This window comes from Reyranella sp. (assembly GCF_004297405.1).
Lineage (GTDB): Bacteria > Pseudomonadota > Alphaproteobacteria > Reyranellales > Reyranellaceae > Reyranella.
On sequence record NZ_SCVC01000042.1, the window covers coordinates 113,821 to 169,541 of the forward strand.

At 64.7% G+C, this 55,721-nt stretch carries 56 protein-coding genes (2 of these 56 only partly in view); 23 read left to right on the top strand and 33 right to left on the bottom strand.

Features of this window, described 5'->3' with window-relative positions:
- Together EPO50_RS26710 and EPO50_RS26715 are read left to right on the top strand one after the other, a co-directional pair.
- On the top strand, nt 1–34 hold the 3' portion of the coding sequence (locus EPO50_RS26710) for a thioesterase family protein (protein ID WP_296349289.1). 410 nt of this gene lie to the left of the window's left edge; 34 of the gene's 444 nt are visible here — the last part of the coding sequence; its start codon lies beyond the left edge, outside the window; it ends in the stop codon at nt 32–34.
- The gene (locus EPO50_RS26715) at nt 31–507 is read left to right on the top strand and encodes a PaaI family thioesterase (RefSeq protein ID WP_296349292.1); all 477 of its coding nucleotides are present in this window, start codon (nt 31–33) and stop codon (nt 505–507) included. The genes EPO50_RS26710 and EPO50_RS26715 overlap by 4 nt, the downstream gene beginning before the upstream one ends.
- Before the next feature lie 9 nt (nt 508–516).
- Here the strand turns inward: EPO50_RS26715 and EPO50_RS26720 are convergent, their stop codons facing one another.
- Nucleotides 517–2,094 (bottom strand): hypothetical protein, encoded by a 1,578-nt coding sequence (locus EPO50_RS26720; protein ID WP_296349293.1) that lies wholly within the window; start codon nt 2,092–2,094, stop codon nt 517–519.
- Nucleotides 2,095–2,153: 59 nt separating this feature from the next.
- On the opposite strand from EPO50_RS26720, the gene EPO50_RS26725 reads away from it, so the two are divergent.
- The 7 genes from EPO50_RS26725 to EPO50_RS26755 all read left to right on the top strand — a co-directional run bounded on the left by EPO50_RS26725 (nt 2,154) and on the right by EPO50_RS26755 (nt 7,876).
- Nucleotides 2,154–2,894, top strand: a complete 741-nt coding sequence (locus tag EPO50_RS26725; protein WP_296349295.1) for a methyltransferase domain-containing protein — start codon at nt 2,154–2,156, stop codon at nt 2,892–2,894.
- Nucleotides 2,887–3,927, top strand: coding sequence for a glycosyltransferase family 2 protein (locus tag EPO50_RS26730; RefSeq protein WP_296349296.1), 1,041 nt, complete (start codon nt 2,887–2,889; stop codon nt 3,925–3,927). The genes EPO50_RS26725 and EPO50_RS26730 overlap by 8 nt, the downstream gene beginning before the upstream one ends.
- Nucleotides 3,924–4,256 carry an EamA family transporter gene (locus tag EPO50_RS26735; protein ID WP_296349298.1) on the top strand — a complete coding sequence of 111 codons (333 nt, stop codon included), beginning with the start codon at nt 3,924–3,926 and terminating at the stop codon, nt 4,254–4,256. The genes EPO50_RS26730 and EPO50_RS26735 overlap by 4 nt, the downstream gene beginning before the upstream one ends.
- A 10-nt stretch (nt 4,257–4,266) precedes the next feature.
- Nucleotides 4,267–5,130, top strand: coding sequence for a crotonase/enoyl-CoA hydratase family protein (locus tag EPO50_RS26740; RefSeq protein WP_296349300.1), 864 nt, complete (start codon nt 4,267–4,269; stop codon nt 5,128–5,130).
- Nucleotides 5,131–5,202: 72 nt separating this feature from the next.
- Nucleotides 5,203–6,243, top strand: a complete 1,041-nt coding sequence (locus EPO50_RS26745) for an ABC transporter substrate-binding protein (protein WP_296349302.1) — start codon at nt 5,203–5,205, stop codon at nt 6,241–6,243.
- 36 nt (nt 6,244–6,279) lie between these two features.
- Entirely contained in the window at nt 6,280–7,077 is a 798-nt protein-coding gene (locus EPO50_RS26750; protein ID WP_296349670.1) for an ABC transporter ATP-binding protein, read from the top strand.
- A 1-nt stretch (nt 7,078) separates the two neighbouring features.
- On the top strand, nt 7,079–7,876 hold the full coding sequence (locus tag EPO50_RS26755) for an ABC transporter permease (RefSeq protein WP_296349304.1): 798 nt from the start codon (nt 7,079–7,081) through the stop codon (nt 7,874–7,876).
- 3 nt (nt 7,877–7,879) lie between these two features.
- Here EPO50_RS26755 and EPO50_RS26760 read toward each other — a convergent pair whose 3' ends face one another.
- Nucleotides 7,880–8,701, bottom strand: a complete 822-nt coding sequence (locus EPO50_RS26760) for an enoyl-CoA hydratase (protein ID WP_296349305.1) — start codon at nt 8,699–8,701, stop codon at nt 7,880–7,882.
- 240 nt (nt 8,702–8,941) lie between these two features.
- Between EPO50_RS26760 and EPO50_RS26765 the strand changes: the two genes are divergently transcribed.
- The 3 genes from EPO50_RS26765 to EPO50_RS26775 all read left to right on the top strand — a co-directional run bounded on the left by EPO50_RS26765 (nt 8,942) and on the right by EPO50_RS26775 (nt 11,098).
- On the top strand, nt 8,942–9,376 hold the full coding sequence (locus tag EPO50_RS26765; RefSeq protein ID WP_296349672.1) for a MaoC family dehydratase: 435 nt from the start codon (nt 8,942–8,944) through the stop codon (nt 9,374–9,376).
- Nucleotides 9,377–9,386: 10 nt separating this feature from the next.
- Nucleotides 9,387–10,103 (top strand): gamma-glutamylcyclotransferase, encoded by a 717-nt coding sequence (locus tag EPO50_RS26770; RefSeq protein WP_296349307.1) that lies wholly within the window; start codon nt 9,387–9,389, stop codon nt 10,101–10,103.
- 68 nt (nt 10,104–10,171) lie between these two features.
- Complete coding sequence (locus EPO50_RS26775; protein ID WP_296349309.1) at nt 10,172–11,098, top strand: DMT family transporter; 927 nt, start codon at nt 10,172–10,174, stop codon at nt 11,096–11,098.
- 10 nt (nt 11,099–11,108) lie between these two features.
- Here the strand turns inward: EPO50_RS26775 and moaA are convergent, their stop codons facing one another.
- The 3 genes from moaA to EPO50_RS26790 all read right to left on the bottom strand — a co-directional run bounded on the left by moaA (nt 11,109) and on the right by EPO50_RS26790 (nt 14,915).
- On the bottom strand, nt 11,109–12,101 hold the full coding sequence (gene moaA / locus EPO50_RS26780) for a GTP 3',8-cyclase MoaA (RefSeq protein ID WP_296349311.1): 993 nt from the start codon (nt 12,099–12,101) through the stop codon (nt 11,109–11,111).
- A gap of 195 nt (nt 12,102–12,296) precedes the next feature.
- Nucleotides 12,297–13,877 (bottom strand): cisplatin damage response ATP-dependent DNA ligase, encoded by a 1,581-nt coding sequence (locus EPO50_RS26785; RefSeq protein ID WP_296349313.1) that lies wholly within the window; start codon nt 13,875–13,877, stop codon nt 12,297–12,299.
- Nucleotides 13,878–13,880: 3 nt separating this feature from the next.
- On the bottom strand, nt 13,881–14,915 hold the full coding sequence (locus EPO50_RS26790) for a ligase-associated DNA damage response exonuclease (protein ID WP_296349315.1): 1,035 nt from the start codon (nt 14,913–14,915) through the stop codon (nt 13,881–13,883).
- A 28-nt stretch (nt 14,916–14,943) separates the two neighbouring features.
- Between EPO50_RS26790 and EPO50_RS26795 the strand changes: the two genes are divergently transcribed.
- The gene (locus tag EPO50_RS26795; RefSeq protein WP_296349673.1) at nt 14,944–17,385 is read left to right on the top strand and encodes a ligase-associated DNA damage response DEXH box helicase; all 2,442 of its coding nucleotides are present in this window, start codon (nt 14,944–14,946) and stop codon (nt 17,383–17,385) included.
- 11 nt (nt 17,386–17,396) lie between these two features.
- Here the strand turns inward: EPO50_RS26795 and EPO50_RS26800 are convergent, their stop codons facing one another.
- Genes EPO50_RS26800 through EPO50_RS26820 form a run of 5 tightly spaced genes read right to left on the bottom strand, consistent with a single transcriptional unit; the run spans nt 17,397 to nt 23,840 of the window.
- Nucleotides 17,397–20,681 (bottom strand): error-prone DNA polymerase, encoded by a 3,285-nt coding sequence (locus EPO50_RS26800; protein ID WP_296349317.1) that lies wholly within the window; start codon nt 20,679–20,681, stop codon nt 17,397–17,399.
- Nucleotides 20,682–20,699: 18 nt separating this feature from the next.
- Nucleotides 20,700–21,140 (bottom strand): type II toxin-antitoxin system VapC family toxin, encoded by a 441-nt coding sequence (locus tag EPO50_RS26805; protein ID WP_296349319.1) that lies wholly within the window; start codon nt 21,138–21,140, stop codon nt 20,700–20,702.
- Entirely contained in the window at nt 21,137–21,373 is a 237-nt protein-coding gene (locus EPO50_RS26810; protein ID WP_296349321.1) for a hypothetical protein, read from the bottom strand. The genes EPO50_RS26805 and EPO50_RS26810 overlap by 4 nt, the downstream gene beginning before the upstream one ends.
- 21 nt (nt 21,374–21,394) lie before the next feature.
- Nucleotides 21,395–23,071, bottom strand: a complete 1,677-nt coding sequence (locus EPO50_RS26815) for a DNA polymerase Y family protein (protein WP_296349322.1) — start codon at nt 23,069–23,071, stop codon at nt 21,395–21,397.
- Nucleotides 22,962–23,840: a damage-inducible mutagenesis protein gene (locus EPO50_RS26820; protein ID WP_296349324.1), complete on the bottom strand. Its 879-nt coding sequence runs from the start codon at nt 23,838–23,840 to the stop codon at nt 22,962–22,964. The genes EPO50_RS26815 and EPO50_RS26820 overlap by 110 nt, the downstream gene beginning before the upstream one ends.
- A gap of 182 nt (nt 23,841–24,022) precedes the next feature.
- Between EPO50_RS26820 and EPO50_RS26825 the strand changes: the two genes are divergently transcribed.
- Genes EPO50_RS26825 through EPO50_RS26835 form a run of 3 tightly spaced genes read left to right on the top strand, consistent with a single transcriptional unit; the run spans nt 24,023 to nt 25,903 of the window.
- Entirely contained in the window at nt 24,023–24,865 is an 843-nt protein-coding gene (locus EPO50_RS26825) for an MBL fold metallo-hydrolase (RefSeq protein WP_296349326.1), read from the top strand.
- A gap of 27 nt (nt 24,866–24,892) precedes the next feature.
- Nucleotides 24,893–25,090: a hypothetical protein gene (locus tag EPO50_RS26830; protein ID WP_296349328.1), complete on the top strand. Its 198-nt coding sequence runs from the start codon at nt 24,893–24,895 to the stop codon at nt 25,088–25,090.
- Nucleotides 25,091–25,102: 12 nt separating this feature from the next.
- The gene (locus tag EPO50_RS26835) at nt 25,103–25,903 is read left to right on the top strand and encodes an aminoglycoside phosphotransferase family protein (RefSeq protein WP_296349675.1); all 801 of its coding nucleotides are present in this window, start codon (nt 25,103–25,105) and stop codon (nt 25,901–25,903) included.
- On the opposite strand, the gene poxB is transcribed toward EPO50_RS26835, so the two are convergent.
- The 3 genes from poxB to EPO50_RS26850 are packed head-to-tail and all read right to left on the bottom strand — an operon-like array spanning nt 25,893 to nt 29,858.
- A complete protein-coding gene (gene poxB, locus EPO50_RS26840; RefSeq protein ID WP_296349329.1) occupies nt 25,893–27,614 on the bottom strand; it encodes a ubiquinone-dependent pyruvate dehydrogenase in 1,722 nt (573 codons plus the stop codon). The two genes, EPO50_RS26835 and poxB, sit on opposite strands and share 11 nt — an antisense overlap.
- A gap of 32 nt (nt 27,615–27,646) precedes the next feature.
- Nucleotides 27,647–28,675, bottom strand: coding sequence for a histone deacetylase family protein (locus EPO50_RS26845; protein ID WP_296349331.1), 1,029 nt, complete (start codon nt 28,673–28,675; stop codon nt 27,647–27,649).
- Between the two features lie 10 nt (nt 28,676–28,685).
- A complete protein-coding gene (locus EPO50_RS26850; protein WP_296349333.1) occupies nt 28,686–29,858 on the bottom strand; it encodes a CaiB/BaiF CoA-transferase family protein in 1,173 nt (390 codons plus the stop codon).
- A 117-nt stretch (nt 29,859–29,975) separates the two neighbouring features.
- Between EPO50_RS26850 and EPO50_RS26855 the strand changes: the two genes are divergently transcribed.
- Both EPO50_RS26855 and EPO50_RS26860 read left to right on the top strand, forming a co-directional pair.
- Entirely contained in the window at nt 29,976–31,229 is a 1,254-nt protein-coding gene (locus EPO50_RS26855) for a Zn-dependent hydrolase (protein WP_296349335.1), read from the top strand.
- A 9-nt stretch (nt 31,230–31,238) separates the two neighbouring features.
- A complete protein-coding gene (locus EPO50_RS26860; RefSeq protein WP_296349337.1) occupies nt 31,239–32,396 on the top strand; it encodes a benzoate/H(+) symporter BenE family transporter in 1,158 nt (385 codons plus the stop codon).
- A 17-nt stretch (nt 32,397–32,413) separates the two neighbouring features.
- Here the strand turns inward: EPO50_RS26860 and EPO50_RS26865 are convergent, their stop codons facing one another.
- Complete coding sequence (locus EPO50_RS26865; RefSeq protein WP_296349339.1) at nt 32,414–32,974, bottom strand: carboxymuconolactone decarboxylase family protein; 561 nt, start codon at nt 32,972–32,974, stop codon at nt 32,414–32,416.
- A gap of 83 nt (nt 32,975–33,057) precedes the next feature.
- Between EPO50_RS26865 and EPO50_RS26870 the strand changes: the two genes are divergently transcribed.
- Nucleotides 33,058–33,369, top strand: coding sequence for a helix-turn-helix domain-containing protein (locus EPO50_RS26870; RefSeq protein WP_296349340.1), 312 nt, complete (start codon nt 33,058–33,060; stop codon nt 33,367–33,369).
- 1 nt (nt 33,370) lies between these two features.
- Here the strand turns inward: EPO50_RS26870 and EPO50_RS26875 are convergent, their stop codons facing one another.
- The 14 genes from EPO50_RS26875 to EPO50_RS26940 all read right to left on the bottom strand — a co-directional run bounded on the left by EPO50_RS26875 (nt 33,371) and on the right by EPO50_RS26940 (nt 47,618).
- Nucleotides 33,371–33,790: a hypothetical protein gene (locus EPO50_RS26875; protein WP_296349342.1), complete on the bottom strand. Its 420-nt coding sequence runs from the start codon at nt 33,788–33,790 to the stop codon at nt 33,371–33,373.
- 11 nt (nt 33,791–33,801) lie between these two features.
- On the bottom strand, nt 33,802–34,980 hold the full coding sequence (locus EPO50_RS26880) for a sulfite oxidase (RefSeq protein ID WP_296349344.1): 1,179 nt from the start codon (nt 34,978–34,980) through the stop codon (nt 33,802–33,804).
- Between the two features lie 86 nt (nt 34,981–35,066).
- A complete protein-coding gene (locus EPO50_RS26885) occupies nt 35,067–35,858 on the bottom strand; it encodes an ABC transporter permease (RefSeq protein WP_296349346.1) in 792 nt (263 codons plus the stop codon).
- On the bottom strand, nt 35,855–36,694 hold the full coding sequence (locus EPO50_RS26890; protein ID WP_296349348.1) for an ABC transporter permease: 840 nt from the start codon (nt 36,692–36,694) through the stop codon (nt 35,855–35,857). The genes EPO50_RS26885 and EPO50_RS26890 overlap by 4 nt, the downstream gene beginning before the upstream one ends.
- An 11-nt stretch (nt 36,695–36,705) precedes the next feature.
- Nucleotides 36,706–37,713, bottom strand: coding sequence for an ABC transporter ATP-binding protein (locus tag EPO50_RS26895; protein WP_296349350.1), 1,008 nt, complete (start codon nt 37,711–37,713; stop codon nt 36,706–36,708).
- A gap of 1 nt (nt 37,714) precedes the next feature.
- On the bottom strand, nt 37,715–38,812 hold the full coding sequence (locus tag EPO50_RS26900) for a polyamine ABC transporter substrate-binding protein (protein WP_296349352.1): 1,098 nt from the start codon (nt 38,810–38,812) through the stop codon (nt 37,715–37,717).
- Nucleotides 38,813–38,829: 17 nt separating this feature from the next.
- Nucleotides 38,830–39,531, bottom strand: a complete 702-nt coding sequence (locus tag EPO50_RS26905) for an ABC transporter ATP-binding protein (RefSeq protein ID WP_296349354.1) — start codon at nt 39,529–39,531, stop codon at nt 38,830–38,832.
- Nucleotides 39,531–40,301, bottom strand: coding sequence for an ABC transporter ATP-binding protein (locus tag EPO50_RS26910; RefSeq protein WP_296349356.1), 771 nt, complete (start codon nt 40,299–40,301; stop codon nt 39,531–39,533). Before EPO50_RS26910 ends, EPO50_RS26905 begins: the two co-directional genes overlap by 1 nt.
- On the bottom strand, nt 40,298–41,251 hold the full coding sequence (locus EPO50_RS26915; RefSeq protein ID WP_296349358.1) for a branched-chain amino acid ABC transporter permease: 954 nt from the start codon (nt 41,249–41,251) through the stop codon (nt 40,298–40,300). Before EPO50_RS26915 ends, EPO50_RS26910 begins: the two co-directional genes overlap by 4 nt.
- A gap of 22 nt (nt 41,252–41,273) precedes the next feature.
- Nucleotides 41,274–42,188, bottom strand: a complete 915-nt coding sequence (locus EPO50_RS26920) for a branched-chain amino acid ABC transporter permease (RefSeq protein WP_296349359.1) — start codon at nt 42,186–42,188, stop codon at nt 41,274–41,276.
- 75 nt (nt 42,189–42,263) lie between these two features.
- On the bottom strand, nt 42,264–43,379 hold the full coding sequence (locus tag EPO50_RS26925; protein ID WP_296349677.1) for an ABC transporter substrate-binding protein: 1,116 nt from the start codon (nt 43,377–43,379) through the stop codon (nt 42,264–42,266).
- A gap of 144 nt (nt 43,380–43,523) precedes the next feature.
- A complete protein-coding gene (locus EPO50_RS26930) occupies nt 43,524–45,353 on the bottom strand; it encodes an adenylate/guanylate cyclase domain-containing protein (protein WP_296349361.1) in 1,830 nt (609 codons plus the stop codon).
- An 80-nt stretch (nt 45,354–45,433) separates the two neighbouring features.
- On the bottom strand, nt 45,434–46,048 hold the full coding sequence (locus tag EPO50_RS26935; protein ID WP_296349363.1) for a GNAT family N-acetyltransferase: 615 nt from the start codon (nt 46,046–46,048) through the stop codon (nt 45,434–45,436).
- A 10-nt stretch (nt 46,049–46,058) separates the two neighbouring features.
- On the bottom strand, nt 46,059–47,618 hold the full coding sequence (locus tag EPO50_RS26940; RefSeq protein ID WP_296349365.1) for a benzoate-CoA ligase family protein: 1,560 nt from the start codon (nt 47,616–47,618) through the stop codon (nt 46,059–46,061).
- 62 nt (nt 47,619–47,680) lie between these two features.
- Between EPO50_RS26940 and EPO50_RS26945 the strand changes: the two genes are divergently transcribed.
- Nucleotides 47,681–49,360, top strand: a complete 1,680-nt coding sequence (locus tag EPO50_RS26945) for a SulP family inorganic anion transporter (RefSeq protein ID WP_296349367.1) — start codon at nt 47,681–47,683, stop codon at nt 49,358–49,360.
- On the opposite strand, the gene EPO50_RS26950 is transcribed toward EPO50_RS26945, so the two are convergent.
- The 4 genes from EPO50_RS26950 to boxC form a co-directional block, all read right to left on the bottom strand.
- Complete coding sequence (locus EPO50_RS26950) at nt 49,357–49,713, bottom strand: hypothetical protein (protein WP_296349369.1); 357 nt, start codon at nt 49,711–49,713, stop codon at nt 49,357–49,359. The genes EPO50_RS26945 and EPO50_RS26950 overlap by 4 nt on opposite strands.
- 110 nt (nt 49,714–49,823) lie before the next feature.
- Complete coding sequence (locus tag EPO50_RS26955) at nt 49,824–50,186, bottom strand: hypothetical protein (protein WP_296349371.1); 363 nt, start codon at nt 50,184–50,186, stop codon at nt 49,824–49,826.
- A gap of 184 nt (nt 50,187–50,370) precedes the next feature.
- Complete coding sequence (gene boxB, locus EPO50_RS26960; RefSeq protein WP_296349373.1) at nt 50,371–51,789, bottom strand: benzoyl-CoA 2,3-epoxidase subunit BoxB; 1,419 nt, start codon at nt 51,787–51,789, stop codon at nt 50,371–50,373.
- Between the two features lie 23 nt (nt 51,790–51,812).
- Complete coding sequence (gene boxC / locus EPO50_RS26965) at nt 51,813–53,477, bottom strand: 2,3-epoxybenzoyl-CoA dihydrolase (RefSeq protein WP_296349374.1); 1,665 nt, start codon at nt 53,475–53,477, stop codon at nt 51,813–51,815.
- Between the two features lie 112 nt (nt 53,478–53,589).
- Between boxC and EPO50_RS26970 the strand changes: the two genes are divergently transcribed.
- Genes EPO50_RS26970 through EPO50_RS26980 form a run of 3 tightly spaced genes read left to right on the top strand, consistent with a single transcriptional unit; the run spans nt 53,590 to nt 55,083 of the window.
- Complete coding sequence (locus EPO50_RS26970) at nt 53,590–53,976, top strand: GNAT family N-acetyltransferase (protein ID WP_296349377.1); 387 nt, start codon at nt 53,590–53,592, stop codon at nt 53,974–53,976.
- Entirely contained in the window at nt 53,973–54,368 is a 396-nt protein-coding gene (locus tag EPO50_RS26975) for an Rrf2 family transcriptional regulator (protein ID WP_296349379.1), read from the top strand. The genes EPO50_RS26970 and EPO50_RS26975 overlap by 4 nt, the downstream gene beginning before the upstream one ends.
- A 10-nt stretch (nt 54,369–54,378) precedes the next feature.
- On the top strand, nt 54,379–55,083 hold the full coding sequence (locus EPO50_RS26980; protein WP_296349380.1) for a hypothetical protein: 705 nt from the start codon (nt 54,379–54,381) through the stop codon (nt 55,081–55,083).
- Between the two features lie 16 nt (nt 55,084–55,099).
- On the opposite strand, the gene acdA is transcribed toward EPO50_RS26980, so the two are convergent.
- Nucleotides 55,100–55,721, bottom strand: the 3' portion of a protein-coding gene (gene acdA, locus EPO50_RS26985) for a 3-sulfinopropanoyl-CoA desulfinase (RefSeq protein WP_296349382.1). Its footprint extends 572 nt past the window's final position; 622 of the gene's 1,194 nt are visible here — the last part of the coding sequence; its start codon lies beyond the right edge, outside the window — the gene reads right to left on this strand; the stop codon is at nt 55,100–55,102.

A 55,721-nucleotide genomic window follows, 5' to 3' on the forward strand; every position in this document is an offset into this window, starting at 1 on the left:
GCTCGCCGCCTCCAAAGACGGATTGACCGCATGACAGCCGAAGTTCCCGCCGGAATTCCAGAGGGTTTCCGTAAGCTCGCCGTGCCTGATCAGTTCGTGGCGTTGGCCGGGCCGCTCTGGGTCAAGGCCGAATCCGACGGCCTGCGCGTCGGCCTGCCGCTGGAGGACCGTCATGGCAATCCGATGGGCTGGGCCCATGGCGGATTGCTGGTCACGGTGGCCGACATGGTCATGGGCCTGGGATCGGGCTTCGCCACGGGCATCTTCTGGCCGCATCCGACGATCTCGCTCACCAGCGAGTTCGTGCGCGGCGCCAAACTCGGCCATTGGCTGGAGGGCAAGGCGCGGATCGCGCGACGCACCGTCAATTTCTGCTTCGCGACCTGCGACCTGATTTGCGATGGCGAGATCGTGCTGGTGTCGTCGGGGGTCTTCAAAGTGCCCGATGTCGACAAGATCCCCGAGCAGTTCCAGACCGCCGCCCTGTCGCCACCCTGGAAGAGGTAAGCCGAACCGTTACTTCTTCTTCCGCCGGTAAATCCGGTAGCGGTCGAAGTCCATAAGGTGTTCGTAATTCTCGAAGGCGTCGGCGAACACCCGGTTCTGCAGGAAGTATTCGAGGTAGTCGAACTCCTTGCCCTGGCAGCGCGGCACACCGGCGATACGGTCCACGATCAAGAGATCGGGATGCTCGCGGGCGAAGTCTTCGCTCACCGTATCGAACACGAACTTCTCGGAATCGCCCATCGTATCGGGCGGATTGTAGAGGGCAGGGAAGTCGTCGCAGGTCGCGTAGACGCCCTGCAGCACCCACATGGTGAGAAACCGCGTGGTCATGCGGCCGTTGACGTAGTTCACCATCGGCCAGAACGGGTAGATGCCCGGCGACAGGACCAGGAAGGAGCGGTGCGGCGCGTTCTGCTCGATGATGTGTTGCAGCCGGCCGCCGATCGAATCCTCGAACTGCCGCTGCTTGTAGAAGGGCGGCGTATAGAGCGCGGCCTGGAAGTAGAGCAGCACCATCAGGGTGGCGCAGATCACCGCCACCGGTAGGCGGTGTGCGCTGCGGCTGATTGGCAGGTAGCGGTCGACGGTCTGCGAGACGGTGAGGGCAGCCAGCAGGATCGCTGCCGAAAGCGCCGGCAGCACGTGATAGGGCCAACCCTTGGCCTGGCCGATGGCCGAAAGCGCGGCGCCGATGCCAAAAACGACCAGCACGCGGGCTGCGATGGTCTTGGTGAATAGGGTGGCCAGCAGGCCGAAGATCAGCAGCGCCAGCAGCGTAGGGCCCAGCACATTGCTGGTCAGCACCTCGCGCCAGCCCGAATCGCCGATCGGGGCGTAGGATTCGATGGCCAATGGCAGCACGAACCGGCCGAAGTCGGGGAACAGTGTGTACATCGACACGACATGCGCCACCGCCAGCAGACCGATGGCCCAGGGAATGGGATCGGTTAGCGTGGCGCGCCAGCCACGGCGTACCAGCAGGTAGAGCTCCACCGCCGCCGGAATGGCGAGATAGTGCGGCTTCATCGCGAGGGCGAGGCCAGCGACAATGCCGACCGCAATGCTGGCCGTTCGTGTCGGGCTCACCCCTTCGGCCCGCGCCATCGAGGCAATCAGGTAGGGCGCGCAGGCCACGAACATGATGTGTTCGCGCTGGCCGAAATGCTCGTTGGGCAGCACGGAGAACAAGAACAGCAGCACCGGCGGCAGCAGGGCCTCGGTGAGCGCATGGTCTGCCGAGGGCACAAGATGTACGAGGCGCCGACACGCCCAGAAAGAGGCGAAGATGCCGGCGACCACCCAGGCGGTGAACCAGAAGGTCACGGTTCCGGGCAGGATCTTTGCCGTCAGCACTGGCAGGCCGTGGATGATGAAGGTCAGCGGCAGGTTCTCGTCGAGGACCTCGACATAGAGCTTCTCGCCGCCGATCCAGCGGGTCGACACGTCGAGGATGGCGGCGACGTCGTGGTTGATGGGTGGGAAGAAATAGCCGGTCAGCCACAGCACCGGCAGGGCGAACAGGGGCGCCAGCAGCAGTCGTTCGATGCGCGGCGGAATTGTCGGGGGCTTGGTCGTGACGGTTGGCAAGGCCCGGGGAAGATATCATAAGCAGACGACAAGACGAGACTTACGGAGGCCTTCACGGCGTGGAGCGGGCTGAATACGAGCGCATGCACGCGGTCGAGGACCGCATGTGGTGGTATCGCGGCCTGCGCGCGCTGGCGGCGGGCGAGCTCGCACGGGCCCTGGCGCGTTCGGCAGCGGCTGGCCCCGTGCTCGACGCGGGATGCGGTACGGGCGGTATGCTGCGCATTTTGGGGCCAACCGCTGCGGGACGCCCGACCCTCGGCCTGGAATATGATGCGATAGCGGCCTCGCTGGCGGCGGCCAAAGCAGGTCGGCCCGTCGCCTCGGGTTCGGTCAACGAAATGCCTCTGGGCGATGCCACGCTCGCTGGTTACGTCTCGCTCGACGTCCTGTGTCATGGTGGTGTCGAACCAGCGAGTGCCCTGAAAGAGGCGCACCGCTGCCTCCGACCGGGCGCGATCGCGGTCTTCAATCTGCCCGCCTATGGCTGGATGTTGTCCGCGCACGACAAGCGCGTGCACAATGTCCGCCGCTTTACGCGGGGCCAGGTCGGAGCCTTGCTTGCCGGGCATGGTTTCCGTGTCCTTCGTTCGAGCTACTGGAACACCTTCTTGTTTCCTCTCATGCTTCTTCACCGACTGACCGAACGCGACGACGCCGAGAGCGATGTGCGCGACTATCCGCGCTGGCTCGACGCCTTCTTTTCGACGGCCCTTGCGGTTGAACGTGGCCTCATCGCAATGGGTCTCAGCCTGCCGTTTGGCGGTTCCCTGCTTGTCGTGGCGACGCGCGATGAGTGAGGCAACTCTGCCGGCTCCGGCCTTGTCGATTGTCGTGCCGGTCTACAATGGCGCCGCAACGGTCGGCGATCTGGTCAAGGCGCTACGTGCCCTCGACATCGACGGCGGTCTGGAAATCGTGCTGGCGGTCGATGGCAGCCCGGACAACAGTCTCGACGTCTGCAAGCAGCTCGCCCAGGAGCCCGGCGCGCCGATCATCGTTCTGTCGCTCAGCCGTAATTTCGGTGAGCACAATGCCGTCATGGCTGGCCTGTCGCGGGCCAGTGGTGCCTTCGCCATCACGATGGACGACGATCTGCAAAATCCACCAGAGGAGGTGAAGCGCCTCTTCGAGCATGCGCGGGACGGCGGCTACGACGCGGTCTACACCTATTACGAAGAGAAGAAGCATGCGGCGTGGCGCAACCTCGGCAGCCGGTTCACCAACTGGTGCGCCGACCGGCTGATCGACAAGCCGCCGGGCCTCTATCTGTCGAGCTTCCGTTGCATCTCCGCTTTCGTGCGTGAGCGGATCACGGCGAGCTATGAAGGCCCTTATCCCTATGTCGATGGCCTGGTCTTCCAGGTGACGCAGAATGTCGGTCGACTGCAGGTCAGCCACCTGCCGCGCGCCGAAGGCCGCTCCAACTACACGCTGCGCCGCCTGATCAGGCTGTGGCTCGCGATGTTCCTGAACTTCTCGGTGATGCCGCTACGGCTCGCCACCTTGCTGGGCTTGGCTTTCGGCGCGTTGGGCGCCCTTACCGCGGTGATTGTCATCGTCGAGGCGATCATCTCCGACAAGCCCCCGCAAGGCTGGGCGTCGTTGATGGTCGCCGTTCTCGTGCTGGCTGGCGTGCAGCTCGTCGTGCTCGGCATGATCGGCGAGTATGTCGGCCGCATGTTCCTGGCCGTCAATCGCAAGCCACAGTATCTCGTGCGCGAGGTCTTCCGTCGCGGTGCGGAAGGTCTCGAGGTCGAACGACCGAGGGTCGATACGCGGGCGGCGGGGCAGCCGCACCGCGAACCATCGCGGGGGGAGAGCGATCGATGACGATCTATTATGTAGCGCTGGGGATCGGCATCCTGGCCGGTATCGGCGGTCAGATTCTGCTGAAAGCCGGCGCCGATGCGCCCGATTTCGTGGCGCAGCTCATGCGGCCCTCCACCATTGCAGGGCTGGCGCTCTACGGCTCGGCGGCCTTCCTCTACATCGTTGCCCTGCGCAAGATTCCGGTTTCGGTCGCTTTTCCCAGCGTGTCGCTCTCCTATGCGATCGTTGCAGTGCTTGGACACTTCCTTTTCGGCGAGCCCTTCGGCATCAAGCAGATCGGCGGCATTGCCCTGATCGTGGGCGGCGTCGTGTTGATCAACCAGAGCTGAGGACCGCGCCGTGGATTACGAGCAGATCAAGTACGAGAAGAACAAGGACATCCTCACCATCACGCTGAACAGGCCGGACAAGCTCAACGCCTTCACGGGCAAGATGCTGTCGGAGCTGCTGGATGCGATGGATCGCTCTGATCGCGACGACGATGTCCGGGCGGTGGTCTTCACCGGTGCGGGCCGCGGCTTCTGCGCTGGCGCCGATCTCTCTGGTGGTGCCAACACCTTCAACGCCGAGAATCGCGGGCCGGTCGATCCGGGTCTCGACGGCCATCGCGATGGCGGCGGTCTCTTCACCCTGCGCCTCTACGAATCGCTCAAGCCCACGATCGCTGCCTGCAACGGGCCGGCGGTCGGCGTCGGCATCACCATGCAGCTCGCCATGGACGTGCGACTGGCGTCGGAAGAGGCGCGCTACGGCTTTGTCTTCACGCGTCGCGCCATTGTCATGGAGGCCTGCTCGAGCTGGTTCCTGCCGCGCTTGGTCGGGCCGCAGCAGGCTCTGGAGTGGGTGATGACCGGTCGCGTCTTTTCGGCCGAGGAGGCGCTGAATGGCCGGCTGGTCCGTTCGGTGCACAAGGCCGACGATCTCCTGCCGTCGGCCTATGCCCTGGCGCGCGAGATTGCCGACAACACGGCCCCCGTCTCGGTCGCGCTCAATCGCCATATGATCTGGAAGATGCTGGGCGCCGACCATCCGATGGAAGCGCACAAAGTCGACTCCAAGGGCATCTATTCGCGCGGCAAGTCAGCCGATGTGAAGGAAGGCGTGGTCGCCTTCCTGGAGAAGCGCCCCGCGAAGTTCCCGATGAAGGTGAGCGACGGCATGCCGTCCTTCTTCCCGTGGTGGCAGGAGCGGCCCTTCAAGTAGGGTCCGGGTCGGGTTGCCCCTCGCGGGGGCTTGCGGCAAGCTGCCGAAAAACAAGCCTTCGCGGAGGGAACGATGATCAAGCTGCAGATGCGGCGGCGCGTGCTTTTGGCCGCCGCTCCGATGGTCGTGGCCGCGCCCTATGTGGCGCGTGCGCAAGGCAAGCCCGAGAAGAGCAAGGTGGTGCTCGCCGTCGGTGGCAAGTCCGCGCTCTACTACCTGTCGCTCACGATTGCCGAGCGCAAAGGCTTCTTCAAAGAAGCGGGTCTCGATGTCGAGATCAACGACTTCCAGGGTGGCGCCAAGTCGCTTCAGGCCTTGATGGGCGGCAGTGCCGATGTGGTGGCCGGCGCCTACGAGCACACGATCCGCATGCAGCAGCGCGGCCAGCCGATCGTGGGCTTCGCCCTGATCGGCCGCGGCATGCAGCTCGCCATCGGCCTGCGCAATGACGTCGCCGCCAAGGTGAAGGGGCCGGCCGACATCAAGGGCATGAAATTCGGTGTTACGGCGCCAGGTTCGCAGACCAACATGCTGGTGAACTTCTGGGCGGCCAAGGGCGGACTGAAGGCGACGGACATCGTGCCAATCGGTGTCGGTGCCGGGGCCTCGGTTGTGGCGGCGATCGAGAAGGGCGAGGTCGACGGCGTGTCTCAGTCCGATCCGGCGCTCACGATCCTGCAGGAAAAGAACCTCATCAAGATCATGCTCGATACGCGGACCATGAAGGGGAACCAGGAACTGTTCGGTGGGGCTTTCCCGGCGGCCTGCCTCTACGCCCAGCCCGAGCTCCTGACGAAGACCCCGAACACCGCGCAGGCGCTGGCGACGGGGATCGTGCGTGCCAACGAATGGCTGCAGAAGGCGTCGCCTGCCGAGGTCGCGAGCTCCGTGCCCGAGGCCTATCTGCTGGGCGACCGTGCGGTCTACGAGAAGTCGTTTGCGGGCGTCCGCGAGACGATCTCGCCGGACGGGCTGATGCCACCCGGCGCCATGGAGAATGCGCTGAAGTTCCTGGCCGACGGTGACCCGAAGATCGCGGCGGATATCGGCAAGATCAAGCTCGCCGACACCTGGACCAACGAGTTGGCGCAGCGCGCTGGCAAGCGCAGCTAGCCGGCTGTGGCGCCGACTGATGTGCCAGCGTTGGCGCTGGCCGATATCACCTGCCGCTTCGCCGCCCGGGACGGTGCACGCGAACCTTACACGGCCGTCGCCAATGCGACGCTGAGTGTGGCAAAGGGCGAGTTCGTATCCGTGGTCGGTCCGACCGGCTGTGGCAAGTCGACCTTGCTCAACGTGGCGGCGGGCCTGCTCGAGCCATCGTTGGGGACCGTCGACGTATTCGGCGAGCGGTTGATCTCGGCCGAGGGCGTCAACCGGCGTGCCGGTTACATGTTCCAGGCCGATGCGCTGATGCCGTGGCGTACCGGGATCGACAATGTGGTCGCTGGCCTCGAATTCCGTGGCGTGCCGCGCAGTGACGCTGTTGCCCAGGCCGAGGCGTGGCTGCGCCGGGTCGGCCTGGCAGGTTTCGGCGATCGCTATCCGCACCAGATGTCGGGCGGCATGCGGAAGCGGCTGGCGCTGGCGCAGACCCTGATCCTCAGTCCCGACATCCTGCTCATGGACGAACCCTTCTCGGCGCTCGACGTGCAGACGCGCCAGCTCATGGAGAACGAGCTGCTGGCGCTCTGGGCGGAGGACCGTAAGTCCGTGCTCTTCATCACCCACGATCTCGAGGAGGCGATTGCACTTTCCGATCGTGTCGTCGTGCTGTCGGCGGGGCCGGCGACACGGCCCATCGGGGACTTCAAGGTCGACCTGCCGCGGCCGCGCGATGTGTCGGAGATCCGCATGACGCCGGCCTTTCTGACGCTCCATCGCGAGATCTGGGCGGCAATGAAGGAAGAAGTCCTGAAGGCCTATGCCGCGCAGAAGGTCGCCTGAGATGCGCCTGCGTATCCTGCAAATCATGGTCCTCGGTCTGCTGATCGTCTTCTGGTACCTGATGACGGCGCCGGGCCTGATCCCGCCCTTCTACTTCGACAAGCCCAACCGGGCGGCGTTCTTCTTCGGCGAGCCGCAGAAGGTCTTCTGGGTGATCGTCGACTGGTTCGCGACCGGCGAGATATTCCGCCATCTCGGCATCACGCTGCTCGAGACGGCGCTGGGCTTCGTGATCGGCGCGGCCTTCGGTCTCGGCATCGGCCTGTGGCTGGCGCTGTCGCCGACGGCCTCCGCCGTGATGGATCCCTATATCAAGGGCTTCAATTCCATGCCGCGCGTCGTGCTGGCGCCGATCTTCGCGGTCTGGTTCGGGCTCGGCATCTGGTCGAAGGTGGCGCTGGGCGTCACGCTGGTTTTCTTCGTGGTGTTCTTCAACGTCTATCAGGGCGTGCGCGAAGTGAGCCCCAACCTGATCGCCAGTGCTCGCATGTTGGGGGCTTCGCGCCGCCAGCTCCTGCGCTCGATCTACCTGCCGAGCGCGATGAGCTGGGTGTTTGCGAGCCTGCACAATGCCGTGGGCCTCGCCTTCGTCGGCGCGGTCGTCGGTGAATATCTCGGCTCGTCGATGGGCGTCGGCTACCTGATCCTGCAGGCCGAAGGGACGTTCGACATCAACACCGTCTTCGCCGGCATCCTGGTGCTGACGGCCTTCGCACTGGCGCTCGATGGCGCCGTCGGCGCCGTCGAGCGGCGCCTGATGACCTGGCAGCCTCGGGCCAGCGAGACCGAGAAGGTCTAGGGGCTACTTGCCCGTAAACCGCGCAGCGCGCTTCTCGAGGAAGTGCGCCACGCCCTCCTTGAAGTCGGAGGTCTGGAAGGAAAGCTCCATCTCGTGGTTCGCCTGGGTGGTGGCTTCGGCCAGGGTCTGGAACTCGGCCTCCCAGAGCTGCCGCTTCATCACGGCGACCGAACGCGGCGAGACGGTGTTGGCGAGCAGGGTCGCGTAGGCCCGCGTCTCGGCCATCAGCTTGTCGTCGGGGATGACCCGGTTCACCAGACCGAGCGCCAGCGCCTCGGGCGCGCGGAACTTGCGGGCGGAGCAGAGAAGGTCGAGCGCGGCGGGAAGGCCCACTAACCGGGGTAGTAGCCAGCTTATGCCATGCTCGGCGATCAGGCCGCGTTGGGCGAAGGCGGTGGTGAAGACGGCCGACTCGCCCGCGAAACGCAGGTCCGCGTAGAGCGGGATGACCATGCCGAGGCCAGCTGCCGGACCGTTGATTGCAGCGATGATGAATTTCGGAATGGCCGGGAAGTAGGAGTAGTTCATCTTGAACTCGGCCAGGGTGCTGCCGCCCGCCAGGCCTTCCTGGGCCTTGGACGAGCGGTCAGTCGACGCACCGGCGCCGATGGCCTGCAGGCCGCCCATATCGGCGCCGGCACAGAAACCGCGGCCCGCTCCGGTCAGGATAATGGCCCTTACGTCCGGATCTGCCCCCGCCGTTTGCATGGCGTCCTTCAGGTCGAGGTGCATCTGGCGCGTCCAGGCATTGAGCTTGTCCGGACGGTTCAGGCTAATCGTGCAGATGCGGTCCGCGACATCGTAGAGGACGGTTTCATATGCCATCCGGGGGTCTCCTCCTGTGCATTCTTGTGGATGGCATGATGAGCAAAAGCCCGCGACGATACAAATGGGACGCTATGGGGAAGGGGCAGACGTTACCGCTGACCTATGATCACCCGTCATTGGGGATGCCGGGCACCGGAATCGCCAGTGGCGAACTATTTGCAGTATATTGCAGCCAAGCGGCAATAATAAAGGCTGAGGTTGGAAATGGCTAAGAGGGAATTCGCTCACCCGAACGAGATGCATAAGCATGTGGGCCAGGAAATTGGGGTGAGTGACTGGGTCGAGATTACGCAAGAGAGGATCAGTCTTTTCGCCGATGCGACCGGCGACCATCAATGGATCCATGTCGATGTGGAGCGGGCCAAGAAGGACATGCCGGGTGGCAAGACTATTGCTCACGGATTCCTGACCCTCTCGCTGATCCCGATGCTCAGTCACCAGATCTCGCACATCAACAACGTCCGCAACGGCATCAACTACGGCTGCAACAAGGTTCGTTTCACGAGCCCGGTCCAGGCCGGGTCGAAGGTGCGGGCCCGTGCCAAGCTGATCGCGGCCGACCCGATGGACAAGGGCGGCGTGCGGCTGACCAATCAGGTGACGATCGAAATCGAAGGGCAGGAGCGTCCGGCCTGCGTGGCCGAGACCATGTCCATCGTGTACGGGACCTGAGGACCAGCCCTTGCTGAAACGCGAAGAGCTGACGTCGGAGCGGATCGATCAGATCGTCGCCGACGCTCATGCTGCCGGCTACCACTTCTTCCTGTCGTCCGAGGCGCGCGAGGCAAGCCTGAAGGAAGCGCTTGCTGGATACCAGCCGGGTGAGGATGTCTGGGTGTTCGCGTACGGCTCCCTGATGTGGAACCCGGCGATCGAATTCGCTGAAGCCACACCCTGCATGGTCGATGGCTGGCGCCGGTCTTTCTGCTTTTGGGTGCCGCTCGGCCGCGGCACACCGGAACTACCTGGCCTGATGCTGGCGCTTGAGGGCGGCGGTGCGTGCGAGGGTATCGCGTACCGGCTGGCGCCTCATCAGGTGCATAGCGAACTCGGTATCCTCTGGAATCGCGAGATGCTGTCGGGCGTCTATCAGCCCCGTTGGGTGCCGGCCAAGCTTCGTGATGGCCGCATGGTTACGGCGGTTACTTTTGTCGTCGATCCGCAGCACTGCCAGTATTGCGGTGACCTGCCGATCGAGCGGGCCGCCCATCACATCGCCTTCGCCGAGGGTCGTCGTGGCCCGTGCCGCGACTATCTCGCCAACACGGCCGAGCATGCCCGTTCCCTCGGCATTCACGATCCTTACCTCGAAGAGCTGGTGGTACGCGTCGCCAATCTGCGGGGCGAGCCATTGTCGACCGCAGGGCAGGTCAACGGTGTGGCTGCCGGTCAGGCCTGACCTCGCCTCTCGAAAGCGGCCGCAACGGCCAAGGTGATATGGTTCAGAGCCTGTGACATAGTCACGATGTGACTGCTTTCGTCGACCGCTGGCTCGCGCTGCCGCCCAACCTGCGTGGCATTCTCTGGGTCGGACTGTCGGGCATCCTGTTTGCCCTCCTCAACGTCTTCACGCTGATTCCCGCACAGCATCTCAATCCCTACGTGATGGCGTTTCTGCGCTATCTCTTCGGTGCGATGTTCCTGCTGCCGATCGTGTTCCGGCTGGGTCTTCACCGTGCGTTGCATACCAATCGCCTGGGCCTGCACATCTCGCGCGGCGCCATCCACACCATCGGCATGTTCCTGTGGTTCATTGCGCTGCCGCTCACCACCCTGGCGGAGATTACGGCGCTGGGCTTCACTGGGCCGATCTTCGTCACCATCGGTGCGGCGTTGTTCCTCCGTGAAGATGTGCGGATGCGGCGCTGGATGGCCGTCTTCGTCGGCTTCATCGGTGCCATGATCATTATCCGGCCGGGTTTCAGCGCACTGCATCTCGGCGTGCTCTGCATCCTGATTTCGACGCCGATCTTCTCGGCCTCGAACCTGATCTCCAAGGCGTTGGCGCGCACGGATTCGGCCAACACGATCGTCATCTGGCAGAATATCGTGATCGTGGTCTGTGCCCTGCCGGTGGCGCTCTGGTTCTGGCAGACGCCGGAGTGGAGCGACATCGCCTGGTTCCTGGCGGCGGGCCTTGCGGGTACCCTAGGCCATCTCTGCCAGCAGCGCGGCTATCAGCTCGCCGACATCACCCTGTTGCAGCCCATCGGCTTCCTGTCCCTGATCTGGAACACAATGCTGGGTTACTTCCTGTTCTTTCAGCAGCCCGACGTCTGGACCTTCGTCGGTGCGGCGGTGATCTTCGCCAGCGCCATGTACATCTCCCACCGTGAAGCGGTGCGGCGGGCGCAGATAAAGACAGCGAGTTCGCAGGCCAATCCGGAGGCCTGAAGGCGAAACCTCAGCCGCCGGTCACGCTCATGTGGCGGGGGACGGCGGGGCCGGTGTGGCGGCGATCGATGATGAAATCGTGGCCCTTGGGCTTGCGCGCGATCGCCTCGGTAATGGCGCGGTCGAGAAGTTCGTCGCTCTCGGAAGCACGCAACGGCCCGCGCAGGTCGGCGGCGTCCTCCTGGCCCAGGCACATATAGAGCGTGCCGGTGCAGGTGAGTCTCACGCGATTGCAGCTTTCGCAGAAATTGTGGGTGAGGGGCGTGATGAAACCCAGCCGGCCTCCGGTCTCCTCGACGCGGAAATAGCGCGCAGGTCCACCGGTCCGGTAATCGGTCTCGGTAAGGGTGAAGTGCTTGGCAATGCTGGCGCGCGCCAGCGACAGCGGTAGATACTGATCGAGCCGCGCCTCACTGCCGATCTCGCCCATGGGCATGACCTCGATCAGGACCAGGTCCATGCCACGGCCGTGGCTCCAGCGGATCAGCTCCTCGAATTCCATGTCGTTGACGCCGCGCAACGCCACGGCATTGATCTTGATGGCGAGACCGGCGCGCTGGGCCGCATCGAGGCCGCGCATCACCTGGTCGAGATCGCCCCAGCGGGTGAGCTGGCGGAACTTGTCCGGATCGAGCGTATCCATCGAGACGTTGACGCGGCGGACACCAATGTCGGCCAGCTCCTGAGCGTACTTGGAGAGCTGGCTGCCGTTGGTCGTGAGCGTCAGCTCCTCCAGCGCCCCGCTTTCGAGATGCCGGCCGAGTCCGCGGAACAGCGACATCACGTTCTTGCGGACCAGCGGCTCACCGCCGGTCATACGCAGCTTCTTCACGCCGCGGCGGACGAAGGCCGTGCAGAGCCGTTCCAGCTCCTCCAGCGACAGGACTTCCGCCTTGGGCAGGAAGGTCATGTCCTCGGCCATGCAATAGACGCAGCGGAAATCGCAGCGGTCTGTCACAGAGACGCGTAGGTAGGAAATATGCCGGCCGAACGGGTCGATCATGGGACTTCTATTACAGGACGCCCCGATAATGGGCACGCCACAGACCCCCTGCAAGGGCGAAAGACCCTAGGAATCTTGGGCTGCGGCCGGCAGGCGGCCGTCCCCTATGGCTTCGTCGAAAGCCATGCTTTTGCCCAGGTAAGCAGCATCGGCCGTGCGAGAATGGGCCAGCACCAGCATCTCGCCGCAACATCGTCATGGCACGAGCTTGAGGAGGGTGGCGACGGTATCGGCTTCGTCTGCCGGCTTGTCAGTGCGTATGCGATTTATGCGGGGAAAGCGCATCGACACGCCCGACTTGTGACGCGTCGAGCGGGCGATGCCATCGAAGGCGATCTCCAGCACCAGACCGTGTGAAACTTCGCGGACGGGCCCGAACCGATTTGTCGTGTGGTCGCGCACCCACTTGTCGAGCCAGCGCAGTTCTTCGTCGGTGAAACCGAAATAGGCTTTGCCGACCGGCGCGAGTTCGCGCTTGCCGTCGGCCCCGTCACGCCAGCATCCGAAGGTGAAATCCGAATAGAAGGAGCTGCGCTTGCCGTGGCCGCGCTGGGCGTACATCAGCACGCAATCTGCCAGCATCGGATCGCGCTTCCACTTGAACCACGGGCCCTTCGGCCGGCCGGCGAGATAGGCGCTGTCGGCGCGCTTCAGCATCAACCCCTCGATGCCGTCGGCGCGCATCGCCTCGCGCTGTTCGGCGAGATGGGCCCAGTCGCGGAAAGTTACCAGCGGCGAGAGGTCGAACCGCGGTCGTTCCTTCACGGCGATCCAGGCTTCGAGGCGAGCGCGGCGCTCGTCGAAGCTCAGCACCCGCAAATCCTGGCCTTCGAGCCACAGCACGTCATAGAGCCTGACGTGAGCGGGATGCTCCTTCAGCATCTTGGGCGTTACGGTCTTGCGGTTCAGCCGTTGCTGCAGGTCGTTGAACGGCGCAACGGCAGTCTCGCGTCGCACCAGCAGCTCGCCATCGAACACGCCCTCAAAGTCGATGGCGTCGACTATGTCCGGAAAAGCGCCGGACACATCCTCGCCAGCACGGCTGTAGAGCCGCTTCACGCCACCGGAAGAAGCGACCTGGACACGGATGCCATCCCATTTCCACTCGGCGCGGAAGTGTGCGGGATCGAGCGTGTCGAGTTCGGTTCGGTCGATCGGATTGGCAAGCATTGGCGGCAGAAACGCGCCACCGGCATTGCTGCTGGGCCGTGGTGCGTCGTGCAGCAACCAGTCGAAGAGAGGCCGATAGGGCGCACTCAGCCGGTGCCAGATCTCTTCGACGGCATCGACGGGTTGATGCCCGATATTGGCGACTGCCTGCTTGGCCAGGCGGGCTGAGACGCCAACTCGCAGCGCGCCGGTCAGCAGCTTCAGCAAGGCCCAGCGTCCGGTCGAGTCGAGGGCATCGAGCCAACGCTTCAGGATGGCAGGCGTTTCGCTACGGCTCGCGCGCTGCAAGGTTTCGACGACCTCCCCGAGCGTCGGCGGAGGGCCTGCGTCGGGATCGGTTTCCCAGATCAGCGCCAAGGTCTCGGCCAGGTCGCCGACATAGTCGTAGGACATGGTGAAAAGTTCTTCGCCGATCTTCTCCTGGCCGAAGCCGCGCAGCAGCGCCGGTTTGGCGGCGGGGAAGTCGAGCCCACCTGTCAGCGCGGCCAATGCCCAGCCACGATCCGGATCGGGCGTCTCGCCGAGATAGGTTTCGATCAGGCGCAGCTTGGCGTTGCGGGCAGGCTGGAAGGAGAGCGCATCGAGGAGGCGGGCGAAGGCCTGCACCGATCAGGACTCCTCTTCCTCGCGACCGGCGAGATGCAGCGCCTCGGCATCGATTCCGATCGAGCGGGCATAGTGGACCAGGGCCTCTTCGCGGCCATGTGTTACCCAGACTTTGGGAGCGCCGACATCCTTCAGAGTCTGGGTCAACTCGGCCCAATCGGCATGGTCGGAGATGATCAACGGCAGCTCTGCCCCGCGTTGGCGTGCTCGCGCCCGCACGCCCATCCAGCCGGAGCAGACGGCGGCGATGGGATCGGCGAAGCGGCGCGTCCAGCGATCGGCGAGGGCCGACGGTGGACAGAGCACGATCGCTCCCTTGAAGGTTTCGAGGATCGCCTCGGAAACCGGCGCCACGTCGCCCAGGTCGATGCCGTGATCCTGGTAGAGTTTGCAAAGCGCGAGCAGGCTGCCGTGCAGCCAGATGCGCTTGTCGTAGCCTGCCTGCCGCAGCAGCCGGATGACCCTCTGGCACTTGCCCAGCGCGTAGACGCCCACCAGATGAGTACGCTCGGGAAACGTCGCAACCGAGCGCAGGAGTTTGCCGATCTCGCCAGCGTCGGAGGGATGGTGGAATACGGGCAGGGCGAAGGTCGCCTCGGTGATGAAGACGTCGCAGGGCACCGGTTCGAAGGGCGGACAGGTGGGGTCGGGCCGGCGCTTGAAGTCGCCCGAGACGACGATGCGCTGGCCGCGATATGCAAGCACTGCTTGCGCCGAGCCGAGGATGTGGCCGGCTGGCGCAAAACCGACCTCGACCTCGCCCATCCGTACGCTCTCGCCGTATTTCAGCGGCTGTTGGTCGGTATCGGGCATATCCTGAAAGCGGGTCCGCATGATCGCCAGCGTCTCGGGCGTGGCGAGGGCGGCGCGATGGCCCGGCCGTGCATGGTCGCCATGACCGTGTGTGATCACGGCACGTGCGACAGCGAAGGCCGGGTCGACGTAGAAATCGCCAGGTTCGCAGTAGAGGCCGCGTGGCGTCGGGTAGAGCCAGGACCTCGGATTCAAGGGAGTGGGAGCGAGAGTGTCGGTTGTCATTGAGCTTGATGCATCCTACCCGGCAGATATGGGGCTTCCCGACCTGTTTTCACGCTGGTTCGAAAGCCGTGGCTGGGCGCCGCGGCCGCATCAGCTCGCATTGGTCGATCTGGCGCGCCAGGGCCGGAGCGCTTTGCTGATCGCGCCGACCGGTGGTGGCAAGACCCTGGCGGGCTTCCTGCCGTCATTGATCGAACTGACGGAGCGGCGGCAGTCCGGCCAGGACCTGGCATACAAGAAGGGGCAGGGCGAACTCCATACGCTCTACATCTCGCCTCTGAAGGCGCTGGCGACCGATATCCGGCGCAACCTCGAACTGCCGATTGCCGAGATGAAGCTGCCGGTGCGCGCCGAGAGCCGCACAGGTGACACGCCACAGAGTCGTCGCCTGCGCCAGCGCGAACGGCCGCCCGATCTGTTGATGACCACGCCGGAGTCGCTGGCACTGCTGCTGAGCTATCTCGATGCCGCACGCTTCTTCGCCTCGCTGAAGTGCGTGATCATCGACGAGCTGCACGCCTTCGCCACGACCAAGCGCGGCCACCACCTGGCCCTCTGCCTGTCGCGGTTGGCCACGCTTGCGCCACAAGCGAGGTTCGTCGGTCTTTCGGCTACCGTTGCCGATCCGCCAGCGCTCGCCGACTTTCTCAAGCTGCGCGAGGAACCGGTCGAGATCGTGCTCGGCGAACCCGGCGCCCCGCCGGTCGTGACCATCATCGATGCCCAGGAGCGCATTCCCTGGGGTGGCCATATGGGACGCCACGCTGTGCCGGAGATCTACAACATCATCCGCCAGCACAAGACGTCGATCATCTTCGTGAACACGCGCGCCCAGGCCGAGCTGGCCTTCGATGCACTGTGGCGCATCAACGAAGAGAATCTGGCGATTGGCCTGCATCACGGCTCGCTGGCGGTGGAGCAGCGCCGCAAGGTCGAGGCGGCGATGTCGGCAGGGAGATTGCGTGCCGTCGTGGCGACCTCGTCGCTCGATCTCGGTATCGACTGGGGCGACGTCGACCTTGTGATTCAGATGGGCGCGCCCAAGGGCGTGAGCCGCCTGATGCAACGGATCGGCCGCGCCAACCATCGGCTCGACGAGCCGAGCCGCGCCATGATCGCGCCAGCCAACCGCTTCGAGGTGCTGGAGTCGCTGGCCGCTCTCGAAGCCGTCGAAGCCCGCGAACTCGACGGCGATCCGCCGCGGCCGCCCTGTCTCGACGTGCTGGCGCAACACATCGTCGGCACCGCCTGTGCCCAGCCGATCGACCGCGAGGCTTTCTTCGCCGAGGTCCGGCGCACCCAGCCCTATCGCGACCTGCCACGCCAGGATTTCGACGACACATTCGACTTCGTGGCGACCGGCGGCTACGCGCTCGCCGCCTACGACCGCTGGCACCGGCTGAAGAAGCTGCCGGATGGACGATGGATGCTGGCCTCTCCGTTGGTGGCGCGGCAGTTCCGCATGAATGTCGGCACCATCGTCGAGCTGCCGCTGATCAAGGTGAAGATGCGGCGCGGGCCGGTGCTGGGGGAGGTCGAGGAGAGCTTCATCCAGGGGCTGGTGCCGGGTGACACGTTCGTCTTCGCCGGCCGGCTGTTGCGCTTCGAGGGCGTGAAGGAACTCATAGCGCAATGCTCGGTGGCCACAGGTGGCGATCCCAAGGTGCCGGCCTATGGCGGTGGCCGTCTGCCGCTCTCGACCTTTTTGGCCGATCGTGTGCGCGGCATCCTGCAGGACCCGGCACGACATCCCAAGCTGCCGGCCGAAGTGCGCGAGTGGCTGCGTATCCAGCGCATCCGTTCGACCCTGCCCAGCGGCGACAAGCTTCTGATCGAAGGATTCCCGCGCGGCGGCAAGCAGTTCATCGTGGCCTACTGCTTCGAGGGCCGGAACGCGCACCAGACGCTCGGCATGCTGCTGACGCGCCGCATGGAGCGCATGGGGCTGCGGCCATTGGGCTTTGTCGCGACGGATTATGTGCTGGGCCTCTGGGGTCTCCGGCCACCGACCAAAGCGCAGCTCGACCAGCTCTTCGACGAAGACATGCTGGGCGACGATCTCGAGGCCTGGATGGACGAGTCGACGATGCTCCGGCGCTCGTTCCGTAACGTTGCGGTGATCGCCGGCCTGATCGAGCGGCGCTTTCCCGGCGAGGAGAAGTCGCGCCGTCAGGTGACGTTCAGCTCGGACCTGATTTACGACACGCTGCGTCAGCACGAGCCCGGCCACATCCTGCTGCGCGCCACCCGCCAGGACGCCGCCTGGCAGCTTGCCGACCTGAAGCGGCTGGGCGATCTCCTGAAGCGCGCCAAGGGCCGCATCGAATACCGCCGGCTCGATCGTATCTCTCCGCTCGCCGTGCCGGTCCTGCTGGAGATCGGTCGCGAAAGCGTGCTGGGCGGCACGGCCGAGGACGAGTTGCTAGACATCGCCGCCCAGGAGCTGATCGACGAGGCGACGCGGCTCTGAGCTTCCGGCCCTCAATGGAAATCGCGCGAGGCGATCTTGATCTTGGGCCGGTCGAGAATGATCCGGCTGGGATCATAGCCAGGTTTGGTGGGCGGGCTCTTGCTCGAGCGATGGCGTGTGGCATTAGCTTCCGCGATCTTCATCGCCCGGCGGTCGCCCGGATCGGTGCGGACTTCGTCGCCGCGGCCATTCGTAAGATGGAAAGTGTCGAGCTCGGAGATCGAGTCGAGCTCGGCCGAAAGATCCCAGAGCTCTTCGGCAACGAGATGGATCACGATGCCTTCGCGCTGGATGCGACCGCGCACGGCGAGAAGGCGTGCGCCCATGACGATGCGGCGGTGCGCTTCGAAGATCTTGGGCCAGACCACGAGGTTGGCGATGCCCTTTTCGTCCTCGAGAGTGACGAAGACCACGCCCGAAGCAGTACCCGGCCGCTGGCGTACCAGGACGAGGCCCGCCAGGGTGAAGATGTCATCGTTTCTGGAATTCTCCAGAACCTCCGTGCTGGAGATTCCCCTTTGCGCGAAGGTCGACCGCAGCAACGCCAACGGATGCGAGCGCAAGGACATGGAAAAACTGCTGTAGTCGTCTACAACGGCTTCGCCGAGGGTCAGTGCCGGCAAGATCACGGCAGGTTCGGGATCGTGCGCCCGGGATTCGTCGAACAACGGCAAGTGCACGTCGGAAAATCCACGCACGGCCCACAGCACGTCGCGGCGCGATAGCCCCAATGAAGCGAAAGCATCGGCACGGGCCAGCGCCACGATCTGGCGTTTGGTGAGCCCCGAGCGCCGCCACAGGTCGGCTGGATCGCGATAAGGCGTCGTGCGCTGCGCGACCATGCGTTTGACATCGCCTTCGGACAGCCTCGCGACCTGCCGCAAACCGAGGCGCAAGGCGCAGCGATTGTTCTGGCTCGGTTCCAGGATGCAATCCCAGTCACTGGCATTGATGTCGGGCGGCCGCACCTCGACGCCGTTCTTGCGTGCATCGCCGACGAGCTGCGCCGGCGCATAGAAACCCATGGGTTGGGAATTGAGCAGGGCAGCGGCGAAGACCTCGGGATAGTAGTGCTTCACATAGGAAGAGTCGTAGACCAGGAGCGCGAAGCTCGCGGCATGGCTTTCGGGGAAGCCGTAATCGCCGAACCCTTCGATCTGCTTGAAGCAGCGTTCGGCAAAGGCGCGTTCATAATCATTGTTCACCATGCCCTCGATGAAATCTTCCTTGAGGGTATGGATAGTGCCGTTCCGGCGGAACGTCGCCATGGCGCGACGCAACTCGTCGGCTTTGGCGGGGCTGAACTTTGCCGCGACCATGGCGATCTGCATCGCCTGTTCCTGGAACAACGGCACACCTAGAGTCCGGTTCAAGACTTCTTCGAGTTCCTGCTTGGGATACTCCACCTTTTCCAGCTTATCGCGTCGTCGCAGATAGGGATGCACCATGCCACCCTGGATCGGTCCCGGCCGCACGATCGCGACTTCGATAACGAGGTCGTAATAGCTTCTGGGCTTTAGTCTCGGCAGCATCGACATCTGCGCCCGGCTTTCGACCTGGAACACGCCGATCGACTCACCCCTGCACAGCATGTCGTAAACGGCCTGGTCCTCGTCATCCATACCGATCGCCAGTGTTTCGCCATAGTGCTTCTCGATCAGCGCGAAACTTTTGCGCAAGGCCGTCAACATGCCGAGGGCCAGCACATCGACTTTGTAGATGCCGAGGACGTCGAGATCGTCCTTGTCCCATTCGATGACGGTGCGATCCTCCATCGCTGCATTCTGGATCGGCACCAGCTCATCGAGCCGATCCTCGGTCAGGACAAAGCCGCCGACATGCTGTGACAGATGGCGTGGGAAGTTGCACAAGGCCGAAGACAGTTCGAGGGCCAGCGTGAGGCGCGGGTCCGTGGGATCGAGGCCAGCATCCCGCACGTGATCGACTTTGACGCCCCTCGATCCCATTCCCCACACCGTGTCGGCCATCACGCCCACCGTATCGGGTGAGAGGCCAAGTGCCTTGCCGACGTCGCGAATGGCGCTGCGGCTCCTGTAGGCGATCACCGTGGCAGCCAGAGCGGCGCGCGTGCGGCCTTTTTCTTCGTAGATCCATTGGATCACTTCTTCCCGTCGCTCGTGTTCGAAATCGACGTCGATATCGGGAGGTTCGTCCCGGGCGTTGGACAGGAAGCGCTCGAACAGGAGTTTGGTTTTCCGGGGGTTTACCGAAGTGATGCCGAGACTGTAGCAGACGGCGGAATTGGCGGCGGAGCCGCGACCCTGGCACAGGATCTCCTGGCTGCGGGCATATTCGACGATCTCGTGCACGGTCAGGAAGTAAGGCGCGATCTTCTTCTGTTCGATCAGGTCGAATTCGTGCCGGATCGTGTCGGCGATGTCCTGAGGAACCCCACTGGGATAGCGCTTCCGAGCGCCTTCCCAGGTCAAGCGCATGAGCTTGTTCATCGGCGTCTCACCGCCTTCGTACAGAACCGGATATTGATAGGTGAGCTGCTTGAGCGAGAAGTTGCAGCGTTTCACGATCTCCTGCGTATGCGCGATGGCATGAGGGTGGCGGTGGAACAGGCGCGCCATCTCCTGGCCGTCCTTGAGGTGCCGCTCGGCGCTGGCGAAGCGGCGGAACCCCAGCTCGTCGACGGTGCAGCCCAGCCGGATGGCGGTCACCACATCCTGCAACGCTCGTCGTTCGGGGATGTGATAGTGCACGTCATTGGTGACGACGAAGCGAACGCCGAATTCGGCGGCGAGATTGTCGAGCCGGGCGACGCGGCGGGCGTCGTCACCACGAAACAGCATGGAACCGGCGAGATAGCAGCGATCGCCAAACAGATGGGCGAGGGCGCGCAGCCGTTCATGGAAAGCCGGATCGTCGAGGTGACGCGGCGGCAGGACGATCGCCAGGATGCCTTCGGCATGTGCCGCCAGATCGTCAAAGGTGAGGTCGCACTTTCCCTTCGCCGCCCGTCGGTTGCCTTGGGTCAGCAGACGGGAAAGGCGCTTGTAGGCATCGAGATCGGTGGGATAGGCGAGCAGCGAATAGCCGTCGCGCGTTTCGATCCGGCTGCCGACCAGAAGCTTGATCTTGTCGGGATCGCTTTTGGTTTCGCCGCGTGACGCCGCGTAGGCCCGCACGACGCCGGCCAGCGTGTTGCGGTCGGTGATGCCAATGGCGGTATGGCCGAGCTCGATCGCGCGCTTTACCAGCTCAGCCGGATGCGAGCCGCTGCGCAGGAAGCTGTAGTTGGTCGTGACCTGAAGTTCGGCATAGTCCATGGCATCACGTATGGAGCTCTATGCGCCGGTGAGTTCGTGCACCCGCGCCAGTGGCACACTGCGCAGATCGATGCCTTCGAGCCTGAGCGCCTGCAGGAAGGTCTCGTCGGTGCTGACCAGTGGTGCTGCGGCGGCTTCAGCGCAGGCGGCGTAGAAGCAATCATGCACCGGCCGGCCGCATTGCAGGGCGATGGTGAAGGCGCGACTGCGCAGCCGGGGCGACTCGACGAAGGCCGAGATGAAGGCGGGCAGGGCGATGTTGCGCACGATGGGCTCGGCTTGTTCGGCCGAGATCTCGCCGCGCGTCACCTTCTTCCAGGCGAGTTCGGCCACGCCTGCGATCAGGATGTCGGGCGCGATCAGTTCGTGCCGGTCGGCCAGCAGGGAGCGCGCCTGTGGTCGCAAAGGTTCCTCGACGAACCATTTGATGGCGACGCTAGGGTCGACGACGATGATCATGGCTCGCTTCCCGCACAGGCGAGCAGGCCACTGTCGGTCTGCGGCACACCAGCCGGCGTCATGGCGGCGACGCGGTCAGCCTCGGCCAGCGGGTCGAGGATCAACGGTTGGCGCGCCGTGTGGGTGAGCAGGTCGCGCAACTCGGCTTCGAGCGAACGACCCTTCGCCTGTGCCCGCTCTTTCAGTCGATCGATGACGGCATCGTCGAGCCGGCGGATGGTGAGATTCCCCATGGCTTTCCCCTCTGTCAGGTCCTAGGCGCAGAAACCATGGAGGAACCAGCGGGCGGTCGGCTGGCCGTTGGCGGCGACCTTGTAGGCGCCATCGCGGAACAGCCAGAACCGGCCACCGTCATCGTCCTCGACACGGTAGTAATCACGCACCAGCGGCACTTCGCCGGCCGGTGGACGGCTGCCATCGGGCCGTGGCCGCCACCATTCGTCGGCAATCCGCTCCGGTCCTTCGGCGCGCACGATGCGATGCTTGTGCTGGCGCCAGGAGAAGTGACGCGGCGGATCGTCGGGCACGGGCGCCATGACATCGACCGGCTCGGGTCGCTGCAGCAGCCGCGTCGGTCGCGCGCCCTTCAAGCTGGCCACGCGCCGCCACGCACCTGCTGCGGCTGGCTTTGCCTCGATGGGCGCGGTGACCTGCACGCGCTCGGGCAGGTGACTGTCGCGCGGCAGCAGCCGCACGACATTCTCCGTTCCCAATCGCAGCGCCAGGCGGTCGGCGAGATCGATCGTGCCGTCGACGCCGACGGGAACGGCGGGTGCGTTCTGGTCGGGCAGCGCATCCTGCGTGCCGCTCCAGACTTCGACCTCGGGCGCACCCAGGATCATCAGCTCGACACCAAAGCCGGCATCGAGTTCGCCGAGCTTCTCCTCGAAGAGTTTCATCAGCTTCGGATTGTCGCGATTGGGACGGCTGGTGCCGATCGACGTGCGATCGACCGACCCATCGACGCGATAGAGCGCGATCTCGAGTTTGCGGGCGCCGACACCCGCCTGCTCGAACTGCCGGCAAAGCGCGGCCAGGAGCCGGCTGGTGGCGGCAGCGATATCTTCCGGCCGGCCAATCGGTTCGGCGAAGGCGAGACGCGTGCGGAAGGCGGGCGGTGGGCGGCGCGGCTCGATCGGTTCGGCGAGCGTGCCCAGCGCCTGATCGAGGCGGGTGAGCGGCTGGTCGCCGAAGCGTCGGGCGAGTGGCGCTCGTGGCATCGGGTAGAGATCGCCGATACGACGCAGGCCGAGCTTGAGGAAGGTCTCGAGGATCGGCGCGTCGAGCCGCAGCCCTTCGACCGGTAGCGTCGCGAGCGCGGCGCGCTGGCCGTGGCGAGGACAGAAGAGGTCAGCCTGACGTTCGGCGAAGCGGGCCAGGGCCCAGGCCGCCCCTGCGGTGTCGGCCATTGCAGCCCGGCAGGAAAAATCGTGACGCGAGAGCCGTTGGGTCAGATCGGCGAGCAGGGCGCGTTCGCCTGCTTCGCCCGTGCCGAAGAGATGGGTGCAGCCCGTGACGTCGAGCAGCAAGCCGGCATCGCCACCGAAACCGCCAGCACTGCAGGTTTCCGTGCCTTCCTCGGCGATGGCGCTGCCCAGAGGATCGATCGCCACCCAGGGCGTATAGCGATCGCACCAGTTTGCGATCGTCTCGATCAGGCGCCGGTCGGCTTGCGGCTCACCTGCCGTGGTAACGAGGTCGGGCAGCAGGGCACGCGCATCGGCCAGCCGCATGTGCGGACGCAGGCCGGCAGCACGGGCATGGCCGTTGACCGCGGCGAGCCGTGGGCAGCCCTCCTGCCATACGACAGTGGCGGCTGATTTAGCCGACCAATCGCGTGGCGTCGGATTCTGGCCAGTCGAGTTCTGACTGATACGGGCCAGACGATCTGCCGAGAGCTTGGGGAACCACAGAGAGACAATGCGTTTCATCGTTCCACTCCACGAGCCATGACGGGATTTCAGCAGCCGACGGTGTGCCAAAGCGGTTGCGTCGCAGTTCGAGGCGCCAGCGTGCGGCGCCGACATCGTTGAGGCCGGGTGTCGAATGTGAGGGGGCCGAGGCGATTCGCCAGCGTGTCGCGCACACGCTTTGCGGCGGCGCAGGCTGTGCCCGCAGGAGCAAAGCGGGAGTGCCGCTCTTCTCGGCGGCCAGCGACAGACGACGGCCGGCAGTGGGATCGGCGGCGCGCGTCTCGCCCAAGACCACGGCGATGCCGGGACAGCGCAGCCCTTCCTCCATCGCCCAGAAGAGATCCTCATCGCGCCGTGCCGTGACCATCAGCACGCGTGCCGGATCGAACCAGGCGGAGAGCGTCGGGGCGTAAGGCGGAGCATCGAAGGTGCCCGTAGGGCGCCGGCACCACAGGATCGTTCCACCAGCCTGTTGGGCGAAGCGTCCAACGATATGTCCGGCAAACCCCAGCGCCGCCCCGTCATGTGAGGCGACACGGCCGGAGGGCGCAGGGCCTGCCTCGATCTCGTGCAGCGCGCCGGTCAGCAGCCCGCCTTCGGGCAACAGGGCATCGATGGCCGGCATTCCCAGGGGCACGCTGGCGGCGCGGCCGCTTCTCTGGGCGCTGTGGGCGCGCTCCAGGCGACGCACCTTTTCCCGCAGACCGAGCGGGACCGCAGCCGCCAGATCGTTGGCCGCCACGGAAGCAACGGGAGGAGCAAAGGCATTTGGGGAAATGACAGGCATCGCCCCCTCGAAGGTCGATGAAACGCGTTGGGGATATTTAGAGATACTATGTTCTTGTTTTGTTCTAGTTCTCGTGACGCCAAGAGTCAACGGGAGTCCGAGGGGGATTTAAGGGGCTGGCATACCGCCTGCATTTTGCTGAAGCTGGGGGACTTTCTCGCGACGTTCGCGCCGGAGATCCGATGACTGCACGCCTCTCTGTCGCCGCCCTGCTGGCGGCCCTGTTTGCCCTGCTGGCAGGGCCAGCCTTGGCGCGATGTTCCAAGAACCTGGCTGAACTAAGTCCCAGCCTGCTGGGCCGCAGCGTTCAGGTCGCTTCGCTCGATGGCATGCAGATGGCCGCCGACAGCGCCAGCCGCGCCATCGTCACCTTCCTCGGCCACGCCAGTTTCGAAATCAACACGCCGCAGGGCGTGCGGGCCATCACCGACTACAACGGGCTGAACGGCTTTGGCCGCAAGCCCGACATCGTGACGATGAACAACGCGCACTCCACGCACTACACGGATCATCCCGAGGAGGGCATCACGTACGTGCTGCCGGGATGGCCGACCAAGCCTGGTGAGAGCGAGGCCAAGCACGACGTCACCTTGAAGGATCTCAAGGTGTCGAACGTGCCGACCAACGCGCGCGACTGGGGCGGCGGTTCGGCGCGCATCAACGGCAACTCGATCTTCACGTTCACCATCGTCGACCTCTGCATCGCCCATCTCGGCCACCTGCATCATCGGCTCACCAAGGAACATCTCGACGAGCTCGGTCGCATCGATGTGCTGATGGTGCCGATCGACGGCGCCTACACGGTGGGCTTGCCCGTGATGGTCGAGGTTATCCGTCAGATCCAGCCGCGCATCGTCTTGCCCATGCACTATTGGGGCCGAGGCCAGGTCGCGCGTTTTGAAGAGTTGATGCAGGATCAGGATGCCGTCTTTATCTGGCCTGACCGGCGCACCATCGAGGTCGCGCATGATACATTGCCGGATAAACTCACCGTCTATGTTGTCGGTGGCAATGGCGGCGATTGAGTACGAGATCCTGCGGGGGAGAGAACGATGCTGAGTTGGGTGGTCCGCTTGATCCTGATTGCTGCGAATTTCGTGGCCGGATTCTTCGTCGCCGAAGACGCCCTCAACTTCGAGATCATCCAGGGTGTGATTTCGCTGTTTCTCGTCGCGCTGCTGGTGTTCGTCCTGGCCTTCTGGCCCTCGAGCTGGACGCATTTCTTCAACAACCTCGGTAAGAAAGCCTAGGCAGGTTCCACAATCGCGACCGACCCCGATCACTATCTTGCGCGCTGGAATCTCGAGCCTGACGGCGACCTGCTGAAGACCCACAGCAGCATCCTGCTGCCAGTGCGCTTCGAAGGCGCGCCGGCGATGCTGAAGATCGCTCTCGAGAAGGAAGAACAGCGAGGCTGCCGCTTGATGACCTGGTGGCAGGGCGAGGGCGCGGCACGTGTGCTGGCCGAGGATGATGGCGTGCTCCTGCTGGAGCGCGCCACGGGGCCGCGGTCGCTGGCGGCGATGGCACGCTCCGGCCAGGACGACGAAGCGACGCGCATTCTTTGCGAGGCGACCAGCCGATTGCACCGACATCGCGCGCCTTTGCCTCCCGATCTCGTGCCGCTCACGGACTGGTTCGAGCCGCTGCTGCAGGCTCAGGACCAGGGTGGCGTCATCGCCGAGGGCCGAAGCGTTGCGCGAGAGCTTCTAGAGCACCAGCGGGAGATCGTCGTGCTGCACGGCGACATCCATCACGAGAACGTCCTCGATGCCGGCTCACGCGGCTGGATCGTCATCGATCCCAAGGGACTCCTGGGCGACCGCGCCTTCGATTTCGTGAACATCCTGCGCGACCCTGACGAGCCAACCGCCCTGGCGCCGGGCCGCTTTGCACGCCAAGTCGAGGTCATCACCGACGCGGCCACCCTCGACCGCTCGCATCTGCTGCGCTGGACGCTCGCCTTCGCCAGCCTTTCGGCCGTGTGGATCCTGGGCGATGGCGATCACCCAGGCCTCGATCTTGCCGTCGCCGAGCTGGCGGCATCGGCCCTCAGAGTCTGAGGTTCGTCCGTGCCAGGTCGATGATCTGCGTGGCCCGGCCGTCCATCACCGCCTTCATCAGGAACAGGCTGAAGCCGTAGGCCTGCTCCAATGTCGCCTTGGGCGGCATGGCGAGTTCCTGGCGGGCGCTCACGACGTCGACCAAGGCAGGGCCCTTATGCGCGAAGGCATCGCGCAACGCGCCTTCGAGATTGGCAGGGTCCTCGACCCTGACGCCTTTGATGCCCATGGCCACCGCCATTGCCGCGAAGTCAGGGTTTTTCAGCGTGACGGCGGTGTCGACGAAGCCCGCTGCTTTCATCTCCATCTCGACGAAACCAAGCGTGCCGTTGTTCAGCACCACCACCTTCACCGGCAGGCCGAGCTGGGCGAGGCTGATGAAGTCACCCATCATCATCGCGAAGCCGCCGTCGCCCGACATCGAGATCACCTGCCGGTCCTTGTGCGAGGCTTGCGCGCCGATCGCCTGCGGCATGGCATTGGCCATCGAGGCATGGTTGAACGAGCCGATCAGGCGCCGCTTGCCATTCATCTTCAGATAGCGCGCGGCCCACACCGACTGCGTGCCGACATCGCAGGTGAAGACCGCGTCGTCGTCGGCCAGCTCGCTGATCAAGCGCGCAACATATTGCGGATGGATCATCTTGCCGCCGGGCTTGCTCTCGGCGAGCTTGTCGAGATCGGCGCGCGCCTTGGCATAGTGCGCGAGGGCGGCGTCGAGGAACGTCCGGTCCGTCTTGGGTTTCAGCCGGGGCAGCAGGGCCGCCACCGTGTCGGCGACGGTGCCGACCACGCCGATATCGAGGCGGCAGCGATTGCCGAGGCTTTCGGCCCTGATGTCGATCTGCGCCACCTTGGCCTGCTCGGGATAGAACTGCCGGTAAGGGAAGTCGGTGCCGAGCAGCAACAGCGTGTCGCACTCCTTCATGGCGGCATAGCCCGAGGCGAAGCCGATCAGGCCGGTCATGCCCACATCGAAGGGATTGTCGTACTCGACATGCTCCTTGCCGCGCAGCGAATGCACGATCGGCGCATTCAGGGTGCGCGCCAGCTCAACCACTGCGCCGTGTGCGCCGGCGCAACCCGCACCGCACATCATGGTGACCTTCTTGCCGTTGTTCAGAAGCTCGGCCAGAGCATCGAGATCTGCATCGGACGGCCGCACGACCGGTGGCTTGGGCGCCAGCCAGGTCGCGACCTTGGCGTCGGTTTTCAGCAGCGCCACGTCGCCCGGGATCACGACCACCGACACGCCGCGCTCGGCGACGGCGACACGGATCGCCTTGTCGAGGACCCGCGGCATCTGGTCGGGATTGGAGACCAGCTCGACATAGTGCGAACACTCGGCGAAGAGCTGCTCGGGGTGCGTCTCCTGGAAATAGTGACCGCCGATCTCCGCGCTCGGGATGTGTGCGGCGATCGCCAGTACGGGCACGCGGCTGCGGTAGCAGTCGAACAGGCCGTTGATGAGGTGCATGTTGCCCGGACCGCAACTCCCGGCACAGACCGCAAGCTCGCCGGTGAGATGGGCCTCGGCACCGGCGGCGAAGGCACCGGCTTCCTCGTGGCGCATGTGGACCCAGTCGATCTCCTTCATGCGGCGCAGCGAATCGGTGAAGCCGTTCAGGGAGTCTCCAGCAACGCCGTAGATACGCTTCACGCCGGCGGCGCGCAGGGTTTCGGCCATCAGGTCGGCGATCGTCCGTGCCATGCTGAACTCCGTGATGTAGGGGGAAAGGTCTCCTAGGCGCGACCCTTCTCGAAGCCGGCCAGGAAGTGAACCAGGTTGCGGCCGAGGTCGTCGCCGAGATAGCCGCCTTCCTGGACGAGGACCGTGGGCAAGCCGAGACGCGCGATCTTCTCGGCCATGGCATGGAAGCCGGCGCCGGTCACTTTCAGCCCCTGCAGGGGGTCGCTTTCGCTGGCATCGAGTCCCAGCGCCACGACCAAGGCGGTCGGCTGGAATTCCTTGATGCGAGCTAGTGCCTTGTCTCCGGCGTCGAGCCACGGCGCGTCGGCGGAGCCCAAGGGCAGCGGCAGGTTGAAATTGAACCCCTGGCCTTTGCCGGCGCCGTGCTCGTGAGCGTAGCCCCAGAAGAAAGGATAGTAGTTCGCGGGATCGGCGTGGATCGAAACGGTAAGGACGTCGTCGCGCTCGTAGAAGATGCCCTGCGTGCCGTTGCCGTGATGCACGTCGACATCCAGCACCGCAACGCGGGCATGCTTGCTCCGCAGGCGTTGTGCGGCGACGGCGGTGTTGTTCAGGAAGCAGAAGCCACCTGCCATGTCGGCATAGGCGTGATGGCCGGGCGGACGGCAAAGCGCATAGGCCTGTCGCTCGCCGTCCAGCACCATGTCAGCCACAGTGGTCGCCACTTCGGTGGCGGCAAGGGCTGCCTCCCAAGTGTGCGGCCCGATCGGACAGGCCATGTCGACCTGATGCCAACCGGCGCGGCCGGACAGTGCCTGCGGATAGGACGCATGGGCGCGCGCCGGATGGACGTTGGGCACGACCTCCGGCCCGGCGCCGGGCAGCTTGGCCCATTCGCGCGCGGCGATCTGCAGGAAGTCGAGATACTCCGGCGTATGCACCGTGGCGGCAGGTTCGCTGCCGAATGTCCGGGGCGGCAGGATCTCGTGGCCGGCGTCGCGGGCGGCCGCCAGCAAACGCGTGGCTCGTTCCGGCTGTTCGGCGCTACGTTGCTTTACACCGCGGACGATGAAGGTCTGGGGATCGTGGCCGGCGTGCTTGTCCGAATAGACGATCTTCATGGCGTTGGCTTCATGATGTCGCGATGGCCTTTGCGTCTCGGAGGGAGGCGATGTCGTTATCGCTATAACCCACTTCGCGCATGATCTCGACCGTGTGCTCGCCCACTTTGGGCGATTTGCGCCGCGTCTCGACGGGTGCGTCGGAGAGTTTGATGGGATTGGCTGCCGACTTCACCGGGCCGATGCCGGGATAGTCGATTTCGAGCACGCTGCCGCGCGCCTCGGCGTGCGCACTCACCATCACGTCGCTCACCTTGTAGGCGGCGCCACAGGCCATGCCGGCCGGAATGAGCTTGTCGAGCAACTCGTCCGCCGTGTGCTCCATGAAATGGGCTTCGATCATCGGCTCCAGGATCGCGCGGTTGGCGACGCGGTCGGCATTGGTGGCGAAGCGCTTGTCGGCCAGCCAATCCTGCTTGCCGAGCGCCGTACAGAGTAACCGCCAGAAGGCATCGTTGGTTCCCGCGACGAAGATCGGCCGCGTCTTGGTCGGGAAGACGCGCAGCGGCGACAGGATCGAGTTGGAGGTGCCCATGCGGATCGGGTCCTCGCCGGTGCGGCCATGATTGGTGATCCAGTGGCTCATCATGTGCATACCGACGTCGAACAGCGACAGGTCGAGCCGCTGGCCCTTGCCGGTCTTGTGACGGCCGAGCAGCGCGAAGGCGATGCCCGCCGAGCAGAACGAGCCAGTGCAATAGTCGATCGCTGCCGTGCCGACGCGGCACATCTCGCCACCGTCCGGGCCGGTCGCGTCCATCAGGCCGATCTCGGCCTGGATGCAGGGATCGTAACCGGCGCGGCCGGCATAGGGGCCGGTCTGGCCGTAGCCCGAGACCGAGGCATAGATCAGCCGCGGGTTCTCCTTCGAGACGACATCCCAGCCGAAGCCCAGCTTGTCGATCACGCCCGGCGTGAAGGCTTCCATGAAGACGTCGGCCTTGCGCACCAACCGCATCAGCACGTCGCGGCCACCTTCGGTGCGCAGGTCGAGGGCGAGTCCGCGCTTGTTGCGATTCATCGAAGGCACCCAGGCGCCGTCGAAATGCGGGCGGAAATGCTCACCGTTCAGCGGCTCCACCTTGATCACATCGGCGCCCATGTCGCCCAGGATCTGGCCGGCGGTCGGCCCGGCAATGACTTGTGTGAGGTCGAGAACGAGCGTGTCGGAAAGCGGAAGCATGGGCGTGAAAATCCTCCTGGACCTCACCCTTGCAAGACCCTGACCTGCTGCTCAAGCACTTCGTTTCGCTGGCTGGCATTTGCTATGGTCGCGCGTTTCGTCTTGCCTGGAGTTGCCATGAAGCCCGCTACCCCCTCCGATATCAGGCCCAATCTCCGCGTCGATTTCGACCGCCTGTGGTCGAGCCTGATGGAACTGGGCCAGATCGGCGGCACCGAGAAGGGCGGTGTCTGCCGTATCGCGTTGACCGACCTCGACCGGCAAGGCCGCGATCTCTTCGTGCGCTGGGCCAAGGAGGCGGGCTGCACCATCAAGGTCGATCAACTCGGCAACATCTTCGCCCGTCGTGAAGGCCGCGATCCCACCAAGGCGCCCATCATGACCGGCAGTCATCTCGACACCCAGCCGACCGGCGGCAAGTTCGACGGCGCTTATGGTGTGATGGCGGGGCTGGAAGTGCTTCGCGTGCTGCACGACTCCAACTACGTCACCGAGGCACCGATCGAGGTCGCGGTCTGGACCAACGAGGAGGGCTGCCGCTTCGCGCCGGCCATGGTGGCCTCGGGCGTGTTCGGCGGTGCCTTCGAGCTCGACTATGCATTGGCCATCAAGGATCGCGAGGGCGTCACCTTCGGTGAGGCGCTGAAGAAGATCGGCTACGACGGCAAGGAGCCAGTCGGCGGCCGCAAGGTCGGCGCCTTCTTCGAGGCGCATATCGAGCAGGGCCCGATCCTCGAGCGCGAGAAGAAGACCATTGGCGTCGTCACCGGTGCGCAGGGGCAGCGCTGGTACGAGATCAATTGGACGGGCATGGAAAGCCATGCCGGCACGACCCCCATGGAAGGCCGTCGCGATGCGCTGGTCGGCGCCGCCGAACTGATCGTCGAGGCCCGTCGCATCGGCAATCGGCCGAACGGACGCTCGACGGTGGGCGTGATCGACAGCCTGCCACAGGCCCGCAACACCATTCCCGGTCGTCTGTTCATGACGCTCGATTTTCGCCATCCCGACAATGACGAACTCACCAGGATGGACGCCGAGATGCGGGTGGCAGCGGCAGATATTGCCAAGCGCCATCGCCTCGACGTGAAGATCGAACAGATCTGGCACTTCCCGGCATCGCCCTTCGCGAAGGAGCTGGTCGATTCCGTGCGTCGCGGTGCAGAGCAGGCAGGTTACGCCCACATGGATATCGTGAGCGGCGCCGGTCACGACGCCTGCTATGTCAGTCGCGTCGCACCGACCGCCATGGTCTTCGTGCCGTGCAAGGACGGCATCAGCCACAACGAGATCGAAGACGCGACCCGCGACGATGTCGGCGCCGGTGCTCAGATCCTCCTGCAGGCGATGGTCGATACCGCCAACAAGTAGAGGCCAGTCGTGAAATCGGGGGGATTTGTTTCGGTCGCGACCGCTGCCTTGGTCGCGACCATCGCCGGCGCGGGCGGCACGCTGCCCATCATCCTGGCTGCGGCCCAGGCGGTCGGCGCCGCGCCGGAGCAGGCGAGTTCGTGGGTCTCGGGCCTATCGCTTGCCACCGCATTCAGCGCCCTGGTGCTGAGCGTTCGCTATCGCATGCCCATCATTGCCGCATGGTCGACGCCTGGTGCGGCGCTGATCGCTTCGACCACGGGTGTGCCGAGCTTCGGGGCCGCTGTGGGGGCGTTCGTGCTGGCAGCCGTGCTGATCCTGCTCACTGCTGCGGTGCGGCCGCTCGGCCGCCTGATCGAGAGGATTCCGGCCAGCATCGCCGCCGCCATGCTGGCGGGCATTCTGCTGCGCCTCGTGATGGCAATGGTCGAGCATGTGCCGACCTCGCCGTTGCTGGTGCTGCCGCTGATCGCGCTGTTCCTCGTTGCCCGCGCCTTCATGCCAGCATTGGCGTCGCTGGTTGTCCTCGTGGCCGGCGGCCTGCTCGCCTGGTCGCTCGGCCTCGTGAAGCCGCTGCCGCCAATCGGGCTCACCTCTGTCGTCTTCACGGGGCCAGTCTGGGATCTCGCGACCTTGATCGGGCTCGGCGTGCCACTCTATCTCGTGACGATGGCATCGCAGAACCTGCCGGGCTTCGCCGTGCTGCGCGCCTCGGGCTATCAGCCGCCGACGCAGCCGATCTTGGCTGTCACCGGCGCCGCATCGCTTGGCACAGCGTTCATGGGCGCCCACACCTCCAACCTGGCGGCGATCTCGGCGGCACTCTGCACCGGTCCCGACGCCCATCCCGATCCGGCGAAGCGCTGGATGACCGGACCGTTCTACGCCCTCTTCTGGGGGCTGATTGCCGTATTCGGCGCCTCACTGGTCGGCCTGTTTGGCGCGCTGCCGCCGGCGCTGCTGGCGACGGTCGCAGGTACGGCGCTGCTGGGTTCGATGGCCGGTGCGATGGGCAGCGCCCTGGCCGGCGATCAGGACCGGTTGGCGGCGGCCGGCACGCTCGCGGTTACCGTATCAGGCGTCACCTTGATGGGAGTGGGTTCGGCCTTCTGGGGGTTGGTCTTCGGTCTCCTGATCCTGGGTATCGACAGGGCCGTGAAGCGCTGATTGCACCCTGATCTGCATCATGGGGCGGATTGCGGGGCGAGCGGGAAGCGCGCGGCATAGGCTTCGAGCGGCAGCTCCAGTCCGCGACACAGGAAGCTGATCGTGTGGTAGTAGCCGACCAGAGCGATCGCCTCGAGTATCTGCGTCTCATCGAAGTGCGCGGCAAGGCCGGTCCAGGTCGCAGCCGCAATTGTGCGATGATCGACCAGGTCGTCGACGGCGGCGAGCAGGGCCTGTTCGTCTCGTGCCCAGCAGGTCGCGTCGGCTGATCCGTGGACGAGGGCCGCGATCTGGTCGGTATCCAAGGCCACGCGGTCCGCGAACACGGCGACATGGACGCCCCATTCGTATTCACAGCCCAGCCGCGCCGTCGTGCGGTCGATGACGATCTCGCGCTGACGCAGCGAAAGGGGGCCTTTGTCGAGCAGACCGCCGGCGAACATCTTGTCGAACACGCGAGGACTCCTCGCCATCGTGCGGAACAGGACCAGCGGCTCCATGCCCTTGGGCATGATGCGTTCGAGCTCGGTGGCGATGGCGGGCGGATAGGGGGCTTCAGCCGGGACGATGCGGGGCATGGCGGGTCTCCGTTTGTGCTACAAATTAAGTAGCAACGGCTATTCGTCGTTGCTACAGAAATTGTAGTAATGGAGTGAAATAGATGGTGAAGCGCGTTCGTGGTTCGCGGACAGGTCGGCCGATCATGCGGCTGCTCGACCTGCTGGGCCGGCGCTGGACCCTGCGCATCGTCTGGGAGCTGCGCGAGGAACCGAAGCGCTTCCGCGATCTGCAGGACCTGATCGGCGCCAGCCCAACCATCGTGAACACACGACTGGCCGAACTGCGCGAGGCGAAGTTGGTCGAGCTCGACGACTCGGTGGGCTATCGCCTCACGGCGTTGGGCCGCGAGCTGCTACAGCTCTTCCTGCCCTTGCACACCTGGTCGGAGAAGTGGGCGAAAGCGGTTGGGTAAACTACTTCAGGAATGGATTGTCGCTTCCACGACCCTTGCGGCGCGGTGGGAACTGCTCGGCGAGATAGTCGAGGATCTCGGCGCGGTCCTCGGCCTTCACCGGCGGCATGCGATGCTTTTCGAGCATCAGGTCGAAGGTCGAATCCCAGAGGTCGCGAGTCAGCCCCTGCGCCTTGATCAATGCCACCCCATGGCAGGCGGTGCAGGTATAGAAGGCGATCTCGCGGCCCTTGCCGTCGGGAAAATCGTCGACCGTGTCGTTGTGCGGCGGCGGCTTGCCCTTGTCGGGATCAGCTGGCGGCGCTGCGACCTTCGGCGCCGGTGGCACGTAGACATTCTGGTTGTCGCGCAGCCCGCCCGCGCGATCGAGGGCAAGGAGCAGGAACGTCGTCGTCAACGTGATGACGACGACGTGTGTCATGGTGAGCCGGCTCAAGATTCGACGAGCACCCGGATGCGGTTGATCGGATTGGCCCCGTAGCCTTGCGGGTTCCAGTTGGCGGCGGCGAAGGGCTGCGTCACGCCCTTGCTGTCCGTCGCCTTGGCCCAGACTTCGTAATAGCCCGCGGTCGGCAGGTCGATTGACGCGGTGAAACGCTGCCAGGCGAACTTGTTGGCAGGCGGATTGACCTTGGCGCTCTTCCAGGTGACGCCATAGTCGGTCGAGATGTCGACCGTCTTGATGTCGTAGTCGCCGGCCCAGGCCTGGCCGCGCAGGTCGAGCTTGCGCGTGCCGGCGGCGAGCTTGGTACCGTCGGCCGGGAAGGTGATGACCGACCGCACCGGCATCGATTCGAGGATCGCCATGTCCTTCTCGTTGCCCTTGCTGCCGGGCACGATCGGCGTCTTCGGCACGCGGTAGGAGAAGCCGCCCATGCCGGGGCCGTCATGCTCCTTGTCGCGCACCCAGATGCGCTTCAGCCACTTGGTCGACGCCGAGGCCGGCCAGCCCGGCACGACGAGGCGCACGGGGGCGCCGTGGATCAGCGGGATGTCCTGGCCGTTCAGCTTGAAGGCGATGAGCGTGTGCTCCTCCATTGCCTTCGCCATCGGCACGCCGCGCGAGATGGTGGGCTTGTCGGTCTCGCCGGCGAGCGTCGGATCGGCACCATAGTGGCCGGTGTAAACGGCCGAAGATTTTACGCCCGCGGCTTTCAACACATCGGCGAGGCGCACGCCCGTCCACTGTGGACAACCCGCGCCACCATTGGTCCACTGATTGCCGCGCGCTTCGGGCGAGAAGAAGGAGCGGCCATTGCCACCGCACTCCAGCATCAGATTGTAGGTGACGTTGGGGAAGCGGCTCGCCAGTTCACCGACACTGATTTCGAGTGGCGTGTTCACTTCGCCATCGATCTTGATCTTCCAGGCCTTCGGATCGCCCGTCACATCGGGCACCTGGCCGTTGTTACGGATGAAGAGCTTGGCCGTCGGTGTGACGTCGTCGTCCATCAGCTCGGCCTGCGTTTCGGCGACGAGTGGCTTGTCGCCGAGGATCGCCAGCTTGGCCTTGCCATCCATTTCGAGGAGCTTGGGTCCTTTGGCGGCGGCAGGTGCGCCTTGCGCAAACGCAGCGCCGACGGGCGGCAATGAAGCACCGACTGTGGCCATCCCGACCCCCTTCAGCACGTTACGTCGCGACGCTTTGATTGTTCCGGTTCTCGGCATTTTTTCCTCCCAGGACGCCGATTCTTAGCTCAAACTTTCCGTCGCGTCAGCCAGCCCGACAGGATCAATGCACAGGCCGCCACGCAGACGATGATGGTGGCCAGCACATTGATCTGCGGGTCGACGCCGAGGCGCACGCTGGAATAGACGCGCATCGGCAGCGTTTGCGACTGCGCACCGGCGACGAACTGCGTCAGGATCAAGTCATCCAGCGACAAGGTGAAGGCGAGTAGCCAGCCGGAACCGACGGCCGGCGCGATCAGCGGCAGGGTGACGGTACGGAAGGTCACCCATGGCGTCGCGCCGAGATCCATCGCGGCCTCTTCGAGCGAACGATCGAAGTCGGCGAGCCGCGCCTGCACGACGATGGCCACGAAGGCGATGGAAAAGGTCGTGTGGGCGAGGGCGATGGTGAGGAAGCCGCGGTCGGGTCCGCCAAAAACCTGCTCGGAGCCCACGAAGAGCAACAGCATTGAAATGCCCATCACGACCTCGGGCATCACCATGGGTGCGATGACCAGACTGCCGAACAGGGTGCGGCCAAAGAAGAACGGCGCGCGTGCGAGAGCGTAGCCGGCGGCGAGGCCGATTGCGGCCGCCGCCGTAGCGCTGACCAGCGCGATGCGGAGCGACAGCCAGGCCGCGTCCAGCATCGCCTCGTTGGCGAACAGTGCCTGCCACCATTTGGTGGAGAAGCCTGCCCAGACCGTGACAAGACGCGATTCGTTGAACGAATAGACGATCACCAGGACGATTGGCAGGTAGAGAAAAGCGTAGCCGAAGGCGAGCGCCGTGAAGGCAAAGCGGGCGCGGCCGTTCATGTGCGGCGCTCCAGGCTGCGTGCCTGCTGGCGCTGGAACAGGGCGATGGGAGCGACCAGCAGCACCAACAGGCAGATCGCCACAGCCGAGGCCAGGGGCCAGTCGGCATTGGTGAAGAACTCGTCCCACAGGACCTTGCCGATCATCAGCGTCTCGGTGCCGCCCAGCAGGTCGGGAATGACGAATTCGCCAATCGAGGGGATGAAGACCAGCAGGCAGCCGGCGACGATGCCGGGCAGCGACAGCGGCAGGGTGATGGTGAGGAAGGCGGTCAACGGCCTGGCGCCGAGATCGGCTGCGGCTTCCAGCAGACTGGTGTCGAGCTTCTCCAGGGTCGCGTAGAGCGGCAACACCATGAAGGGCAGGTAGGCGTAGACGATGCCGAGATGCACTGCCCATTCCGTGCCGAGGATGCTGCCGGGATTCTCAGCGATGCCGCTCCAGCGCAGGAACTGGTCGATCAGACCGTTCTTCGCCAGCAGACCCATCCAGGCATAGATGCGGATCAGGAACGACGTCCAGAAAGGCAGCACGACCAGCATCAGCAGCAAGGGCCGCCGCTCGGGCCGCGCGCGCGCGATGGCGTAGGCCATGGGATAGCCGAGGAGCAGCGCGATCAGGGTCGACGTCGCCGCGATGCGCAGCGACGACAGCCAGGCCGCGACATAGAGATCGTCGGAGAACAACAGGGCGAAGTTCTTGAGGCTGAAGCCCAGCTCGACCGGCGGCGCGACGTCGGGTGCATTGGTGCCGAGCGCGATTGCCAGCACCAACGCGAACGGCAGCAGGAAGAAGACTGCGAGCCAGAGGAAGGGAAGCGCGATGGCGTAGCGCATGGTCTAGGCGCTCATTCGCTCACGCGATGCCCGGCGTCGGCCGACCAGCCGAGCCACACTCTCTGGCCGCGGGCGAAGGAGGCTGGCTGCGTGCGGTCGATATTGGTGGTGGAGACCACCATCGTGCCGTTGCCCTCGGTGACGATGCGATAGAGCGAGCGGTCGCCTTCATAGGCGATATCGAGGATCTTGCCGGCGACCGTGTTCGCGGCGTCGGGCCGGTTGGCAGACAGGGTGATCTTCTCTGGCCGCAACGCCAGCCATCCGCCGTCGGCTTCGAGGATGTTGGCGATGCCGATGAAATCGGCGACGAAGCGCGAGGCCGGCCGCTCGTAGATCTCGTGGGGCGTGCCGACCTGGGCGACGCGGCCGGTGTTCATGACGGCGAGCCGCGTCGCCATGGACATCGCTTCTTCCTGGTCGTGCGTCACCATCACGAAGGTGAGGCCAAGCTGTTCCTGCAGGCGCACCAGTTCGAAGCGCGTGCCCTCGCGCAGCTTGCGGTCGAGGGCGGCCAGCGGTTCGTCGAGCAGCAGCAGCTTGGGGCGCTTCACCAGCGCGCGGGCGAGCGCCACGCGCTGGCGCTGACCGCCGGAGAGCTGGGCCGGCCGCCGTCCGGCATGGTCGGCGAGTTTCACCTGCTCCAATGCCTCGGCGACGCGCGTGGCGATTTCCGGCGCACGCACACCCTCGCGGCGCAGCCCGTAGCCCACGTTCGTCGCCACATCCATGTGCGGGAAGAGGGCATAGGACTGGAACATCATGTTGACCGGCCGCAGGTGCGGCGGGACGCCGGTCATGTCCTGGCCATCGATGACGATGCGGCCGCCGTCCGGCACCTCGAAGCCCGCCAGCATGCGCAGCAGGGTGGTCTTGCCGCAGCCCGAGCCGCCCAGCAGGGCGAAGAGTTCGCCGCGCCGGATCTCGAGATCGACACCGTCGACGGCGGTGATGGCGCCGAAGCGCTTGGTCAGTCCTTCGATACGAACGATGGAGTCAGCAATAGGCCCAGCGTGCAATTCATCGACCTGTCTTGATGGCAGTCCACAAACGCGTGCGCTCACGCAACTGATCGGCAGTACCGGCCGTGATCGTATAGAATTTCGCCCGAACGTCAGCCGGCGGATAGATCAGCGGATTGCCCGAGACATCCTTGGGCAGCAGCGTGAAGGCCGCCTTGTTGGCATTGGCAAAGCCCGTGACCTCGCTCGACGCGGCCGCGACCTTGGGCTCCAGCATGAAATCGAGGAAGGCGTAGGCGTTGGCGAGGTTCGGCGCATCCTTCGGAATGCCAGCGACATCGATCCAGAGCAGCGAGCCTTCCTTGGGAATGGCATAGGCGATCTCGCGCTTGTCGGCCGCCTTGGCGGCGCGATCGCGCGCCTGGAAGATGTCGCCGGAAAAGCCGAAAGCCAGGCAGATATTCCCGCCCGCGAGCGCGTTGATGTACTCCGACGAATGGAACTTGGAGATGAAGGGGCGCACTGCCTTCACCACGTCGGCGGCCTTGGCGAGGTCCTCCGGCTTCTTGGAGTCTGGATCAAGGCCGAGATACTTCAGGGCGGCCGGCAACACATCGGTGGCGCTATCGAGCAGCATCACGCCGCAATCCTTGAATTTCGACACGACCGCTGGATCGAAGATCATTCGGAGCGAATCGACCGGCGCATCCGGCATGCGCTTCTTGATCTCGGCGACGTTGTAGCCGATGCCCGTCGTGCCCCACATCCAGGGGATGCCATGGGCATTGCCGGGATCGTATTTGGCGAGTGCCGCCATGATCTCGGGATCGAGATTGTTCCAGTTCTTGAGCTTGGAGCGATCTAGCGTGGTGAACAGGTTGGCCTGGAGCTGGCGCACGAAGAAGGGCGAGGCCGTCGGCACGACGACGTCGTAGCCCGACTTGCCGGTCTTGAGCTTGGCGTCGAGAATTTCATTGGAGTCGTAGGTCGTGTAATTGACCTTGATGCCCGTGTTCTTGGCGAAGTCCTTCAGCTGGTCTTCGGCGATATAGTCCGACCAGTTGTACACGTTGACCGAGCCCTGCGCGGACGCCGGCGCGGCGCTAAACGCGAGTAGCGAGGGAACGAACAACGAGGCGAGAGCGAGCAGACGCATCGGCAACTCCAGAAGAATCAGACGCCTAAATACCTATGCTGCAAGTCCCTGTCGCCGGCCAGCGCCTGCGACGTTCCGCTCCAAACGACGCGGCCTTTTTCCACGATGTGATGGCGGTCGGCGAGAGCGATCAGGGCGCCGACATTCTTGTCGATCACCAGGATCGCCTGACCTTCGCCCTTCAGCCGGCCGAGGCAGGACCAGATTTCCTGCCGGATCAGCGGTGCCAACCCTTCGGTCGCTTCGTCCAGGATCAACAGCTTGGGGTTGGTCATTAGTGCACGGCCGATTGCCAGCATCTGCTGTTCGCCGCCCGAGAGCTGGTTGCCCATGTTGCGCTGGCGCTCACCAAGCCGCGGGAAGAATTCGTAGACGCGCTCGATCGTCCACGGGCTCGGCCGGCCGGTGCGGTTGGCGCTGGCTGCGATCAGGTTCTCGCGGACCGAAAGGTTGGGGAAGATCTGCCGGCCCTCCGGCACCAGGCCGAAACCCAGGCGGGCAATACGGAACGACGGGAACTGGTCGACGCGCTGGCCTTCGAACTCGACGACACCGCGCCGCGCCGGCATCAGGCCCATGATGGCGTGCACGGTGGTGGTCTTGCCCATGCCGTTGCGGCCCATCAGGGTCACAACCTCACCTGCATCGATGCCGAGCTCCATTCCGAACAGGGCCTGGCTGGGGCCGTAGAAGGCTTCGAGGTCGCGGACCCGGAGCATCAGGCGACCATCCCATCGTCGCCGAGATAGGCCTGGCGCACATCCTTGTTGGCGCGGATCTCGGCCGGCGTGCCGCTGGCGATGGCGCGGCCATAGACCAGCACGGTGATGCGGTCGGCGAGCTGGAAGACGGCGTCCATGTCGTGCTCAATCAGCAGCATCGCACGCTTGCTCTTCAGCGCCCGCAGGAAGCCGATCATGCGCTGGCTTTCTTCGACGCCCATGCCGGCCATTGGCTCGTCGAGCAACAGCAGCGACGGATCGCCCGCCAAGGCCATGGCGATTTCGAGCTGGCGCTGCTCGCCGTGGCTCAGGGCCGCGGCCAGCGTGTTCGCACGGTCCCCGAGGCCTACTTCTTCAAGCCCGCGGCGGGCAGGACCGCGCAGGCTTTCGTCGTTCCGTGCATCCGCCAGGAAGCGGAAGGAGTGACCGACATGGGCCTGCACGGCCAGCGCCACGTTCTCCAGCGCGGTGAACTCCCGCAGCACCGAAGTGATCTGGAAGGAGCGCGCCAGACCGAGATGCACGCGCTTGTGCGTCGGCAGGCGCGTGATGTCCTGGCCCGCGAACCGGATCGTGCCCGAGTCGGGCGTGACGTTGCCGGTGAGTTGACCGACCAAGGTTGTCTTGCCGGCACCGTTGGGGCCGATCAGGGCATGGATTTCGCCGGGCACGACGTCGATCGAAACATTGTCGGTGGCGAGCAGGCCGCCGAAGCGCTTCACGAGGCGGTCGGTGCTGAGCAACGGTTGGGTCGCGAGGGTGGTCATGAGCGCTGCCCGAACAGCGAATCGATGCCGCCGCGTGCATAGAGCGCAATCAGGATCAGCATGGGGCCGAATACGATCTGCCAGTACTCGCCCCAGCCCTTGGCGAAGAGATTGAGCAGCGGCGGCAGCGACTCTTCGAGGACGAAGAAGGCAATGGTGCCGAACAGTGGGCCGAACAGCGTGCCCATGCCGCCGAGTACGACGATGACGATGAGGTCGCCCGACTTCACCCACGACATCATCGCGGGCGAGATGTAGGCGCCTTCGTTGGCCAGCAGGATGCCGGCCAGCCCGCCAAATGTGCCGGAGAGGGTGAAGGCTACGAGCCGATAACGGAACACTGGAAAGCCCAGCGCCGTCATGCGCAGGTCGTTCGACTTGGCGCCGCGGATCACGTGGCCAAACCGCGAGTTGGCGAAGCGGCTGCAGAACCACAAGGTGCCGCAGAGAGCCGCGAAGCAGAGCCAATAGAAGGTCGCCTTGTCGCGCAGATCGATCAGGCCGGGAAAGCGGCTGCGGCTGATGTTGAGCCCGTCGTCGGCGCCGTAGGCTTCGAGGCCGCCGCCGACATAGTAGACGAGCTGCGCAAAGGCCAAGGTGATCATGATGAAGTAGAGGCCGCGTGTCCTCAGCGACAGGGCGCCGATCAGGGCGGCCCATAGCGTGGCCGCGATCAGCGCCACGGGCCACTGGATCCAGCCGCTCGATACGCCATGCGCCGACAGGATGCCGACGGCATAGCCGCCGATGCCGAAGAAGACGGCATGGCCGAAGCTCACCAGGCCGCCGTATCCCAAGATCATGTTGAGGCTGACGGCGGCGATCGACCAGATGACGATGCGCGTGCCGATCGACAACAGGTAGCGCTGGTCGAAAGCCTGGGTCAGCAGCGGCAGCACCGCCAGCACCAGCAGGACGAGCGCGGTGATGAGCCCACGCGGTGTACGCAAGGCGGCGATCACGAGGCGGGGCTCACGTCCGCTGCCCGAACAGGCCAGTCGGCCGCCAGACCAGCACGCCCGCCATCACGACGTAGACCAGCACCTGCGAGATCGCCGGGGCGGCGCTCGAGGCGGCGCTGGCGCTCAGGAAGGTCTTCAGAAGATCGGGCAGGAAGGCGCGGCCGACGATGTCGATCTGTCCCACCACCATTGCGGCGATGAAGGCGCCCTTGATCGATCCGATGCCGCCAATGACGATGATGACGAAGGCGAGGATCAGGATGTCGTCGCCCATGCCGATCTTCACCGAGGTGATGGGGGCAGCCATCAGCCCCGCCAGACCAGCGAACACCGCACCCAGGCCGAACACCAGGCTGAACAGTAGTTCGATGTTCACGCCTAGGGCGCCGATCATGCGCCGGTTGGAGGCGCCGGCACGGATCAGCATGCCGAGTCGCGTGCGTGCGACTAGCCAGGCCAGCAGGACGGCGACCGCCGCCCCCACGACGATGATGGCGAAGCGATAAGCGGGGTAGGGCACGCCGGGAAGGATCTCGACCGTGCGGTTCAGGAAGGCGGGTACGGCGATGCTCTTGCCGGCCGGTCCCCAGATCACGCGCACCAGTTCGTTGAAGAAGAGGATCAGACCGAAGGTCGCCAGCACCTGGTCGAGGTGGCTGCGAACATAGAGCCGCCGTGCCACGACTGCTTCGACGACGAGTCCCAGGACGAAGATGACCGGCAGTGCCAGCAGCGCCCCCAGGACGAAGGAATCGGTCCAGCTGATCATCGTCCAGGCGATGTAGGCGCCCATCATGTAGAGCGAGCCGTGCGCCAGATTGACGAGATCCATGATGCCAAAGGTCAAGGTCAGCCCGGCGGCGAGCAGGAACATCAGCAAGCCGAGCTGCACGCCGTTCAGCATCTGGAGCAGCAGATAGTCCATGTCCCCTAATTCATCCCCTGAAAACGAAACGGGAGCGCGGCGTGCGCGCTCCCGTCCGCAACCGTCCCGCCGGCTCTACTTCATCGGGCACTTTTCGTAGAAGGGATCCTTGGCGTCCTTCATCGCGGTGGCGATGGTCTTCACCGTCATCATGCCTTCCGGATCCTTGACCGCTTCCTGGATGTAGAAATTCTGAATCGGGAACTGGTTGGTGTTGTACTTGAAGTCGCCGCGCAGCGACTTGAAGTTCGCCTTCTTCATCTCGGCGCGGACCTTGTCCTTGTTCGACAGGTCACCCTTCAGGGCCTCGGCAGCAGAAGCGATCAGCATGATCGCGTCGTAGCTCTGCGCACCGTAGTAGGACGGGTAGACGCCGTGCTTCTTCTTGAAGTCGGCGACGTACTTCTTGTTGGCGTCGTTCGGCAGGTCGTTCACCCACTCCTGCGCACCCAGGGTGCCGAGCGCCAGCTCCTTCTGCAGCGGCAGCGTGATCGCGTCGATCGAGAACACCTGATAGAGCGGGATCTGGCCTTTGAGGCCTGCCTGCGCATACTGCGTCAGGAACTGCACGCCATGCGCGCCGGGGTAGAAGATGAAGATGCCATCCGGCTTGGCGGCGCGGATCTTGGCGAGCTCGGCGGAGAAGTCGAGCTGGTCCGGCCACTTGGTGAGGTCCTCACCAATGATCTGCCCCTTGAAGGTGCGCTTCACGCCCGCGAGCATGTCCTTGCCCGCCGCGTAGTTGCCCGCCATCAGGTAGAGGCTCTTCACGCCCTTGCTCTGCAGGTATTCGCCCATCGCCATCGGCGTCTGGTCGTTCTGCCACGAGGTCGAGAAGAAGTTCTTGTTGCAGAGGTCGCCCGCGATCTGCGACGGCCCGGCATTGGCCGAGATCAGGATCGTGTCGCCCTCGTCGGTCACCGTCTTGAGCGAGGCCAGCAGCACGTTCGACCAGATGTAACCCGTGACGAAGTTCACCTTGTCCTGCTGGACGAGCTTCTCGGACTTCTGCTTGCCCACGTCGGGCTTGAACTGGTCGTCCTCGTAGACGATCTCGAAGGGCTTGCCGCCCATCTTGCCGCCGAGATGCTCCTTGGCGAGTTCGACCGAGCGGCGCATGTCTTCGCCGATCGCGGCCTGAGGGCCGGAGAAGGTGCTGACGAACCCGATCTTGATCGGGCTCTGGGCCATCGCCGGCAGGGTGCCGGCGGCAACGGTCGCCAGCGCCGCAATTGTTGCGGTGCCAAACAATTTGCTTTTCACGCTAGTTCTCCCTGTGGAACCCCAATTTCCTTGGGCGCTATAGAAGCGGAAAACCCTGCTAGCAACAACGGCTTATTGAACCGCTGCGGGACCTCGCAGCAGGGAAAGGGGCAGGGCGTCTTCGGTGGCGACGCCGACGGGGCCGCCATCGAGCGGCATCCAGTCAAATCCGGTCTGCGCGGCCTGTCGGCAGCTCGCGCTCACCACGATCCGCACCTCGTCCGGCTCCGGAACGTTCCGGCCGAACTGTTCCAGGCGGAAGGCGACATTCACGGCCTCCCCGATCGCGGTGTAGTCGACCCGACCGGCAAAGCCGATATTGCCGACCAGTACCGTGCCAGTGTGAAGGCCGATCCGCATGCGGCAGGCATGTAATCCGAGCTTCCGGCGCTCGGCATTGAACGCCTCGACTTCGCGCGCGACCATGAGGGCGCCATGGCAAGCGGCCCGACCATGGTCCAACCGCTGCTCCGGTGCTCCCCAGAACGCCATCAGCCCGTCGCCAATGTATTTGTCGATCGTGCCGCCATGGGCCTCGATGGCAGGGCCGACGCAGGCCAGCAGGTCGTTCAGGTAGGATGCCGCCTCCGTCGCCGGACGGCCATTGGAGTAGGCGGAGTAGCCTTCGAGATCGCAGAACATCACGGTGATGACGCGATCCTCGCTCACCGGCAAAGCACCGGTCTGTGCCGTGAGGTGGGCCACCAGGGCACGCGGCAGGTACGTGGCCGAGAGCCGGAGCCCTCGCGCCATGCGCTCGAAAGCGCGATTGGCGAGGCTGAGTTCGCGCACACGGCTGCTGCCAAGCTCCGGCATCTTGTCGAATTCCAGCCGTTCGACGGAGCGGGCCGCATCGGCCAGGGCGAGGATGGGACGGGCCAGCCGTCGACCCAGCAGCACTGCGACGATAGCGGTGAGCAGCATGAGCAACGCGCCGGCGATCAGGATGCCGCGTACGATCCAGCGTGCCCAGGCTGACTCCCGGCCAGGCGCGTAATAGCCGACGGTCAGATCAGCGGGCACGTAGTCGCCGACCTGGCGATAAAACCAGCCGAAGCTGTTGTCGTTGACCCAGTTCCAGTGCGCCTTGAAAGGTATCCGGTCGTTGGTCCAGTCGATTTCCCGTTGGTCGGGTGCCCATATCGACGCCAGCACCGGGTCCCCGACCTCCGCCAAGGTGGAGGCCCGTCCGCGGGCACGTTGCAGGGCAATGCCCTCGGGCTGCGCAAGGAAGGGGTGCGCCAGGACCTTGTCGTGGTCGAACAGGATGAACGGCGTGCGCTCGTCGGGAAGCTGGAGATTGACCAGGAAGCGAGAGAGATCGGTAGCCCTGATCGCTGCACCCACGAGGCCGCGAAATTCACCGTGCAGGCGGATCGGCACGATGATCGGCAGAATTGTTTCTCCCAGCACATCGGACCAGATGGGCTTGCCCCAACCCGGCCCCTCCATCGTCCGGGCGCGCTCCAGGAGCTGATCGGCCCCGGGGATGTTCTCGCGACGCTCCGGAAGCATGCGTCGATCGGCTCGCGCGAAGGTCGACGGTTGCCCGTCGACGGGCAGGACGACGAAGGTGACGGCCTGAGGTGCCGCTGCCAGTGTACCTACCGCGAAGGCTGACCATTGTTCGCGATTGTCGAAATCGATCTCGCCCCGGCTGATGGCGTCACCGATATAGGTGAGCTGGGATTTGATCGCGTCGAGATGGGCGTGGAGGCGGCGCGTGACGAGATTGACCATGACCTCGTTACGCTCCCGCGCTGACGCCTCGTAGTTGCTCTGCGCCGCATAGTAGGCAACGCCGATGATCGGCATCATCGCCAGAAAGACGAGGCCGACGAGCAGAACCGGCAGCAGCCGGGCAATCGGCCAACCCGCCGATCTGATCCCTTCAATGCTCATGCGCGGCCGACACTTACGTCAGAGCTCGTCAAAAAAGTGGCGCGCTACTGCCGATGACGTTTTGTTGATCTCGGAGCAGCTCAACTGTCACGACCCATCCAGAGCGTGCGGCCTTCTGGCACGTCGTCGAGAGTAAGTTCTTCGAAAGCGAGCGACCGCCAGAACGGAATCGCTCGCGTGTTCTCTTTGTTCACGCCGACATGGAATGCAGTCATGCGGCGCGCCGTGGCGGCAGCGCGCCAAGTCTCGAACAGTTTGGAGCCAATGCCGCGGCGATGCAGGCGCGGCAGAAGATTCATATGAAGATGCGCCGGATACCTTGCGACCACGGTCGAGGGGGTTCGCGTTGGATGGTGGATCATGTACGCCCGTCGTTGATCCGGCGTTCGAGAAGACGGTGGCACATCCGAGGTGTCGGCATAGGTCTTGCGTAGAGACGGCCACCAGTCTTGTTCCAGCCTGTCCTCCCAGGTGGCGGTGTCTTCGGTGCCGGCAACGAAGCCCGCGACTCCTTCGTGGTCTTCGACGACGAAAGTCAGGGCGGGCTCCAGCAGCGCATAGGGCGCAATGTAGATGTGCCCCATCAGGCGCGGATCGCGATAAAGGTGCGAGGCATCGCCCCCTGCAAAGCCCGTCGCCAGCGAGATCGCATAGCAAGCATCGAGGTCTTTCGCCTCGAACCTGCGGATCACCATCGAGGATGTCCTACGACCTGAGCTTGAAGCGCTGGATCTTGCCGGTCGCCGTCTTGGGCAGCTCCGGAACGTACTCGACCCAGCGCGGATATTTGTAGGGCGCCAATGTCTTCTTGCAATGGGCCATCAGCGCGTCGGTCAACGCCGCGTCACCAGATCCTAGCTGCTTCAGGACCACGATGGCCTTGGGCTTGATCAGCGCTTCGTCGTCGGCGTGGCCCACTACCGCGGCTTCGAGCACTGCCGGATGTCCGACCAGGCAGTTCTCGATCTCGACCGGCGAACACCAGATGCCGCCCACCTTCAGCATGTCGTCGCTGCGGCCTTCGTAGATGAAGAAACCGGCATCGTCCTGCCGGTAGGTGTCGCCGGTGTTCAGCCAGCCGTCGACCATGGTCTCGGCAGTCTTCTCCGGCTTGTTCCAGTAGTACTTCGCGGTCGATTCGGAGCGGATCCACAGCCGGCCGCTTTCACCCTGTGCGACGGCGGCGCCGTTCTCGTCGAGGATGCGCACCTCGTAGCCTGGCACCGGCTTGCCGCTGGTGCCCGGCCGATAATCGCCCAGCCGGTTGCCGACGAAGATATGCAGTGCCTCGGTCGAGCCGATCCCGTCGAGGATCACCGTGCCGGTCTTCTCCTGCCAGCGACGGAACATGTCGGCCGGCAGCGCCTCGCCCGCCGACACGCAGGCGCGCACCGAGGAAAGATCGCGCGACTTGTTTTCCAGCGCTGCGAGTTGGGCAGCATAGAGCGTAGGGACGCCATAGTAGATGGTCGGCTTGAAGGTCTCGATCATCTCGAAGGTCGTGTCCGGCGTCGGGCGCCGGTCGTCGAGCACGGCCGTGCCGCCAACCCAGAGCGGGAAGGTCATGGCATTGCCCTGACCGTAGGCAAAGAAGAGCTTGGCGGCGGAATAGCAGATGTCCTGGTCGGTCACACCCAGTACGCGCACACCATAGAGTTCGCTGGTCACGACCATGTCGCGCTGCGCATGCACGGCGCCCTTCGGCCGGCCGGTAGACCCGGAGGAGTAGAGCCAGAAGCAATCGTCGGTCGGCGCCGCAGGACGCGCGTCGAGCGCCGGCGATGCCTTGGCCATCTCCGCGATGAAGGCATCGACGGTCATCGCACGAGGCGCCTTCGCGCCGAGCTGCTTCAGCGCCGGCTCGATCTCGCCCGCGAACTCGCTCGAATAGACGACGAGCCGGCAGCCAGAATCCTCGACCATGTAGGCATAGTCGTCGGCGCGCAGCAGCGTGTTGGGAGGCACCGGCACGATGCCGGCCTTGATGGCTCCCCAGAACAGATAGAAGAACGCCGGACAGTCCTTCACCACCATCAGCAGCCGGTCGCTCGGCCCGAGTCCTGCCGCCAGCAGCGCATTGCCGGCGCGGTTCACCCGCTCGGCCAGCTCGGCATAGGTCACGGTTTCCTGGCGCGTCCGAATCGCGGCTTTGGCGCCACGGCCCTCGCCGAGATGCCGGTCGATGAACGGCACGGCGACGTTGAACCTCGAGGGCAGGGAGACCTTGTGGTCGGGCGAAAAGGCGATGCCAGGAGGGAGAGCCATGGCTTCCTGTAGCCCAACTGGCGGCCCGATGTCATACGGTACCGCCGGGGGGAGAAACCGACATGTCGATCATGCGCTGGATGCCCGGACTGGCAGCGCTCCGGGCCTATCAGCCGTCGTTCCTGCCGCATGATCTGGCGGCCGGCCTGACGTTGGGGGCCGTGCTGGTCCCGGTGGGCCTGGCCTATGGCGAAATGGCCGGCATGCCGCTCGCCGGGCTCTACGGCAGCATGCTGCCGTTGCTGGCCTATGCCCTGTTTGGCAGTTCCCGCCAGCTCGTTGTCGGGCCGGATACCGCAATGTCGGCCATCGTTGCCGTTACTCTGGTGCCATTGGCCCTGGGAGATGGCGGCCGGCTGGCACTGCTCGCCGCCTGGCTCGGCGTGTTGGTGGGGCTGCTCTGCATTCTGGGTGGCGTGTTGCGCCTGGGCTTCGTGGCCGACTTCCTTTCCAAGCCAGTGATCGTGGGCTTCATGCACGGATTGGCGCTGGTCATTGCAATCGCGCAGTTGCCCAAGGTGCTGGGCGTGAAGTCGGAAGGCGAGACGACGCTCGATCAGGCCGTCTCGCTGGTACAGCGCCTCGGCGACACAAATCCCGTCTCACTGGCGATCGGTGGCGGCTGTTTCGCCGTCATCCTGCTCTGCCGCCGCTATCTGCGGCGTGTACCGGGGGCTGTCGTGGCGCTCCTCGTTTCGGGCCTGATCGTTGGTCTCGTCGGCGCCGATCGGTTGGGCGTTGCCGTGGTCGGACACATTCCGACCGGATTGCCGGCTCTCTCGCTGCCGGTACTGACGCTCGCCGATTTCGAAGACCTGCTGCCGATCGCGCTTGTGACGGCAATGCTCTCCTTCTCCGACACGATGGTCACGGCCCGCGCCTTCGCAACGCGCAATGGCTACCGGATCGATGCCAACCAGGAACTGATCGGCATCGGCGTGGCCAATCTCGCCTCGGGCGTGACTCAGGGCTTGCCGATCAGCGCCAGCGACTCGCGTACGGCAGTCGCCGAAGCCTCCGGCGGTCGCACGCAGGTCACTTGCATCGTCGCCGGAGCCGTCGTGGTTGGCGTAATGCTGTGGCTGGCGGGCCTGCTTCGCTATCTGCCCTCGGCGGCATTGGGTGGTGTGCTAATGGCCTCGGCCTGGACACTCTGCGACTTCGGCGAATTCAGACGGCTCTGGCGTTTCCGCGGCATCAGCCTCGCCGCCGCGCTGGTGACACTCGTCGGTGTGATCGTGCTGGGGATCATGGAAGGCATTCTGATCGGTGTCGTGTTCGCGCTTGTCCTGCTGCTGCGCGCCCTGGCCTTTCCGCCCGACGCCGTACTCGGGCGTACGACAAGCGGAAGCTGGCACGATATCGCGCACCGCCCTGACGCCACGACTCAACCTGGATTGCTGGTCTATCGCTTCTCCGCGCCGCTTTTCTTCGCCAACTGCAACCTCTTTCGTGAACGCATCGAGTCGTTGGTCGAAGCAACACCTGGGGTGAAGGCTGTCGTCGTCGACTCCAGCGCCATTCACGATATCGAACTGACGGCCATCGACATGTTGATCGAGCTGGAACGCGACTTGCGCGAACGCAGCATCCGTTTGGCATTCGGAAACCTGCGGGATCGGGTGAGACGCGATATCGAACGTGGCTTGCCACCGCTCCCGGATGGCGATGAGCTGGTCTACGCCACCGTCGCGGACGCCGCCCACGCGATGACGGCGTCCGGTATTTTAGCTAGCAACTAGAAGCTGATGACGACCTTGCGGTCGGTCGGATCGCTCATGCCATCGCCCGCCTTCTGGAGTGGCTTGGCCACGACCGGGCGAACGCTGATTCGGTCAGGCGACACGCCCTGAAGCACCAGTTCGTTCTTCACGGCTTCGGCATAATCGGCGCGGCCCTGGATCTGAATGGCCCGCGACTTCGACGCCGTAATGGCCTTGCGAACCGTATCCTTCGCACTGGCGGTCAACGGCTTGTTGCCGCTGCGGTCGACGAACACCGCATACTCGGGATTGTTACTCTGGCTCATCGCTGCAGAAAACGGCGCCGCCACGAGGACGCTGCCGAGCACGATGGCAATGCTGAGCTTGCGCATTACCTGTCTCCTTTCCTGTGACCCAGATAACGCCGGGGCCACAGGGAAGTTTCCTGTGCAAAAACGGCGGATTCCGGCGGAAATGGGGCGCTTCCCACTCCGCTGGACTATTAGTCGGCCGACCGCATCATCTGCACGCGATAGGTGCCTTCGGCGGTTTCCATGCCGAGCGGTTCCAGTCGAACGGCAATCGCCCGCACGCTCACGCTGTTGCCACTGGCGACCGTGTAGGTCTTGCCCTTCGGAGCATCTTCACTCTCTTCGTCTTCGTCTTCTTCCTCATCCTCTTCTTCTTCTTCTTCTTCGGACTCGTCAGAAGCCTCGTCTGCGTCCTCTTCCTCTTCGGTTTCTTCTTCCTCGAGGTGTTCCAAGGACGTGAGGCAATGCAGGACGACGGCGCCGCTGCGGACCTCGACGGTGGTGAGGGTGGTGTACGTCTCGTCGTGCACGTCGACGATGACGCTGTCGGTCATGTGCGGGTCATCCTTCCGCAGTCGGAAGATACCGGCGGCCGTATCCGAGAGAGCCTTGTTTTCCATGCTGCTACCCCTTCGCTCGGGCGGCGACATGCCGCCGCCTCGAGCGAGTCGTAGCAACCGGAGTCTTGAGGAACGTTGACCGGAAGATGAACCTTGAGCGTCGTCTGGAAGACAGTCCCTAATTGAACCTTACATACTCGAAGTCTGCCGCCTGGTTGTTGATGCCGCGCGCGGGCGGGGCAATCCAGTGGGCGAACTTGCCAGGCTGCGTGACGGCCGGGCCCATCAGCGACGTGATATAGGCGCGGTCTTCGTCGGTCGGCAGCCACTTGCTTTCGTTGGCCTTCCACTCGGCCTCGGAGAGCAGCTTGCCGTCGGGCGAGACGCGCTGGCCCGCAAAGGCGCCGATACGGCGGTCGAAGCCGCGGTGCGGCAGCTTCATCTCGAAGTTGATGCCGGCCTTCTCGATGGCCTTGTTCCAGCGCACCACGCCCCGGGCGCAGTCTTCGATATAGTCCTGGCGCAGCCGTTCGTTCAGCGCCTGCAGCGCCGGCACGGCCTTCTTCACGATGCGGCCGTCTTCGATGGTCTCGATCTCGTAGGTGTCGTTGACCAGCAGATGGTCGTCGCCGATGCGCGTCTCGAGGTACCGGCCCTTCACACCCTGGGTGTAGTAGTTGGCGGCGTTGGTCGAGGCTTCCTGACCGAACAGATCGAGCGACACCGAGAAGTGGAAGTTGAGATACTTCTGCATGGTCGGCAGGTCGATGGCGCCGAGCGCGCGGACGTCGTCTGTCTTGTGCTCCTTCATCAACTCGCAGGTGCGCTGGATGATGCGGCCGACGCCGGTCTCGCCCACGAACATGTGGTGCGCTTCCTCGGTCAGCATGAAGCGGCAGGAGCGCGCCAGCGGATCGAAGCCCGATTCGGCCAGCGAGGCGAGCTGATACTTGCCGTCGCGGTCGGTGAAGAAGGTGAACATAAAGAAGGAGAGCCAGTCCGGCGTCTCCTCGTTGAAGGCGCCGAGGATGCGCGGCTTGTCGGGGTCACCCGAATGCCGCTCCAGCATCGCCTCGGCTTCTTCACGGCCGTCGCGACCGAAGTAGGCGTGCAGCAGGTAGACCATCGCCCAGAGGTGACGGCCTTCCTCGACGTTGATCTGGAAGAGGTTGCGCAGGTCGTAGAGCGAGGGCGCGGTCTTGCCGAGCAGCCGTTGCTGTTCGACCGATGCCGGCTCGGTGTCACCCTGGGTGACGATCAGGCGGCGCAGGGTCGAACGGTGTTCGCCGGGCACGTCCTGCCAGGCAGGCTTGCCCTTGTTGTCGCCGAAGGCGATCTGGCGGTTCTGGTCGCGCTCGGCCAGGAAGATGCCCCAGCGATACTCCGGCATCTTCACGTAGCCGAAGTTGGCCCAGCCATTGGCGTCGGTGGAGATCGCCGTACGCAGATAGACGTCGAAGGCGGAGGTGCCGTCCGGCCCCATGTCCTTCCACCAGTCGAGGAAGCGCGGCTGCCAATTCTCCAGCGCGCGCTGCAGGCGGCGGTCACTCGAGAGGTCGACGTTGTTGGGGATGAGCTGGCTGTAGTCGATGGCCATGGTGTCCTCCTTGCGCGCGTCGTTCAGGCGCGCTTGCGGTCGTACTTGCTCTGCTTGCCCGTGCCGTAAAGCTTCAGCGCGCCCTCGGGGCCGGTGGCGTTGGGCCGCTGGAATATCCAGTTCTGCCAGGCCGAGAGGCGGGCGAAGATCTTGGTCTCCATCGTCTCGGGGCCGGGGAAGCGCAGGTTCGCTTCCATGCCGATCAAGCCGTCGGGCGAGAAGCCGGCACGTTCCTCGACGGCCAGCCGCACCTCGTCCTCCCAGTCGATATCGTCGGGCGTGAAGGTGACGAGGCCAGCCTCGTCGGCAGCTTCGGCGTCCAACGCCTCGCCGATCGCCTCCTCGAGTTCGTCGACGTGGGCTGGCTCGGCCAGGAAGCGCGTCGCGAGCCGCGTCAGGCCGTTGCCCATCGGATAAGGACCGAAATTCATCGAGGTGAGCCGGATCGTGGCGGCAGGCAGGTTCGAGCCGTCGAACACGCCGTCCAGCATGTAGGAGCGGTCGGCCGCCAGCACGAGTTCGAACAGCGTACCGGTGAAGCAGGAGCCGGGCTCGACCAGCGCGATCAGGCTGCGCGAACTGACATCCAACCGCTTCAGGGTGCGCTTCCAGTAGAGCACGATCTCGCGCACAAGCCAGTTCGACGCCTCCTTGGCCAGCAGCGCGTCGTAGGCTTCGACCAGTGCGGCATCGCCCTGGCTCTGCAGCACCCAGGTGCCGATCTCGGTCTCGTTGAGGCGCAGATGCATCATCGCGTCGTCGAGGTCGCGGGCCAGCGCCAGCGGCCAGAAGGCAGCGCCCTGGGCGTGGATTGCGGCAGCATCGGCCGGTGGTGCAGTGGCGGGGCCGTTGACGCGCAGCTTGGCCGACCGGCCTTCGCGATCGATCTCGACCGTAAGATGGCCGTAGCGAATCGTATCGCCTTCGATGCTGCGTTCGACGGCGGGCAGGGCGATGCCCTTGGCGTCCTTCGGGCGAGACGATTTGGCCGCGACGTCTTCGGCCGTCTTCTTCGTCTCGTCGACCAGCTTGGAGGGCGGCACCAGTCGGTCGACCAGTCGCCATTCCTTGGCGCGCTTGCCGCGCAGGCCTTCCGCCGTGGTGCAGAAGAAGTCGGCGTGATCGCGGCGCACCAGACGCTTGTCGACCAGGCGGGTCAGGCCGCCGGTGCCCGGCAACACCGCGAGCAGCGGTAACTCGGGCAGCGACACCGCACTCGAACCATCGTCGGCCAGCAGAATCTGCTCGCAGGCCAGTGCCAGCTCGTAGCCACCGCCGGCGGCGATGCCGTTGATGGAGCAGATGTAGGTCTGGCCGGAGTGGATGCTGGCGTCCTCGATGGCGAGCCGTGTCTCGTTGGTGAACTTGCAGAAGTTCACTTTGTGGTCGTGGGTGGACAGGCCAAGCATGTTGATGTTGGCGCCGGAGCAGAAGATGCGGTCGCGCTGGGAGCGGATGACGACGGCGCCGATCTCGGGATGCTCGAAGCGCAGCCGCTGCACCGCGTCGGCCAACTCGATGTCAACGCCGAGGTCGTAGGAGTTGAGCTTCAGCTTGTAGCCGGGCTTCAGCCCACCATCCTCGTTCACGTCCATGGTGAGGTAGGCGACGCCGTTTTCGAGGGCGAGCTTCCAGTGGCGATAGCGGCTGGGCTCGGTCCGGAAATCGATGGGCGCTGTGTCGGCCATGGCGTTCCCTATTTCTGTAATTCGGTACTGAAATACCTATTTACTTTCCTCGCCGCAAGAGCATTCTTCTCCCCCAGATATGGTTGCGATCCGCCCCGCTCAAGCCTCTGATTTGTCGGCAATTTCCGCTCTGGACGAGCGGCTGACCGGCTTTTCCAAGCCGGCCTACTGGCAGGATATGCTGGCCCCGGAGCGCCATTTCCTGGTGGCGGAGAGCGATCGCGGAGCCTTGGCTGGGTTTATCGCCGGCGAGGTCCGGGCCTGGGAGTTCGGCCAGCCGGCGGCGGGCTGGGTGTTCGCAATCCAGGTCGATCCCAAGACCCGGCTGAAGGGCGTGGGTACCGCGTTGTTCGAGGCGCTGGCGGCGCGCTTCCGGCAGGCCGGCGTAACGCGGCTGCGCACCCTGGTCGACCGCAAGGACCATCTGATCCTCTCCTTCTTCCGTGCACAGGGCATGGTCGCCGGACCGTCGCTGCAGCTCGATATGGAATTGCCGTGAAGCTGCAGACGGCGACGCGGCTTGGTCTCTACGCGACGCTCGAACTGGCTCGCGATCCCGAACGCACGCTTTCGGCCGCCGACCTTGCCGAACGGTTCGGTGTTTCGTCGCATCACCTGGCCAAAGTCCTGCGCACGCTTGCGACCGCGGGCCTGGTGCAGGGCGGGCGCGGTGCGGCCGGCGGCTACCGCTTCATCGGCAATCGCCGCCGCACGACCCTGATGGACATCGTGGCGCTGTTCGAGCCAGCCCCCGGCAGCCGCGCCAAGGAGCCAGGTGAAGACACCGAGATCGGCGGTGCCCTGCAGCGCGTGCTGACGGAGATCGACGAGATTGCCGAAGCGACGCTGCGTTCGGTGAGCCTCGAGACTATGCTGAAGCACCCGATGTAAGAGGGTGGGAATGTTGATCCGCTGGATTTGTCTTTTCGCCGTCGCGATGCTATCGCCCGCCCTCGCGCTGGCCGACGATACGGGCAAACTTCCGCCCACCTGCGTGCCCAAGAATTGGAATGAGGTCGAGACGTGGCGCGACTGGGCCAGCCATACACCGCCCGCTAACCAGAAGAACTGGGCCGAGGAGAAGACGCGCTGGGTGAACAACCGCGACGTCTGGCGGAATCTGGACAAGCTCTACATAGCCGTCACCGGCGGCAAGGTGGTGACGCTCACCGACTGTCCGTTCGGCGACGAGATGTATTTCTACGTCTATGAGCACTACGACGAGAATGGTGCGTTCCACCTCGTGCGCACCGTGTTCTATGAAGATCACCTCTTCACGCTGGTGATGCGCAAGACCGGCAAGCTGATCGATCTTCCCGGTCCGCCGGTCTGGTCACCGGACAAGGCGCGCTTCGCCTATGGCGTCTGCGATCTGCTGAACGGCAAGGACAATCTCGCCATCCTGCGACCCACAGGAGATGGCGTGAAGGCCGAGATCGAGACCACGATTCCCTGCGGCCTGGGCGAGTGCCAGCTGGCCTGGGAGAGCGCCTCGGCGCTCACGGCTACCTGTTTGAAGTCCGGCGATCAGGGCAACGAACGCAAGCGCGTGCGCTATGCCAAACAGGGTGACAAGTGGGTGGCCACGACGACGACGTTGAAATGACGCGCCGCCGGAAGGCTTACTCCTTGCCCCAGCCGTCCCGCGTCTGCGGCAGCTTCTTCTTGAGCAGCGCGCCCGCCACGACATTGCGCAGCACCTCGGCGGTGCCGCCGCCAATGGTGAACATGCGCACGTCGCGGGCCATGCGTTCTAGCGGCAACTCACGCGAATAGCCTCGGGCGCCGAAGAACTGCAGCGCCTCGTTCACGACCTGGATGGCGCTTTCCGAGGTGAAGACCTTGGCCTGGGCTGCCATCAGCATGTCGGGAAAGCCCCCTTCGCCCGAGCGGGCGGCGTTGTAGACCAGCGCCTGTGCTGCCGAGAGCTTGATCGACATGTCGGCGAGCTTCCACTGCAGGCCCTGGAACTCGTTGATCGGCCGGCCGAACTGCTGGCGCTTTTCCGACCAGTCGAGCGCGAGCTGATAGGCCCCTTGGGCGATGCCCAACGCCACGGTCGCCGCGCCAACGCGCTGGCTGTTGTAGGCGTTCATCAGGTCGGCGAAGCCCTTCTTGAGGCCGCGCGGCGGGATCACCAGCGAGGAGGGCGGGACATCCATGTCCTCGAAGTCGATGACCGCTTCGGGGATGCCACGCAGACCCATGGTCGGCTCGCGCTTGGTGATCTTGAGTCCCTTGGTC

What these genes read in the sequence shown, in the direction of transcription:
- EPO50_RS26715 (WP_296349292.1), top strand. Translation starts at nt 31, where the DNA reads ATGACAGCCGAAGTTCCCGCCGGAATTCCAGAGGGTTTCCGTAAGCTC.
- EPO50_RS26730 (WP_296349296.1), top strand. Translation starts at nt 2,887, where the DNA reads ATGAGTGAGGCAACTCTGCCGGCTCCGGCCTTGTCGATTGTCGTGCCG.
- EPO50_RS26735 (WP_296349298.1), top strand. Translation starts at nt 3,924, where the DNA reads ATGACGATCTATTATGTAGCGCTGGGGATCGGCATCCTGGCCGGTATC.
- EPO50_RS26745 (WP_296349302.1), top strand. Translation starts at nt 5,203, where the DNA reads ATGATCAAGCTGCAGATGCGGCGGCGCGTGCTTTTGGCCGCCGCTCCG.
- EPO50_RS26755 (WP_296349304.1), top strand. Translation starts at nt 7,079, where the DNA reads ATGCGCCTGCGTATCCTGCAAATCATGGTCCTCGGTCTGCTGATCGTC.
- EPO50_RS26760 (WP_296349305.1), bottom strand. Translation starts at nt 8,701, where the DNA reads ATGGCATATGAAACCGTCCTCTACGATGTCGCGGACCGCATCTGCACG.
- EPO50_RS26765 (WP_296349672.1), top strand. Translation starts at nt 8,942, where the DNA reads ATGCATAAGCATGTGGGCCAGGAAATTGGGGTGAGTGACTGGGTCGAG.
- moaA (WP_296349311.1), bottom strand. Translation starts at nt 12,101, where the DNA reads ATGATCGACCCGTTCGGCCGGCATATTTCCTACCTACGCGTCTCTGTG.
- EPO50_RS26790 (WP_296349315.1), bottom strand. Translation starts at nt 14,915, where the DNA reads ATGACAACCGACACTCTCGCTCCCACTCCCTTGAATCCGAGGTCCTGG.
- EPO50_RS26795 (WP_296349673.1), top strand. Translation starts at nt 14,944, where the DNA reads ATGGGGCTTCCCGACCTGTTTTCACGCTGGTTCGAAAGCCGTGGCTGG.
- EPO50_RS26800 (WP_296349317.1), bottom strand. Translation starts at nt 20,681, where the DNA reads ATGGACTATGCCGAACTTCAGGTCACGACCAACTACAGCTTCCTGCGC.
- EPO50_RS26805 (WP_296349319.1), bottom strand. Translation starts at nt 21,140, where the DNA reads ATGATCATCGTCGTCGACCCTAGCGTCGCCATCAAATGGTTCGTCGAG.
- EPO50_RS26810 (WP_296349321.1), bottom strand. Translation starts at nt 21,373, where the DNA reads ATGGGGAATCTCACCATCCGCCGGCTCGACGATGCCGTCATCGATCGA.
- EPO50_RS26815 (WP_296349322.1), bottom strand. Translation starts at nt 23,071, where the DNA reads ATGAAACGCATTGTCTCTCTGTGGTTCCCCAAGCTCTCGGCAGATCGT.
- EPO50_RS26820 (WP_296349324.1), bottom strand. Translation starts at nt 23,840, where the DNA reads ATGCCTGTCATTTCCCCAAATGCCTTTGCTCCTCCCGTTGCTTCCGTG.
- EPO50_RS26825 (WP_296349326.1), top strand. Translation starts at nt 24,023, where the DNA reads ATGACTGCACGCCTCTCTGTCGCCGCCCTGCTGGCGGCCCTGTTTGCC.
- EPO50_RS26830 (WP_296349328.1), top strand. Translation starts at nt 24,893, where the DNA reads ATGCTGAGTTGGGTGGTCCGCTTGATCCTGATTGCTGCGAATTTCGTG.
- poxB (WP_296349329.1), bottom strand. Translation starts at nt 27,614, where the DNA reads ATGGCACGGACGATCGCCGACCTGATGGCCGAAACCCTGCGCGCCGCC.
- EPO50_RS26845 (WP_296349331.1), bottom strand. Translation starts at nt 28,675, where the DNA reads ATGAAGATCGTCTATTCGGACAAGCACGCCGGCCACGATCCCCAGACC.
- EPO50_RS26850 (WP_296349333.1), bottom strand. Translation starts at nt 29,858, where the DNA reads ATGCTTCCGCTTTCCGACACGCTCGTTCTCGACCTCACACAAGTCATT.
- EPO50_RS26855 (WP_296349335.1), top strand. Translation starts at nt 29,976, where the DNA reads ATGAAGCCCGCTACCCCCTCCGATATCAGGCCCAATCTCCGCGTCGAT.
- EPO50_RS26865 (WP_296349339.1), bottom strand. Translation starts at nt 32,974, where the DNA reads ATGCCCCGCATCGTCCCGGCTGAAGCCCCCTATCCGCCCGCCATCGCC.
- EPO50_RS26870 (WP_296349340.1), top strand. Translation starts at nt 33,058, where the DNA reads ATGGTGAAGCGCGTTCGTGGTTCGCGGACAGGTCGGCCGATCATGCGG.
- EPO50_RS26875 (WP_296349342.1), bottom strand. Translation starts at nt 33,790, where the DNA reads ATGACACACGTCGTCGTCATCACGTTGACGACGACGTTCCTGCTCCTT.
- EPO50_RS26880 (WP_296349344.1), bottom strand. Translation starts at nt 34,980, where the DNA reads ATGGCCACAGTCGGTGCTTCATTGCCGCCCGTCGGCGCTGCGTTTGCG.
- EPO50_RS26885 (WP_296349346.1), bottom strand. Translation starts at nt 35,858, where the DNA reads ATGAACGGCCGCGCCCGCTTTGCCTTCACGGCGCTCGCCTTCGGCTAC.
- EPO50_RS26890 (WP_296349348.1), bottom strand. Translation starts at nt 36,694, where the DNA reads ATGCGCTACGCCATCGCGCTTCCCTTCCTCTGGCTCGCAGTCTTCTTC.
- EPO50_RS26900 (WP_296349352.1), bottom strand. Translation starts at nt 38,812, where the DNA reads ATGCGTCTGCTCGCTCTCGCCTCGTTGTTCGTTCCCTCGCTACTCGCG.
- EPO50_RS26905 (WP_296349354.1), bottom strand. Translation starts at nt 39,531, where the DNA reads ATGCTCCGGGTCCGCGACCTCGAAGCCTTCTACGGCCCCAGCCAGGCC.
- EPO50_RS26910 (WP_296349356.1), bottom strand. Translation starts at nt 40,301, where the DNA reads ATGACCACCCTCGCGACCCAACCGTTGCTCAGCACCGACCGCCTCGTG.
- EPO50_RS26920 (WP_296349359.1), bottom strand. Translation starts at nt 42,188, where the DNA reads ATGGACTATCTGCTGCTCCAGATGCTGAACGGCGTGCAGCTCGGCTTG.
- EPO50_RS26925 (WP_296349677.1), bottom strand. Translation starts at nt 43,379, where the DNA reads ATGGCCCAGAGCCCGATCAAGATCGGGTTCGTCAGCACCTTCTCCGGC.
- EPO50_RS26930 (WP_296349361.1), bottom strand. Translation starts at nt 45,353, where the DNA reads ATGAGCATTGAAGGGATCAGATCGGCGGGTTGGCCGATTGCCCGGCTG.
- EPO50_RS26935 (WP_296349363.1), bottom strand. Translation starts at nt 46,048, where the DNA reads ATGGTGATCCGCAGGTTCGAGGCGAAAGACCTCGATGCTTGCTATGCG.
- EPO50_RS26940 (WP_296349365.1), bottom strand. Translation starts at nt 47,618, where the DNA reads ATGGCTCTCCCTCCTGGCATCGCCTTTTCGCCCGACCACAAGGTCTCC.
- EPO50_RS26945 (WP_296349367.1), top strand. Translation starts at nt 47,681, where the DNA reads ATGTCGATCATGCGCTGGATGCCCGGACTGGCAGCGCTCCGGGCCTAT.
- EPO50_RS26950 (WP_296349369.1), bottom strand. Translation starts at nt 49,713, where the DNA reads ATGCGCAAGCTCAGCATTGCCATCGTGCTCGGCAGCGTCCTCGTGGCG.
- EPO50_RS26955 (WP_296349371.1), bottom strand. Translation starts at nt 50,186, where the DNA reads ATGACCGACAGCGTCATCGTCGACGTGCACGACGAGACGTACACCACC.
- boxB (WP_296349373.1), bottom strand. Translation starts at nt 51,789, where the DNA reads ATGGCCATCGACTACAGCCAGCTCATCCCCAACAACGTCGACCTCTCG.
- boxC (WP_296349374.1), bottom strand. Translation starts at nt 53,477, where the DNA reads ATGGCCGACACAGCGCCCATCGATTTCCGGACCGAGCCCAGCCGCTAT.
- EPO50_RS26980 (WP_296349380.1), top strand. Translation starts at nt 54,379, where the DNA reads ATGTTGATCCGCTGGATTTGTCTTTTCGCCGTCGCGATGCTATCGCCC.